Source organism: Enterobacter sp. Y17 (assembly GCF_019730495.1).
Classification (GTDB): domain Bacteria; phylum Pseudomonadota; class Gammaproteobacteria; order Enterobacterales; family Enterobacteriaceae; genus Enterobacter; species Enterobacter asburiae_B.
Genome location: NZ_JAASKP010000001.1, coordinates 856,169 through 912,855, shown reverse-complemented (window position 1 = coordinate 912,855; position 56,687 = coordinate 856,169). Strand labels below are relative to the sequence as shown.

Below are 56,687 nucleotides of genomic sequence, written 5' to 3'. Positions count from 1 at the left end.
GTACCATTCAGCCGTATGGGATTCCCCTTTGTAGATAAGTTCCTCCGCCAACTTCATGCCTGCACGGCGTGCAACCAGGGAATATCCTCCCATACCCGGAAACAGGTTGAAGGCTATCTCCGGGAAACCTAAACGGGCATCGCGCTGAGCCAGGACGAAATGGTGCGCCAGAGCGGCCTCAAACCCGCCCCCTAACGCACTGCCTTCTACCATTGCCAGAGTGATGGCTCCCGTATCAAACCCCCGTGAGGCCGCATGGACGCAATCAACGCAGGCGCGAGCGTACGCCCGTAACGCTTCCCGACGTCCGTTCTGAATGCACTCGACGAAGAACTGTAAATCACCGCCCGTATTGTACATCTCGGGAACCAGCGATCCGGTTACCCAAAAATCAACCGCAAACCCGGACTGGCGAACCAGCCATGAAAAGTTCATGATCTCCTCTATTAAAGCATGGTTAAAGCAAGGACGTGGCTGAGCCCGCAGCATCATCCAGACCGTGTGACGCTCCGCCTCGTAATACCCTGACAGCTGAGTGAACCGTTCAGTATCGGTAAACAGTGTGCAGGTAGGCTGATTGATAACTGTCATAGTCTAATTCCTCTTATAAAAAAGCGCCTTGCGCGCAGTTTTAGACTAATCCAGTCATTAAGCCTGCTGCATGAGGGGGAATAAATTTATCACTTATGTTTATGTAATTTAGTTATTGCATTTTTTCCCTTCTCTTTTGAACCTAATTTCTGCATCATTGAAAATATTAACTTTTCGCGCCTGGGGTGAGATTATGTCGACTATTGACGCACAAGCTGTAGCACAACGAATTGATAGCGTGCTGGATATCCTGGTGGCGGGCGATTATCACTCTGCTATCCGTAATCTCGAGATCCTGAAGTCTGAACTTCTTGCTCAGAATGGTGCTGACAATGCGCCAGAAAACAGACAGCCAAAAGCGCCGTGGGAAGTTTAATCCCACCGTCTCCGACCTCGTTTCGCTTTATTAAATGGATGCTATGAATTCCCGACAACAACTCATTTTGCAGATGGTCATCGATCAGGGACGCGTAAGCGTAGTCGATCTCGCTAAAACCACCGGCGTTTCTGAAGTCACCATCCGTCAGGATCTTAATCTGCTGGAAAAACAGAGCTACCTGCGTCGCGCTCACGGATATGCTGTCCCGCTGGACAGTGATGACGTCGAGACGCGCATGATGAATAACTACGCGCTCAAACGTGAACTGGCGGAATTTGCCGCGTCCCTGGTGAACAACGGCGAGACCGTCTTTATTGAAAACGGCAGCAGCAATGCCCTTCTGGCGCGCACGCTTGCCGATCAAAAAGACGTTACCATCATCACCGTCAGCAGCTATATCGCGCACTTGCTCAAAGAGACGCGCTGTGAGGTGATTCTGCTCGGCGGTATTTACCAGAAAAAAAGTGAAAGCATGGTAGGCCCGCTGACCCGTCAGTATGTTCAGCAGGTTCATTTCAGCAAGGCCTTTATCGGGATTGACGGCTGGCAACCGGAGACAGGTTTTACCGGCCGGGATATGATGCGCTCCGACGTGGTGAATGCCGTGCTTGAAAAAGAGTGTGAAGCCATTGTGCTGACCGACAGCTCTAAATTTGGCGCCGTTCACCCTTACACGATGGGCCCCGTGTCACGCTTTAGCCGCGTGATTACCGATGAACGGTTGAGCGATGCGCACCGTAATAAACTGGAAGATGACGGGCTGATCGTCAATATTATTAAAACGACCGCCTGAGTTTCCCTCCGCGCCCGAATTTCGGGCGCATACGCCCCTTCTTTCTCTGAGATGATTCCTGGTACTTCTTTAAGAGTTTTTACCTGTTTAACCTGCATTAAAGTCGTAAAATTAATGTTAGCGATATAACAGGAAGTGACTATCACCTGCGTGATTACGTAACGCCTGCGCGACCAGCTTTCACGGAGAACAGAATTAAGTATTCGATTCGTCTATACTTAACGTGTACATCTTTCCGTGAATCGATAATTCAGGAGAAAGTATTATGACCTTAACCAGCAAAAAATTAGCCGCCGCTGTTCTGGCAATCACTGTAGCAATGTCCCTGAGCGCGTGCTCTAACTGGTCTAAACGTGACCGTAACACCGCTATTGGTGCCGGTGCCGGTGCTCTCGGTGGTGCAGTATTAACGGATGGTAGTACGCTGGGTACATTAGGTGGCGCTGCTGTCGGTGGTATTATCGGTCACCAGGTTGGCAAATAATTATTATCTAAGCCTTCCCCGGTATTGCGATATTTGAACGCATTTCAGGTCTGACATACGCACATATATAACACGAGCCACGGCATTTGCCGTGGCTCATTTATTTTAACCGCCTGCCAGTTTGACTTTCATACCTTTGGCTTCCAGCAGAGATTTTATTAAATCGCGCTTATCTCCCTGGATTTCAATAATGCCGTCTTTCACGGCGCCGCCGCAGCCACATTTTTTTTTCAACTCGGCCGCCAGCTTTGCCAGTTCAGCATCATCCAGGTCAATGCCGGAGATAAGGCAAACCCCTTTCCCTTTTCGTCCACTGGTCTGGCGCTGGATCCGAACGATGCCGTCCCCCTTTGGACGTTCCACTTTCGCTTTCGGCTCGTCTATACGCCCGCTATCGGTTGAATAGACCAGACGGCTGTTGGAATCGGTCATTAGGCCCCCTTTTTCAGCGATGCGTTGATAGCCTTAAGCGTCTCAGCCGGGTTGGCAGACTGCGTTACCGGACGCCCGATGACCATGTAGTCAACGCCAGCAGCCAGAGCCTGCTCAGGCGTCATAATGCGGCGCTGATCGCCCACTTCGCTGCCTGCAGGACGAATACCCGGCGTTACCAGTTTAAAATCCTGGCCCAGCGCTGATTTGAAACGTACCGCTTCCTGCGCGGAACAAACAACGCCATCCAGGCCGCAATGCTGCGTCAGACGTGCGAGACGTTCGGCATGCTCGGCGGGTGACAACGTCACGCCCAGGTCGCGAAGATCGTTTTCGTCCATACTGGTCAGCACCGTGACCGCAATCAGCAACGGTGCATCTTTACCGAACGGCAGGAGCGCCTCACGGGCGGCCGTCATCATTCTTGCCCCACCCGATGCGTGGACGTTGACCATCCATACGCCCAGCTCTGCGGCTGCGGCAACCGCGTGCGCCGTGGTATTCGGGATATCATGGAATTTCAGGTCGAGGAAAACGTCAAAGCCGCGCTGCTGCAGATCGCGAACGATTTGCGGTCCAAACAGCGTGAACATCTCTTTGCCAACTTTCAGACGGCAGTCGCGAGGGTCGATGCCGTCGACAAACGCCAGTGCAGCGTCACGCTTATTGTAATCAAGCGCAACAACAACAGGAGAATCCGTAATTACGCGGGAAGTGGAGGATGTAACAGACGTCATGACCAGCCCTTTTCGTCTATGGGCGCGCAGCGGCGCGGAACAGATAAACGGCCAGCATTCTACCTGCCGACGCCGCAAATTGACAGGATCCATTTACGCGCCTGCCAGGCCGGCTAACCGCACGGAGCACAGGACAGTGGAAAAACCATCAGTATGTTGTAACTAAAATGCGGCGTTTTAAAAAATTACTGTCCGTCCAGGCCACGGATTGGCTTGATGGTGGACCAGGCGCGGCAGGAAGGACAGTGCCAGTAGAGCGTATACGCGGTAAAACCACACTTCTGGCAGCGATAGCGCGGCTTGCTGCGCACCTGTTCGCCAACCATGTCGCGAAGCACCATCAGGCTCTCTTTGGCGCGCCCTTCTTCAGCGTCGTTCAGATGGTAATCCATCAGCTTGTGGAACACCCGCATGGTCGGATGACGCTGCAGCTGACGCGTAATATAAACCTGCGCGGTGTCGCTCCCCTCATACTGCTCAACGACGTCTGAGAGCATCAGTTCAGCGGTGGCGCCAGTATTTTCTTCCACGCAGCGACGCAAGAATGCTACCCACTCTTCCTGCTTGTCGAGCTGTTGATAGCAGGTTTGCAGCATTTCCAGCGTTTCACTGACCAGCTCTTTGTCCTGGTCGATAACCCGCAGCAGGCTTTCAACGGCTTTGGCGTAGTCGCCATTCGCCATAAAGACGCGCCCCATCATGATGGAGATGCGCGCGCTGTTGCGGTCCGCCGCGGCGCCTTTCTTCAGCAGCGCCATGGCTTTATCCATGTCGTCGTTGCCCATCTGCTGAAGCGCAAGCTCACAGTAGAAATGGGCGATCTCAACGCGCTGCTTATCTTTACCCAGCTTCACCAGGCGTTCAGCGGTATCAATGGCTTTCTGCCAGTCGCTGGTGGCCTGATAAATCTGCAGGAGTTGCTGCAATGCCCCGATGCGAAAATCTGTTTCATCCACCAGCTGCGCGAACATATCTTCAGCGCGATCGTACAACCCCGCGGCCATGTAATCCCGCCCCAGTTGTTGCACCGCAAGGAGACGTTGATCGTAGGTCAGCGAGGCGCTTTCCATCAGGGTCTGGTGAATACGAATGGCGCGATCGACCTCGCCGCGCGAGCGGAACAGGTTGCCCAGGGTGAGATGCGCTTCAACCGTCCCCGTATCCTCTTTCAGCATATCGAGGAACAGGTCTACCGCTTTGTCCTGCTGATTGCTCAGGAGGAAGTTCACCCCCGCAACGTAGTCGCGGGAGAGCCGGTTGGCCTCATCCTGTTTTGTTTGCTGCGCACTTCTGCGGCCCATATACCAGCCATAGGCTGCGGCTACAGGCAAAAGCAGAAACAACAACTCCAGCATAGTCGATTATTCCTTCACGACCGGCACACCAGAGCTTTCCGGGATGTCAGACGCAGGGGCAATGTTATTTTCGAGTCGCTTAATTTTACGTTCAGCGCGCGCAAGAGAAACACGGACTTTCAGCCAGAACAGACCGCAAACCAGCCAGCCAATGGCAAAGCCGGCAGCAAATAAGACCGCCAGCAGGCTCGAGACGCGATACTCACCCTGAGCCAGCAGATAGTTAAACGTCACCTGCTGATCGTTTTGTGCACCCAACGTGACTGAAATGACAAAAATCGCCAATACCAGTAAGAAAATGAGTAAATATTTCACATTACTTCCCGTTATGTGGTTCAAGCGAATAAAGTGTGTTCAATTCACCGCAATCAGCCTTATAAACTACCATTTTAGCGACGAGCGCGAAACGGAAAAAGTGTCGCGCAGGTCATGGATCTATGGGCAAAATACGGAATATCAACCGTCAGGCGTCTGTCTGGTCCCTTTCGGCTATTTCTTCTTTCTCTTCTGGCGGTGGCGTTAGCGGGCCGCAGAATCGTTCAGTGAGCCAGGTCGCCATCATAATCAGCAGCCATGAGATGAGCGTGGCGACGACCAGGTCCCGCGGCCAGTGCATCCCCAGCAGCAGGCGGCTTCCCATAACCCCGGTCGCCCAGATCAGTAAAATCACGATAGTGATCGTTCGACGCCTTGGCCAAAGCAGCCCAACTCCCAGCAACGCCCAGCTGGCCGCAAACATGGTGTGACCGGAAGGAAACGCGAACCCGGTCTCTTTCTGCCAGTGTTTACGCAAGAATTTCGGGATATCCTGCTGTTCCGCAAGCTGTTCTTTCACCAGCGCGCCGCGATCTTTACGCTTTAAATTGTAGAACTCATCTACCGGAACATGATGCGTTTTTTCCAGCCAGACGACAAAAGGACGCGGCTCCTGAACGCGATCTTTAACCCAGGACTTCACGCCCTGACCGACAAGGATAGCGCCCCCGAGGATCGCAAAGAGCATCAGCGCCGCGCGCAGACGAAAGCGCAGGCACCACAGAAACCAGGCGCAGAGGAGTACGTGGGTAATAATCCCCCACGGCTGGGTGACCGTTTCCGTTATCCAGTATAACGTTTTCAGCCACGTGGCGTTCTGCCCGGGCTGCCACATCCAGCCTGAAAGCCATACGGCCAGAGGCATAATCAGTAAAATGGCCGCACCTGCTGCCGTACGTCTGGCGATTGAAAGCATGTCTTCTCCTTTTTCGCTAAGCGTCACAATCATAACTGAAATTAATCATCCTGGTGGATATGTCGGATCGTGCGTTTAACGTTCATATAGCATGGTGCCCATTAGGCGAACCTGCTGAGCTTGTGGCAAAATGAACTGATACAGAAAGCAAAACAGGGCAAAGGCACGAAACGTGTCAGCCTACTCTGGAGAATCACATGCAGCTTAAACGTGTGGCAGAAGCCAAACTGCCAACCCCATGGGGCGATTTCCTGATGGTGGGTTTTGAAGAACTGGCAACCGGACAGGATCATGTCGCGCTGGTTTATGGTGACATTTCAGGGCAGACGCCGGTTCTGTCCCGCGTCCATTCAGAGTGTCTTACCGGCGACGCGCTGTTCAGCCTGCGCTGTGATTGTGGTTTCCAGCTGGAAGCCGCCCTGTCTCATATTGCAGAAGAAGGTCGCGGTGTGCTGCTTTATCACCGTCAGGAAGGTCGTAATATTGGCCTGCTAAATAAAATTCGCGCCTACGCGCTTCAGGACCAGGGCTACGATACGGTTGAAGCAAACCATCAGCTCGGCTTTGCCGCTGACGAACGCGACTTCACCTTGTGCGCCGATATGTTCAAGCTGCTGGGCGTGGACGAAGTTCGCCTGCTGACCAATAACCCGAAAAAAGTGGAGATCCTGACCGAAGCGGGGATCAACATCGTCGAGCGTGTACCGCTGATTGTCGGCCGTAACCCGAAAAACGCCCACTACCTTGATACCAAAGCCGCCAAAATGGGCCATCTGCTGAAAGAGTGATGCTAAAAAGCCCGGCACGCGTGCCGGGCTCGTTTCATCAATCCAGCATCTTACGAATCACATAATGTAAAATGCCGTCGTTCTGGTAATAGGTCAGCTCGGTTGCCGTATCTATACGGCACCGGCAATCCAGCGCCTCGGTTTTCCCGTCTGCACGGGTTAACTTTACCGGCACCGTTTTACCTGGCTGCAGGCTTTGCAGACCGCTAATCTCAATCAGCTCTTCCCCGGTCAGGCCCAGCGTTTTACGCGTCACCCCCTGCGGGAACTCAAGCGGCAGGATCCCCATACCGATCAGATTCGAACGGTGAATACGTTCGAACGATTCGGCGATGACCACGCGAACGCCAAGCAGACGCGGACCTTTCGCCGCCCAGTCGCGGCTGGAGCCGGAACCGTACTCTTTCCCGGCGATCACCGCCAGCGGCGTACCTTCCTGCTGATATTTGACCGCCGCATCATAAATCGACACGACTTCCGTCCCCGGCAGATGACGGGTCATGCCCCCTTCCACGCCCGGTACCATTTCGTTACGAATGCGGATGTTGGCAAAGGTCCCGCGCATCATCACCTCATGGTTGCCGCGACGCGATCCGTAGGAGTTAAAATCGCGACGCTCGACGCCCCGGCTCTGCAGGTAACGGCCCGCCGGGCTATCGGCTTTGATACTCCCCGCCGGAGAGATATGGTCCGTCGTGACGGAATCTCCTAGCATCGCCAGGATGCGCGCGCCGTGGATATCCTTAAGCGGTGCCGGCTCGGCGAGCATCTCATCAAAGAACGGCGACAGACGAATATAGGTCGAGTCATCCTGCCAGCCATAGGTATCCGAACCTGCAACGTTGATGGCTTTCCATTCCGGCGTGCCTTCAAAGACTTCCGCGTATTCTTTACGGAACATCTCGGTAGAAACCTTCTCAACGGCCAGCGCGATTTCACGCGATGATGGCCAGATATCTTTCAGATAGACAGGGTCATTCTTGCGATCGTGACCAATTGGATCGGTCGCCAGGTTGATATTCATGTTCCCTGCCAGGGCATAAGCCACAACCAGCGGCGGCGAGGCGAGCCAGTTGGTTTTCACCAGCGGGTGAATGCGCCCTTCAAAGTTACGGTTACCGGATAGAACGGCGCCTACCGTCAGGTCACCCTGCTTGATCGCCGTTTCAATGGGTTCAGGCAGTGGACCAGAGTTACCAATACAGGTCGTACAGCCGTAGCCCACGAGGTTAAAGCCCAGTTCGTCAAGGTAAGGCGTCAGTTTGGCCTGCGCCAGGTAATCCGATACCACTTTGGAACCCGGTGCCAGCGAGGCCTTAACCCATGGCTGAGGTTTTAGCCCAAGCTCTACCGCCTTTTTAGCCAACAAACCAGCCGCCATTAACACGCTGGGGTTTGAAGTGTTGGTGCAGGAGGTAATGGCCGCAATAACTACCGCGCCATCCGGGAGCTGATACTGATGTCCATTCAGAACATAGTCGACGGGGCGATGGTCTTTCTGCGCCACATTCACCTCCAGCGCATTGCTGGCGGCAAAGGCTTTTGGCACGTCACTCAGCGCAACCCGATCCTGCGGACGTTTCGGCCCGGCGAGGCTCGCCTCGACGCTTCCCATATCAAGTTCTAGCGTACTGGTGAAGACCGGTTCATCGCCCGGGTTTCGCCACATGCCCTGCGCTTTGGTATAGGCCTCCACCAGCGCGACCTGCTCTTCGCTGCGCCCGCTAAGGCGCATGTATTCCAGCGTGACATCATCAATGGGGAAAAAGCCACAGGTTGCACCGTATTCCGGCGCCATATTGGCAATGGTGGCACGGTCGGCCAGCGGCAGCGAATCCAGACCATCCCCGTAGAATTCTACAAACTTGCCCACCACACCATGCTTACGCAGCATCTGGGTGACGGTGAGCACCAGATCGGTGGCGGTAATGCCTTCAGACAGCTTGCCGGTGAGCTTGAAGCCCACCACGTCAGGGATAAGCATGGACACCGGCTGGCCGAGCATGGCCGCTTCCGCTTCGATACCCCCGACGCCCCAGCCCAGCACGCCCAGACCGTTGATCATGGTGGTATGGGAGTCCGTGCCCACCAGCGTGTCCGGATAGGCGACCCACTCTTTATCCTGCAATTCACTCCAGACGGCTTTACCCAGATATTCAAGGTTAACCTGGTGACAAATACCGGTACCCGGCGGGACCACGCTAAACCGGCTGAACGCCTGCTGCCCCCACTTCAGGAATACGTAGCGCTCGTGGTTGCGCTCCATCTCCAGACGCACGTTCTCGCCAAAGGCGTCGTCATCACCAAAGCGGTCAACGGTTACGGAGTGGTCAATGACGAGGTCAACAGGGGAAAGCGGATTCACTTTTGCCGTATCTCCGCCGAGACGCTTAACGGCCTCGCGCATCGCGGCTAAATCAACGACGGCAGGAACACCGGTAAAGTCCTGCATCAGCACCCTGGCGGGGCGGTAGGCGATTTCTCTGTCGGCATGGGCATTTTCCAGCCACCCTGCCAGCGCCTGGATATCATCGAGGGTGACAGAGTCACCGTCCTGCCAGCGCAATAGATTTTCCAGTAAAACTTTCAATGACTTGGGTAAACGCGAAATGTCCCCAAGCGTTCTGGCAGCCAGCGGCAGGCTGTAGTAATGCCAGGTTTTATTTTCTGCCTGTAACGTATCCTTACTGGCTTCGCGTAGGGTTAACGACATAAGCTCCTCCTTAATCACAGAGATGCCCCGACAATCATCAGGGCCGTAATTAAAGATAACACAAAGATGTCGTAACGTTTTGATAACAACCCAAATTGATAAATTTAGGATTGGTCCAGAAAGGGAAAACAAAAAACCCCGCCGTAGCGAGGTTTTACAATTTAGTGGAGGGCCAACCAGATGAGCTGACTCCAGAACAGAATCGACACGGTAAAAACGCCGATCCATGACCAGTATTTGTGAGACGTCATGTTATTCATCATAGGGACACCAGGCATTATTTATTAAAAGTTCCGAGGTAAGTCCTCAGTGCTATATTGCTGATGTGTATTTATTAAAGAGTACGAAAGTGCAGAGTCGATATTCAGACTATTTGCATCATTACGCAATTAACTAAATTATTGTTTTTTGGGTTCGTCTTCTGCGAACACATCAATAAACGCTTGCTGCTGCGGCGTCAGTTTCCAGGACGCGGGTACAACAGTCGCAGGTGCTTTACGCCCTCTGTGGCCGTTGTCACGATGCTGACACATCTGTTTTACCGTTTCTGTACGTACCGTCACTGCCATATTTAACCCCAATATTTCCAGGCCAGGAGAGCAACCACCACCCAAAACAGGGTAGAGACGAGAAAGACCGCCAGCCAGGCTTTACGCTTGAGCGCAGGATCCCTTTGCGGTTCTTCACTTCCTGAAGGCATTGCTAACCTCATACAATCGACATCGCTTATCATTTAGGACCAAACAATTGGTACAATTAATCATCTGTTGAGATAAATCCTAAAGAAACTTTAGCCGAAAAGCCAGTGAATTTACGCACCGGAAGGTATGAAATATTCAATCTTTTGACCAGAAATAAATAATTGAAAAGAAAAATTTGCGAAGGCGTAAATTAGTTTCTACTTTTGTCGCCAATTCACGACATTATAACCATACGGATTAAATGGATAATGACATTATATGACAGGGGATACGCAGATGATGATAATTCTAATTTAGCTTTGAGGCGTTATTTCGGTATCTTTCCCTAAGGGAAAGATACCGGGTGTGATTATTTTTCGGGGAGTTTGATGTCTTTAAACATCTCTTCAATATCTTCATTTGAGCGTAATGCAACGGCGGTATCAACCACGTCACGCGTTAAATGAGGGGCAAAGCGCTGAATAAAATCATACATATAGCTGCGCAGGAAGGTGCTGCGACGGAAGCCAATCTTTGTGGTGCTATGACTGAAAACATCATGCGCATCAAGTCGCACCAGGTCAGGGTCTGATACCGGATCCACCGCCATGCTGGCAATAACGCCCACCCCCAGACCAAGCCGCACATAGGTTTTAATCACGTCGGCATCCGTCGCGGTAAAGACAATGCGCGGCGTTAACCCTGCCCGGTTAAAGGCCGTATCAAGCTCGGACCGTCCGGTAAAGCCAAACGTATACGTTACCAGCGGATATTGCGCCAGCTCTTCGATAGTCACCGACCCTTTGCCCGCCAGGGGGTGATCGGGGGTCACCACGATAGAACGGTTCCAGTGATAGCATGGAAGCATCACCAGATCGTCATACAGGTGAAGCGCTTCGGTGGCGATGGCAAAGTCTGCATTCCCCTTGGAAACGGCTTCAGCAATTTGCGTTGGCGAGCCCTGGTGCATATGCAAAGAGACGCGGGGATAACGCTCGATAAAGCCTTTGATAACGCCGGGAAGCGCATAGCGCGCCTGGGTATGCGTCGTGGCAATATACAGCGAACCTTTATCCGGCCAAGTGTGTTCCCCTGCCACCGACTTAATTGCGTCGACTTTAGAGAGGACTTCCCGCGCAATGCGGATGATTTCCTGCCCCGCAGGCGTCACCTGGGTGAGATGCTTACCGCTGCGGGCAAATATCTGGATACCTAACTCGTCCTCCAGCATACGAACTTGTTTGCTGATGCCCGGTTGCGAGGTATACAACCCCTCGGCGGTAGAAGAGACGTTAAGGTTATGATTCACCACCTCAACGATATAACGAAGCTGCTGTAATTTCATGCCAGACCATCCGATTTAGCGCATGCGGTCAATCGCTTAAGACGATTTAATAATAAGAAACAGGTTAACTATAACCACTATATCATTTATAGCCTGACTGTATAGTACGGAACAAAAAATAATAACAAGGCAATAAAAAAGGGCCGGAAATCCGGCCCTTTTACAGGTAAGTTACGGTAAGGGAAGATTATTTCTTGCCTTCAACCCATCTGCCATCGACAAAGAAGGCTGACCATCCGGTCGCTTTACCCTCTTTCTCGGCCGCAACATACTGCTGCTTAGTTTTACGGCTAAACCGTACCACGGTTTTGTTGCCTTCCGGATCCTGCTGTGGCGCATCGGCCAGATAACGCAGTTTCTCAGGCAGACGATCGCGGAAGCGATGCAACTCTTCCACCAGCGGCGCGCGCGTTTCACGCGATTTCGGGAAGGTGTTGGCGGCCAGGAAGACACCTGCGGCACCATCACGCAGCACGAAGTACGCGTCGGATTTCTCGCACGGCAGTTCTGGCAGCGGAACCGGATCTTCCTTCGGAGGAGCCACTTCGCCGTTACGCAGAATTTTGCGCGTGTTTTTACACTCGTCGTTGGTACAGGCCATGTACTTACCGAAACGCCCCATTTTCAGGTGCATTTCAGAGCCGCACTTCTCGCATTCCACAATCGGGCCGTCATAGCCTTTAATGCGGAACTCGCCCTCTTCGATCTCATACCCGTCACACGTTGGGTTATTACCGCAGACGTGCAGCTTACGTTTTGGATCGATCAGGTAGCTGTCCATTGCCGTGCCGCATTTCTTGCAGCGGCGTTTGGCACGCAGAGCGTTAGTTTCCGCATCGTCACCTTCCAGCACGTTGAGAACTTCGTTCTCGGGCACCAGGTTGATGGTGGTTTTGCAGCGCTCTTTTGGTGACAGCGCATAGCCGGAGCAGCCAAGAAACACGCCCGTGGTTGCGGTGCGGATCCCCATCTTGCGGCCGCAGGTTGGACAGTCGATGCTGGTCAGAACCATCTGGTTAGGCAGCATGCCGCCCTCTTCAGGGTCTTTCTCCGCTTTTTCAAGCTGGTCGGTAAAGTCGCTGAAGAAGCTGTCGAGTACCTTTTTCCATTCCGCCTGATGGCTGGCAACCTGGTCGAGGCTGTCTTCCATTTGCGCGGTGAAATCGTAGTTCATCAACTCACGGAAGTTTGCTTCCAGACGGTCAGTGACGATCTCACCCATTTTTTCCGCATAGAAACGGCGGTTTTCAACGCGTACGTAGCCACGGTCCTGGATCGTCGAGATGATGGACGCGTAGGTCGACGGACGACCAATACCGCGTTTTTCCAGCTCTTTCACCAGGGACGCTTCACTGAAGCGCGCAGGCGGCTTGGTGAAGTGCTGGGCTGGCACGAGGTCAACCAGCGAGAGCTCATCCCCTTTATTTACCGCCGGTAGCGTTCGGTCTTCATCACCTTTACGCAGCGCTGGCATCACCTTCGTCCAGCCGTCGAAACGCAGGATACGACCGCGCGCTTTGAGACGGAACTCACCCGCGCCAACGGTCAGCGTGGTGGAGTCGTACTGCGCTGGCGTCATCTGGCACGCCACGAACTGGCGCCAGATCAGCTGATACAGCTTCTGCGCGTCGGCTTCCATGTCTTTCAGCGATTCGGCTAACACCGAGACGTCAGAAGGACGAATCGCTTCGTGTGCTTCCTGAGAGTTCTCTTTGCTGGCGAACTGGTTAGCGCTTTCGGGCAGGTATTTCTTACCGAAATTGTCACTGATGTAGCCGCGCACCATGCTGACCGCGTCCTGGCTCAGGTTGGTTGAGTCGGTACGCATGTAGGTGATGTAGCCCGCTTCATACAGGCGCTGCGCCATCATCATGGTCTTCTTCACGCCATAACCCAGACGCGTGCTTGCAGCCTGTTGCAGCGTGGAGGTAATAAACGGTGCCCCTGGCTTGCTGCTGGTCGGTTTGTCTTCACGTTCCAGCACCTGATAGCGTGCTTTTTCCAGCAGCGCTACGGCGGCCATAGTCTGGTCGCGGTTTTCTGGACGGAAAGGCTTGTCGTTGTGATGGCTCACCTGCAGCGGCAGAGCGTCACCGCCCGGCGTGGTCACATTGGCATCGACTTCCCAGAACTCTTCCGGCACGAAGGCTTTAATTTCGCGCTCACGCTCAACGACCAGACGCACGGCGACGGATTGCACACGCCCTGCGGACAGGCCACGGGCAATCTTCTTCCACAGCAGTGGAGAGACCATGTAGCCCACAACGCGGTCCATAAAGCGACGAGCCTGCTGTGCGTTTACGCGGTCAATATTCAGTTCGCCCGGCTTCTCAAACGCCTGACGAATCGCATTCTTCGTAATTTCGTTAAACACTACACGGCTGTAGCGTTTGTCATCACCACCGATCACTTCCCGCAGGTGCCACGCAATGGCTTCCCCTTCGCGGTCAAGGTCGGTTGCGAGATAGATGTGGTCTGCTTTTTCAGCAAGCTGCTTCAGCTCGTTAACGACTTTTTCTTTCCCGGGCAGCACTTCATATTGTGCATCCCAGTTATGCCATGGGTTAACACCCATGCGGTTGACAAGCGCGCTACGTTCATCCTTTTTAGGCTTTTTAGCCCCTTTGGTGGAGGTAGAGTCTGCGCTCTTTTTGCTGGCTGAGCCACTGGTCGGCAAATCGCGGATATGACCGACGCTGGACTTAACCACGTAGTCATTACCCAGATACTTATTGATCGTTTTGGCTTTTGCCGGGGACTCAACGATGACGAGAGCTTTACCCATATTCACCTTTACCTAATTTAATTCTTCCAGGAATACGCCGCACGTTGATTTCCCTTCCGCTGACGACGAGCCAATGATATTGCGACTGCGTCAGGAGATATCAACCCCTTTGACTTACCGGACGTTAATGAGAAGACGCCCAGGTGATTGAGTTTTCGGGTATTTTTCTCACATCTCGTGTAATTCGTGACGAATTCCCGGTTGAATGTCAAGCAATTCTGTTGCCAGAATGACGAAAGCGCACACTCTACCTGATAAAATTCGTTACGCAACTTTATTAGCATGCAAAAGCAGATCCCGCCAGCCAGGACCCTGCACCTTATCCCCTCACATTACAGGGAAAATTTGCCCCCAAAGCGCCCTCGGCGTAGACTATTGTCACTGTTTAAGGAGTGGATTATGCAGAATACGACCCAACCTATTGACCGAGCCTCTCTGCTTATCGAAGCAAACAAGCTTATCCGTGACCATGAAGATACGCTGGCGGGCATTGAAGCCACCGGCGTAGAGCAGCGTAATGGCGTGCTGATTTTCAGCGGCGAATACTTCCTTGACGAACAGGGTTTACCGACCCCGAAAAGCACCGCCGTGTTTAACATGTTCAAATACCTGGCGCATACGCTTTCAGAGAAATATCACCTGGTCGATTAACGCAAAACGCGAGGCATATGCCTCGCGTTTTTGTTTACAGCAGCGGTTTTTGTCCGCGCTGTAGCCAGCGCAGCAGCAGACGGTCCGCGCTTTCTGCCGCACTGTTGGTAAAGCGGTCAAGGAGTCGCTTACGCTGGGTAAAGCGCACGCCCACCAGTTCCCGGCCTTCCATCAGATTGAGCAGCAGATCGTCGCTGGTTCCGACTTCATCCACCAGCCCTTTCTCCTGCGCCTGGACGCCGTACCAGTGCTCGCCCGTCGCGACCTGTTCAATATCGAGCGTTGGGCGCATACGGTGTACAAAATCTTTAAAGAGATGATGCGTTTCGTTGAGATCTTCGCGGAATTTTTGACGCCCTTCTTCCGTGTTTTCCCCCAGCAGCGTCAGGGTACGTTTGTACTGACCCGCCGTGTGAAGTTCGATATCAATCTCTTTATTTTTCAGGAAGCGGTTAAAGTTCGGAATTTGTGCGACCACGCCGATCGAGCCAATAATGGAGAACGGCGCGGCAACAATTTTGTCCGCCACGCAGGCCATCATGTAGCCACCGCTCGCGGCCACTTTATCCACGGCAACGGTCAGCGGGATCTGTTTTTCACGCAGGCGCTGCAGCTGTGAGGCGGCCAGTCCGTAACCGTGAACCACCCCGCCCGGGCTTTCAAGACGCACGACAACCTGATCCTGCGGTGTCGCCACGGCCAGAACGGCAGTCACTTCTTCCCGCAGAGAAGACACTTCATGCGCATCCATACTGCCTTTAAAATCGAGCACATAGACGCGCGGCGTGGCCTTATCCTGCGGCGCATTGAGCTTTGCTTTTGCCTTTGCCGCTTTGGCTTCCTGTTTATGCTTTTTCTTCTGCGCTTTCTGCCAGAGTTTCTGTTGATGACTATCAAGCAGCGCCAGAGACATCTCTTCCTGCATCTCTTTATACTGCTCGCTCAGGCGGGTGATGCGTAACTCCCCACGCTGACGCTTGCGCTGCGTCAGGTTGGCAATCAGAACGGCAACCACCGCAATGGCAACCACCACCGTCGCGATTTTGGCCAAAAACAACCCATATTGAGAAAGTAATTCCACGCGTTCCACCTTGATTTAACCACGAATCTTTCACGGCAGTGTACAACAGCCCTGCCCATGCGTCTCGCTCGTGACATTACCTCTGCGAGCCGCCTTCAGGAATCCCCGGACTGGAGTTTAAATATTTGCAAATTGTTAATTTTACAGTAATGCGTCCTGTAGACTGATTGAATTATTAGGCTAATTCGGGCATAAAGCCGAAAAGTCATCATAAAGGCGCCATTGCGTCACCGGTCGCCTGAGGAGTCACCGTGCATTATCAACCGCAAAAAAATCTGCTGCAAAACCGGATTATTCTTGTCACCGGTGCCAGCGACGGGATTGGCCGCGAGGCAGCCCTGACATACGCCGAATATGGCGCCAACGTCATTCTGATCGGGCGCAACGAAGAAAAACTGAAAAACGTCGCCCAGGAGATTGAGGCCGTATGCGGCACGCCGGCCCCGTGGTATACGCTCGATTTACTGACCTGCACGCCTGCGGTGTGCCAGGAATTAGCCCAGCGCATCAGCGCTCACTATCCGAGACTCGACGGCGTGCTGCATAACGCCGGTTTGCTAGGTGAAGTGCGTCCGATGGATGAACAGGATCCAGATATCTGGCAGCAGGTGATGCAGGTCAACGTCAACGGCACGTTTTTCCTCACACAGGCATTGCTTCCTTTATTACTCAAATCCGAGTCCGGGTCACTGGTCTTTACCTCGTCCAGCGTTGGCCGTGAAGGACGCGCAAACTGGGGAGCCTATGCCGTTTCAAAATTCGCGACCGAAGGCATGATGCAGGTGCTGGCGGAGGAGTACCAGAACCGCCATCTGCGCGTAAACTGCATTAACCCGGGCGGTACGCGCACCAAAATGCGCGCCAGCGCGTTCCCGAGCGAAGATCCGCAGAAGCTGAAAACCCCGGCAGACATTATGCCGCTCTATCTCTGGCTGATGGGCGACGACAGCCGCCGCAAAACCGGGATGACCTTTGACGCCCAGCCGGGACGTAAACCAGGAATTTCGCAATGAGTGAAGAACGCCATCAGCAGCGCCAGCAGCGTCTGAAAGAACAGGTCGATGCGCGCGTCGCGGCAGCCCAGGACGAACGTGGGATCGTCATCGTTTTTACCGGCAACGGAAAAGGGAAAACCACCGCCGCATTCGGCACGGCGACACGCGCCGTTGGACACGGTCAAAAAGTGGGCGTGATCCAGTTTATCAAAGGCGAATGGCCCAACGGTGAGCGGAATTTGCTTGAGCCTCACGGCGTTGAGTTTCAGGTGATGGCGACCGGGTTTACGTGGGATACTCAGAACCGGGAAACCGACACCGCCGCCTGTCTCGCCGTCTGGGAGCATGCAAAGAGAATGCTGGCCGATCCCTCGCTGAATATGGTTCTGCTGGATGAGATCACCTACATGGTCGCCTACGACTACCTGCCGCTGGAAGCCGTGCTGGATGCTCTGAAGAATCGTCCTGTACACCAGACGGTTATCGTCACGGGGCGCGGATGTCATCGGGATATTCTGGAGATGGCCGATACCGTCAGCGAGCTGCGTCCGGTCAAACATGCGTTTGATGCAGGCATCAAAGCGCAAATTGGAATTGATTACTAAAGAAAAAAGCCCGGTTCGTTGACCGGGCTTTTATATTAACCGTTGTTGTTACGGCTGCCGGAGCGGCGACTGCTGCTCACCTGGCTGTGTCGCTTCACTGCGCGACGGATCTGATTCGCCTTCATGCGACGACGATCTTTTTCCACCGCCACTTTTGAGGTGGTTTCCGGCGTCAGGCCGACCAGCTCGCGCAGGTAGTTGGTTTGGGTCAGATCCAGTTCGGTATACCCACCGCGCGGCAGACCTTTCGGCAGCAGAATGTCGCCGTAACGGACGCGGATCAGGCGGCTAACCTGCACGCCTACCGCTTCCCAGAGACGACGAACTTCGCGGTTACGGCCTTCGGTCAGGGTCACGTTGTACCACTGGTTAATGCCTTCCCCACCGGTAAACTTGATGGTTTTGAACGCCGCAGGACCGTCTTCCAGCTGAACGCCACGCGACAGATCGCGCAGTTTATTTTCGTCAACCTGGCCAAATACGCGCACCGCGTATTCACGTTCCACTTCACGGCTTGGGTGCATCAGACGGTTTGCCAGTTCACCATCGGTGGTGAACAGCAGCAGACCGCAGGTGTTCACGTCCAGACGGCCGACGGCAATCCAGCGAGCGCCACGCAGTTTAGGCAGACGGTCAAACACCGTCGGACGACCTTCCGGGTCGTTGCGGGTGCACAGCTCGCCTTCCGGCTTGTAGTAAGCCAGCACGCGGCAGATCTGTTCAGCGGACTCTTTCACGGAGATAAGATGACCGTCGATGCGGATCTTCAGCCCCGGTACGATTTCTACGCGGTCACCCAGCGTGGCGATTTTACCGTCCACACTCACGCGGCCCGCTTCAATAATGGCTTCGATTTCACGGCGTGAACCGTGGCCGGCACGCGCCAGCACTTTCTGTAACTTCTCGCTCATTGAGCTTCCTCAGGTGTCGCCTTCACAGGCGTCGAATCAGGTCAAAAGAGGGCTGAGCCCTGCTTTGATGGCCGCGTAGTATATCTGCTTATACCTTTACAAGAAAGGCTTTACGTCACCCACGCCTTCACGAATCACTTCCGGTGCATCTTCGGTTAAGTCGACCACGGTGGTCGGCTGCTGGCCGAGATAGCCGCCGTGAATAATCAGCTCGACCACCTTCTCCAGGCGATCTTTGATCTCTTCCGGATCGGACTCGGTAAACTCGCTTCCGGGCAGCATCAGCGAGGTGGAGAGCATCGGTTCACCGAGGGTTTCCAGCAGCGCCTGCGCAATCGGGTTCGACGGCACGCGCATGCCGATGGTTTTGCGTTTCTCCTGCAGCAGACGACGCGGTACTTCCTTCGTGCCCTTCAGGATGAAGGTGTAGTTGCCCGGCGTGTTGTTCTTAATCAGGCGAAACGCCACGTTATCAACATACGCATAGGTCGACAGCTCAGAGAGATCGCGGCACATCAGGGTAAAGTTATGGCCGTCCGGCAGCTGGCGAATACGGCAAATGCGCTCCATTGCCCCTTTATCTTCGATTTTGCAGCCCAGCGCGTAGCCTGAATCGGTCGGGTAGACAATCACGCCGCCTTTGCGGACGATCTCCACGGCCTGGTTGATCAGACGTGGCTGCGGGTTATCCGGATGGATATAGAAAAACTGACTCATACTTCCCTCTCTTCAATTTGCTGCGGCTGTTCCCAGAGCTGCCAGACCGGCTCAACGCCAGCAGGCAACCAGAGCTTGCGCCCCAGTTCGATCCACGCGCAGGGCTGATGGAAATCAGAGCCCTGTGACCCAAGCAGGCCGAACTGGCGGGCATAGGTCGCGAGCTGCGCGCGCTCGTTGGGCGCCTGCTGACACTGGGCGACTTCCATCGCCTCGCCGCCGCATTCGGCAAAGTGTGCCAGCAGCCTTTTCAGCCATTTAGCAGAAAGATTATACCGCCCAGGATGGGCCAGCACGGCCTTACCGCCAGAATGATGAATCACATCAATAGCTTGTTTTATTGTACACCACTGTGGCGGAACGTATCCGGTTTTACCGCGCGCCAGATACTTTTTAAAGACGTCTGCCATAGTCGTCGCTTTGCCCGCGTCGACCAGAAAACGGGCGAAATGACCACGGGTGACCGCCCCGCCGTTCGCCATCTTTTGCGCGCCTTCCAGCGCGCCCGGAATATGCGCCTTTTCCAGACGCTCGCCGATCATCTCTGCGCGCTGATTGCGGCGCGTTTTTTGTTCTTGCAAAAATGCCGTAAGTGCCGGATGGTCTATATCGATATTCAGGCCAACAATATGAATCTCATGGTTTTCCCAGACGGTCGAGATCTCGACGCCGGACACCAGATTCAGCGCCAGCCCGCTGCGGGCGATCTCGGCGCGCGCCGCCGGAATGGCATCTGTCGTATCGTGATCGGTTATCGCCAGCGTGCCGACGCGCATTTCAACGGCGCGATGAACCAGGGCTTCGGGTGTCAGCAGGCCGTCAGAGGCCTGAGTATGGCTGTGTAAATCATAAATAATGGCGTAGGTGGTATCGCTCAAAGCACTTCCCATAACAGGTTGGAGACATCCGAAAACACCATGATACCGACTTAACGCGAAATTCTGAAATCAAGGGTTGACAACTTGCCATCGAACTAGTTAACTAGTACGAAAGTTCACACGAGAAAGGTATCTGAAAATGACCGCACATTTCACTCTGCACGGCTGGTGGCGCACTTCCTGATCTTCGGGCAGTGTCACGCGTCTGCGAAATGCAAACAGATATCCGCCCGCTACCCAGCGGGCTTTTTTTTGAACAAAATATGAGAACAACAACATGCAAACAGCCAAACCTCATCTCGAACTGCTGACCTGCGAGGCGGCCTATCGCCACAACCCGACCGCGCTGTTTCATCAGGTGTGCGGGGCACGTCCGGCAACGCTGCTGCTGGAATCGGCGGATATCGACAGCAAGGACGATCTCAAAAGCCTGCTGCTGGTCGATAGCGCGCTGCGCATTACCGCTTTAGGTGACACTGTCACCATCAAGGCATTATCAGACAATGGCGCATCGCTGCTGCCGCTGCTGGATGCCGCCCTGCCTTCAGGCATTGAAAACGAACATCATCCAGAAATGCGCATTCTGCATTTCCCGCCGGTGAGCCAGCTGCTGGACGAAGACGCGCGCCTCTGCTCCCTGTCCGTTTTCGATGCCTTCCGCCTGCTGCAGAATCTGGTCACCGTGCCGCAAGACGAGCGTGAAGCGATGTTCTTCGGCGGGCTGTTTGCTTACGACCTGGTTGCCGGTTTTGAAGATTTGCCGGAAACCGAGCAGGGTAATCGCTGCCCGGATTATTGCTTCTATCTGGCTGAAACGCTGCTGGTGATCGACCACCAGAAGCAATACACCCGCATCCAGGCAAGCCTGTTCACGCCGTCTGCCGCTGAGAAAAACCGTCTTGAGCACCGCATCGCTCAGCTGCAGCAGCAGATGACGGAAGCACCACCCGCGCTGCCGGTGCAGCGCGTGGAGAAAATGACCTGCGACGTTAACCAGACTGACGATCAGTACGGCGCCGTGGTTCGCCAGATGCAAAAAGCGATTCGCGCCGGGGAAATTTTCCAGGTCGTGCCGTCCCGTCGCTTCTCGCTGCCCTGCCCGTCGCCGCTCGCAGCCTACGACGTGCTGAAAAAGAGTAACCCAAGCCCGTACATGTTCTTCATGCAGGACAACGAATTCACGCTGTTCGGCGCCTCGCCGGAAAGCTCGCTGAAGTACGATGCCACCAGCCGTCAGATTGAGATCTACCCGATTGCCGGAACCCGTCCGCGCGGGCGTCGCGCCGATGGCTCGCTGGACCGCGATCTGGACAGCCGCATCGAACTTGAAATGCGTACCGACCACAAAGAACTCTCCGAGCACCTGATGCTGGTTGACCTGGCGCGTAACGATCTGGCACGTATTTGTACTCCCGGCAGCCGCTACGTGGCGGACCTGACCAAAGTTGACCGCTATTCGTTCGTGATGCACCTGGTCTCCCGCGTGGTCGGCGAGCTGCGCCACGATCTCGACGTGCTGCACGCCTACCGCGCCTGCATGAACATGGGCACCCTGAGCGGCGCGCCGAAAGTGCGCGCCATGCAGCTGATTGCCGCCGCCGAAGGACGCCGTCGCGGCAGCTACGGCGGCGCGGTGGGTTACTTCACCGCCCACGGCGATCTCGACACCTGCATCGTAATCCGCTCCGCCTATGTTGAAGACGGTATTGCCACCGTTCAGGCGGGTGCCGGGATTGTCCTTGATTCTGTTCCGCAGTCTGAAGCTGACGAAACGCGCAGTAAAGCCCGTGCGGTCCTTCGCGCCATTGCTACCGCACACCATGCACAGGAGATTTTCTGATGGCTGACATTCTGCTGCTCGATAATATCGACTCCTTTACCTATAACCTGGCAGATCAGCTGCGTGCGAATGGCCACAACGTCGTTATCTACCGCAACCACGTTCCTGCGCAGACCCTGATTGACCGTCTGGCCACCATGCAAAACCCGGTGCTGATGCTCTCCCCGGGGCCAGGCGCACCGAGCGAAGCCGGCTGTATGCCGGAGCTGCTGACCCGCATGCGCGGCAAACTGCCAATCGTCGGCATCTGCCTCGGCCATCAGGCGATTGTTGAAGCCTATGGCGGCTACGTCGGCCAGGCGGGTGAGATCCTGCACGGTAAAGCGTCCAGCATTGAACATGACGGCCAGGCGATGTTTGCCGGGCTGCCGAACCCGCTCCCGGTCGCGCGCTATCACTCGCTGGTTGGCAGCAATATTCCCGCCGGGCTGACGATTAACGCCTCGTTTGAAGGCATGGTGATGGCGGTGCGCCACGATGCGGACCGCGTCTGCGGCCTGCAGTTCCACCCGGAATCAATCCTGACCTCCCACGGCGCCCGCCTGCTGGAGCAGACGCTGGACTGGGCGTTACAGAAACTGGAGCAGACCAATACCCTGCAGCCGATTCTGGAAAAACTGTATCAGGCGCAGACCCTGAGCCAGCAGGAGAGCCATCAGCTCTTCTCCGCCGTGGTTCGCGGCGAGCTGAAGCCTGAACAGCTGGCAGCCGCGCTGGTGAGCATGAAGGTGCGCGGCGAAAGCCCGCAGGAGATCGCCGGTGCCGCTACGGCCCTGCTGGAAAATGCCGCCCCGTTCCCGCGCCCGGACTATCAGTTTGCGGATATCGTCGGTACCGGCGGTGACGGCAGTAACAGCATCAATATCTCCACCGCCAGCGCCTTCGTGGCGGCGGCGTGCGGTTTGAAGGTCGCGAAGCACGGTAACCGCAGCGTTTCCAGCCGGTCAGGTTCTTCCGATCTGCTCGCCGCATTCGGTATTAACCTCGATATGAACGCCGAGCGTTCCCGCGAAGCGCTGGATGACCTGGGCGTCTGCTTCCTGTTTGCGCCGAAGTACCACACCGGTTTCCGCCACGCGATGCCGGTTCGTCAGCAGCTCAAAACCCGCACGCTGTTTAACGTGCTCGGCCCGCTGATCAACCCGGCCCACCCGCCGCTGGCGCTGATTGGCGTTTACAGCCCTGAGCTGGTTCTGCCGATTGCCGAGACGCTGCGCGTGCTGGGCTATCAGCGTGCCGCCGTGGTGCACAGCGGCGGTATGGATGAGGTTTCTCTTCATGCGCCAACGCTGGTGGCCGAACTGCGCGACGGCGAAATCCTGAGCTATCAGCTGGAGGCTGCCGACTTCGGCCTTGCGCCATACCATCAGGAAGCGCTGGCAGGCGGTACGCCGGAAGAAAACCGTGACATTCTGACTCGCTTATTACAAGGTAAAGGAGAGGTCGCCCATGAGGCCGCCGTTGCTGCCAACGTCGCCATGCTGATGCGTTTGCACGGTGAGGAAGACCTGAAGGCCAACGTTCAAAAAGTTCTGGATGTACTGCGCTCCGGTGCAGCTTACGATCGCGTTACCGCACTTGCGGCAAGAGGGTAAAGAATGCAGACCGTTTTAGCGAAAATCGTTGCCGATAAGGCCATCTGGGTGGAAGCCCGCAAGCAACAGCAGCCGCTTGCGAGTTTCCAGAATGACGTCGTCCCGAGCAGCCGTCGTTTCTATGACGCCCTGCGGGGTACGCGCACCGCGTTTATTCTTGAGTGCAAAAAAGCGTCCCCGTCCAAAGGCGTTATTCGTGACGATTTCGACCCGGCGCGTATTGCCGGCATTTATAAGCATCATGCTTCAGCCATCTCCGTGCTGACGGATGAGAAATATTTTCAGGGCAGCTTCGACTTTCTGCCGATCGTCAGCGGCATCGCGCCGCAGCCGATCCTGTGCAAAGACTTTATTATCGACCCGTATCAGATCTGGCTGGCGCGCTTTTACCAGGCCGACGCCTGCCTGCTGATGCTCTCTGTGCTCGACGACGAGCAGTATCGCCAGCTTTCCGCCGTGGCGCACAGCCTGAACATGGGCGTGCTGACCGAAGTGAGCAACGAAGAGGAGCTGGAGCGCGCGATTGCGCTGGAAGCCAAAGTGGTCGGGATCAACAACCGCGATCTGCGCGACCTGTCCATTGACCTGAACCGTACCCGCCAGCTGGCGCCGCGTCTGGGTTCTGGCGTGACGGTGATCAGCGAATCCGGCATTAACAGCTATGCCCAGGTGCGCGAGCTAAGCCACTTCGCCAACGGTTTCCTGATTGGCTCCGCCATGATGGAGCATGACGATCTCAATGCGGCCGTGCGTCGCGTGCTGCTGGGTGAAAACAAAGTCTGCGGCTTAACCCGCGAACAGGATGCCCAGGCCGCGTATGAAGCCGGGGCGATTTATGGCGGGCTGATCTTTGTGGACTCCTCTCCACGTGCGGTCAGTGAAGAGCAGGCGCGTAAGGTCATCGCAGCGGCTCCGCTCGGCTACGTGGGCGTTTTCCGCAACGCAGATATTGCAGACGTTGCGGCAAAAGCCGACGCGTTATCCCTCAGCGCGGTGCAGCTCCACGGCGATGAAGACCAGAGCTACATCGATGCCCTGCGCGCCGCGCTGGCACCACAGGTGCAAATCTGGAAAGCGCAAAGCGTTGGCGATACCTTGCCCTCGCGTAACCTGAACCATGTGGATAAATACGTCCTCGATAACGGCCAGGGCGGCACCGGCCAGCGTTTTGACTGGTCGCTGCTGAACGGCGAGAAGCTGGACAACGTCCTGCTGGCGGGCGGATTAAGCCCGGATAACTGCGTAGAAGCCGCTAAAACCGGCTGCGCAGGCCTCGATTTCAATTCAGGCGTAGAGTCCCAACCGGGTATCAAAGATGCCAGCAAGCTGGCCTCGGTTTTTAAAACTCTGCGTGCATATTAAGGAAGAGAAGATGACGACATTACTTAACCCGTATTTTGGTGAGTTCGGCGGGATGTACGTCCCGCAAATCCTGATGCCCGCGCTGCGCCAGCTGGAAGAAGCGTTTGTCAGCGCGCAGAAAGATCCGGCGTTTCAGGCTGAATTTACCGACCTGCTGAAAAATTACGCCGGTCGTCCGACCGCGCTGACCAAATGCCGCAACCTGACGGAAGGCACCAAAACCACGCTGTATCTGAAGCGTGAAGACCTGCTGCACGGCGGCGCGCATAAAACTAACCAGGTGCTGGGCCAGGCGCTGCTCGCGAAGCGTATGGGCAAAACCGAAATCATCGCCGAAACCGGTGCAGGTCAGCACGGCGTGGCCTCTGCGCTTGCCAGCGCCCTGCTCGGCCTGAAATGCCGCATCTATATGGGAGCGAAAGACGTTGAGCGTCAGTCTCCGAACGTCTTCCGTATGCGTCTGATGGGAGCGGAAGTGATCCCGGTGCACAGCGGCTCCGCGACGCTGAAGGATGCCTGTAACGAAGCGCTTCGCGACTGGTCTGGCAGCTATGAAACCGCGCACTATATGCTCGGTACCGCGGCGGGCCCGCACCCGTTCCCGACTATCGTGCGCGAATTCCAGCGCATGATCGGTGAAGAGACCAAAGCGCAGATCCTCGAAAAAGAGGGGCGTCTGCCGGATGCGGTGATCGCCTGCGTTGGCGGCGGATCTAACGCCATCGGCATGTTCGCAGACTTTATCGACGACACCAGCGTGGGTCTGATTGGCGTAGAGCCTGCCGGGCACGGCATTGAATCGGGTGAACACGGCGCGCCGCTGAAGCATGGCCGTGTGGGGATCTACTTCGGGATGAAATCCCCGATGATGCAAACCGATGAGGGCCAGATTGAAGAGTCTTACTCTATTTCTGCCGGCCTCGACTTCCCGTCCGTCGGGCCGCAGCATGCGTTCCTGAACAGTACCGGCCGCGCGGACTATGTCTCCATTACCGATGACGAAGCGCTGGAAGCCTTTAAAACGCTGTGCCGCAGCGAAGGGATCATCCCGGCGCTGGAGTCTTCACACGCCCTGGCGCACGCGCTGAAAATGATGAAAGAAAACCCGGAAAAAGAACAGCTGCTGGTGGTAAACCTTTCCGGCCGCGGTGACAAAGATATCTTCACCGTTCACGATATTCTGAAAGCACGAGGGGAAATCTGATGGAACGCTACGATAACGTATTTGCAGAGCTGAAATCCCGCCAGGAAGGCGCTTTCGTTCCCTTCGTCACCCTGGGCGATCCGGGCCCGGAACAGTCGCTGAAGATCATCGACACCCTGATTGAGGCCGGTGCCGACGCGCTGGAGCTGGGTATTCCGTTCTCCGATCCGCTGGCGGATGGCCCGACCATCCAGAATGCGACGCTGCGCGCATTCGCCTCCGGGGTGACGCCGACCCAGTGCTTCGAGATGCTGGCGGCGATTCGCCAGAAGCACCCGACCATTCCGATCGGCCTGCTGATGTACGCCAACCTGGTGTTCAACCGCGGTATCGATGAGTTTTACGCCGAGTGCGCACGCGTGGGCGTCGACTCCGTTCTGGTGGCAGACGTGCCGGTCGAGGAATCTGCGCCATTCCGTCAGGCGGCCATGCGCCATAACGTCGCCCCGATTTTCATCTGCCCGCCGAACGCCGATGACGCCCTGCTGCGCCAGATTGCCTCTTACGGACGCGGCTATACCTACCTGCTCTCCCGCGCGGGCGTGACCGGTGCCGAGAATAAAGCCGCACTGCCGCTGCATCATCTGGTGGAGAAGCTGGCCGAGTACCATGCCGCGCCTCCGCTGCAGGGGTTCGGGATTTCCTCCCCGGATCAGGTCAGCGCAGCGATTGACGCGAAGGCGGCAGGTGCCATCTCCGGCTCCGCAATTGTGAAGATCATCGAGAAGAACGTGGACAAGCCAGAGCAGATGCTGGCCGAGCTGAAAGCGTTTGTGACCGCAATGAAAGCGGCGACGCGTAAAGCATAACCCTTCCACCGTCTGGCTTCCTGCCAGACGGTTACCCTTCCTTCCCCACCTTCTACAACGGATTACCTCAAAATTGATCCCGTCGATATTTTCGGCGTGAATGGCTTTCCATTCTGGCTTGCAAGCGTATGATCTGGACTCTTTTTTTATCTTTAATCCTTCTGAGTTCAGAGGCTTATTCATGTCATGGCAATCCTTTAAACAGGCTTACCTGGTTAAGTTCTGGTCACCTGTTCCGGCCGTTATCGCGGCAGGCATTCTCTCTACCTACTATTTCGGTATTACCGGCACCTTCTGGGCCGTGACCGGCGAGTTCACCCGCTGGGGTGGTCAATTGCTACAGCTCGCTGGCGTGCATACCGAAGAGTGGGGTTACTTTAAACTCATCCATCTGGACGGCACGCCACTTACCCGCATCGACGGGATGATGATCGTCGGCATGTTCGGTGGCTGTTTCGCGGCGGCGCTGTGGGCAAACAACGTTAAGTTGCGGATGCCCAAAAGCCGTATTCGCATAATGCAGGCGGTAGTCGGCGGTATCATTGCCGGGTTTGGCGCCCGTCTGGCGATGGGCTGTAACCTGGCCGCTTTCTTTACGGGTATTCCTCAGTTTTCGCTTCACGCCTGGTTCTTTGCAGTCGCCACGGCCATCGGCTCTTACTTCGGTGCCAAATTTACCCTGCTGCCGCTGTTCCGCATTCCGGTGAAAATGACAAAAGTCAGCGCAGCGTCTCCGTTAACCCAGAAGCCGGACCAGGCGCGTCGCCGTTTCCGCCTCGGTATGCTGGTCTTTTTGGCTATGGTCGCCTGGGCGCTTTGCACTGCGATGAATCAGCCCAAACTCGGCCTGGCGATGCTGTTCGGCGTGGGTTTTGGTCTGCTCATTGAACGCGCGCAGATCTGCTTTACCTCCGCGTTTCGCGATATGTGGATCACCGGCCGCACGATGATGGCAAAGGCGATTATCGCCGGGATGGCGGTCAGCGCCATCGGTATCTTCAGCTATGTTCAGCTGGGCGTTGAACCGAAAATCATGTGGGCTGGCCCTAACGCGGTGATTGGCGGCCTGCTGTTTGGCTTCGGGATTGTGCTGGCTGGCGGGTGTGAAACCGGCTGGATGTACCGCGCCGTTGAAGGTCAGGTGCATTACTGGTGGGTGGGCCTGGGAAATGTTATCGGCTCGACGATCCTGGCGTACTTCTGGGACGATCTGTCCCCGGCGCTTGCCACGAACTGGGACAAGGTCAACCTGCTGAGCACCTTCGGCCCTCTCGGCGGCCTGCTGGTCACCTATGCCCTGCTGCTGGTCGCTTTTTTACTGGTTGTCGCGCAGGAGAAACGCTTCTTCCGTCGCGCGAGTGTTAAAACAGAAACCCAGGAGAATGCTGCATGAAAGAGATCGTGCCCGATTACCGTCTGGATATGGTTGGTGAACCCTGCCCTTATCCGGCTGTTGCCACGCTTGAAGCCCTACCGCAGCTCAAAAAAGGGGAAATTCTGGAAGTGGTCAGCGACTGTCCGCAGTCCATCAACAACATTCCGCTGGATGCGAAAAACCACGGCTACACGGTGCTGGATATCCAGCAGGATGGCCCGACCATTCGGTATTTGATTCAGAAGTGATCGCTAAGGGCCTCGTAAGGGGCCTTTATCCTATTGAATTATAGGACATCTTGATCCACGGCAAAAACGCAATTTTTGACTTAAGTAAAATCTCATTTCCCTTTTGAAGGAGGTTTTCGCGGTTTGATGTATTTACGAGCTTTACTGGTTTTCGCCTTATTGATTCCCTTCCATGCGCTGTCCCTGAATTTCTCTTCAACCTTCCTGCGCCTTAATTGTCCGCAAAGAGGACTTGTCGAGATCATTCTGCACGTTTATGACCATACCCAGGAACGATGGCAAGGTCATTTTGAAACCGGTGCGGGACATAAACGTGCGGGAGATACCGAAATTATCCCGTTTGCCAACGGCGATATTCTTTTCCATTCCCTGTCCAGCGACGCTTTCAGCTATTTATACGATGGGGAAAAGATCCTGAGGCACTGCGTAAAGCTTGATGAGCGGCCGGTTTATCCGTCGTTTTGAAGTGAGCAAAGCAAACTGGCCACCCTGTGGCCAGTTTGACGGGGGATCAGAAACGATAACCCGCAGAGAACATAAACACCCACGGATCCAGGCGAGTATTGATACTTTGCTGCTGACCGCCCGCCTTGAAGCGTACGTCCGTATCAATATCCATGTACCAGACCGAGGCGTTAATCAGCCAGTCGCGGTTAATCAGATAGTCCAGACCGACCTGCCCCGCCATACCCCATGAATCTTTCAGGCTAAGGTCAGTCAGACCGGCCTCTTTACCGGTATCGTTAAACTTCTCGTCAAAGAAGGTGGTGTAGTTCACACCGGCGCCAATATAAGGACGCACCTTGCTGCTGGCATCGCCAAAGTACCATTGCGCCATCAGCGTTGGCGGTAAATGGTGAACCGTAGCGATATCACCGGTTGCGCCCAGGCCCACGCGATGACGGAACGGCGTTGCAGCCAGAAGCTCAACACCAACGTTTTCCGTCGCCATATAGGTGAACGTTAACCCTAACTGGGTGTTATTACTGACGTTAAAACCGCCCATACCCAGCACGTTATCCGATCCTTCAGTCGGGCGAACCGTAGCCGAACCGGCACGAATAAAGAATTCGCCTGCTTCATGCGCATACGCGCCGCCAGAGAGACTGCTTAATACAAGGGCTGCCACCGCTAATTTTTTCATATCCGCTCCATCGTTGTGGTTTTAATCGCGGATGAGAATATACTCACAAATGAGTAATAAGTGATCTGCTACAGATCACATTAAAACCAGTAACTTAACATTCATTGATCTGGATTAATTTTTTGTTACGCGTCCAAAAGCGATAAGTTGTTTCCATGTCAATTTTTTGGCATTTCACGGTTACAAAATTTTCCTTTTTTCCCCTCTTGCTCTTCCTCTGACGGCTGGATAATTTATCGCTCTCACAAGTTGATTTGATGCGTTCTTCTTTTGCAGGTGTGCCATGAGTGACATTAACCCGTGCATGACGTGCGGAGCCTGTTGTGCGTATTTTCGAGTCTCTTTCTACTGGGCCGAAGCCAGCGATGGCGGCGGTACCGTTCCGGTTCATCTTACTGAGCCGTTAACGCCCTTTCTGCGCTGCATGAGCGGCACAAACCAAAAGCAGGCCCGCTGCGTAGCGCTACAGGGTGAGCCAGGGGTCTCTACCCGATGTTCCATTTATGAGGATCGGCCCAGCCCGTGCCGGGAATTTGCCATGTCGAGGGAAGATGGGCAGGTTAACGAAGCCTGCAATCGCGCCCGGGCGCGCGTTGGATTACCGCCGCTTTACAAAGATATGCTTTTCCATACAAGCCTTGATGCTGCCACAGCAGGTGCATCCGGTGTACAATTGCCGGCTAATTAACACCTGCAATACTCAAGGAGAGTGCATGTCTATCACGGCGAAGTCTGTCTACCGTGACACGGGAAACTTTTTCCGCAATCAGTTCATAACCTTTTTACTGATCGCGTTGCTATGTGCCTTTATCACGGTGGTGCTGGGCCATGCCTTCTCACCGAGTGAAGAACAGATTGCCAGCCTGAGCCAGGGCGACCATCTTGCCGGAAGCGTGGGGCTGTTTGAACTGGTGCAAAACATGACGCCGGAGCAGCAGCAAATTCTGCTGCGGGCGTCTGCCGCGTCCACGTTCTCGGGCCTGATCGGTAATGCGGTTCTGGCGGGCGGCGTTTTGCTGATGATTCAGCTGGTCTCGGCGGGTCACCGGGTCAGCGCCTTACGGGCGATTGGTGCGAGTGCGCCAGTCTTACCTAAGCTGTTTATTCTGATCTTTTTAACCACCATGCTGGTGCAAATGGGGATTATGCTAGTCGTGGTGCCGGGCGTATTACTGGCTATCGTGCTCTCATTTGCGCCTGTGATGGTGGTGCAGGATAAAATGGGGATTTTTACCGCGATGCGCAGCAGCATCAGACTGGCATGGGCTAATATGCGTCTGGTGGCTCCCGCCGTGATCGGCTGGCTGCTCGCCAAAACGCTCCTGCTGTTGTTTGCACCGAATTTTGCGGTATTAACGCCGAACGTTGGCGCGGTAGTGGCGAATACGCTGAGCAATCTGATTTCAGCGGTACTGCTGGTCTATCTGTTCCGCCTGTATATGTTAATTCGTCAGTAATCCTGAGGCGGGTGGCATCGCTGCCTCCCGCCCCGCTCAGAAGATGGAATCACAGAATGAAGCAGTTTCTTGATTTTTTACCGCTCGTGGTCTTTTTTGCTTTTTATAAGCTGTACGATATTTATGCCGCGACCACTGCGCTGATCGTTGCGACCGCTGTTGTACTCATCTACAGCTGGGTGCGCTATCGCAAAGTCGAAAAGATGGCGCTGATAACGTTCGTCCTGGTCGCCGTATTCGGCGGGCTTACGCTGTTCTTCCACAATGATGAATTTATTAAGTGGAAAGTGACCGTTATTTACTCGCTGTTTGCGGGCGCATTGTTAATTAGCCAGTGGGTCATGAAAAAGCCGCTGATCCAGCGCATGCTGGGCAAAGAGCTGACGCTGCCTCAGGAAGTCTGGTCCCGTCTGAATATCGCCTGGGCGGTCTTCTTTATTCTCTGTGGTCTTGCCAATATCTATATTGCCTTCTGGCTGCCGCAGAATATCTGGGTCAACTTTAAGGTCTTCGGCCTGACCGGGCTGACGCTTATCTTCACGCTGTTAAGCGGCGTATACATCTATCGCCACATGCCGCAGGACGACAAGCACTGATTAATGACTGACCAGAACGTCTATGACAGGCGTTCTGGTCTATTCTCTCCGCTGTGAAATCATAGTAGCATCCCGCCTGAAGTCTTCCGTTACGAGTTAAAACAATGACAACAACTAACGCCCCGCAGGGCGAACTGGTTTTACGCACACTGGCAATGCCCGCTGACACCAATGCCAATGGCGATATTTTTGGCGGCTGGCTGATGTCGCAGATGGATATGGGCGGCGCAATTCTGGCAAAAGAGATTGCCCACGGGCGCGTGGTGACTGTGCGAGTGGACGGCATGACCTTCCTGCGCCCGGTTGCGGTGGGAGATGTGGTTTGCTGCTACGCGCGCTGCGTCAAACGCGGCAACACCTCTATTTCAATCAACATCGAAGTATGGGTTAAGAAAGTCTCTTCTGAACCCATTGGACAGCGTTATAAGGCCACTGAAGCGCTGTTTATTTATGTTGCAGTGGATAGCGAGGGAAAACCTCGTCAACTTCCGCAGGCCTGATTGACAGGCAAAAAAAAGCCTCCATCAGGAGGCTTTTTTTATTCCATCTGCGCCCCGCCGTTCAGGCGGAAAACAATATTCACAATCAGTCCGCTGCCCGGTTTTCCGGCTTCATAGCGCCATCTGCGCATCGCCGATTTCACTTCGCGCTCAAACATATTGGAAGGCTGAGCGGACAAGATTTCCACGTTATCCACGCGGCCATCGGCAGTGACGTCAAATTTAACCCGTACGCGGCCTTCAATACGTAAGGCCTGCGCTCGCGCCGGATACTGAGGCTGGTTGCGACTCAGCGCGCGCGGGCCCGCAGGGGCACTGACTGTCGGCTTAGGCGCGGTTGCGGTGTTATTCATCACCGGACGCGAAGGCGCCGCATTCTCGACCGTCTGGGTCGCACGTGGTTCAACCGGACGTTCCTCGCGTTTCGGACGCTCCTCGACCTTCTTCACCGGTTTTGGCTTCGGCTTAGGTTTTGGCTTCGGTTCAGGCTTGTGGATCACCACCGGCGCTTCCTTCGGTGGCGGCGGAACAGGCTCGGGCTCTGGCTCAGGTTCAGCCACCGGCTGCGGTGGCGGAGGTGCAGCCTGCGGCGGTTCGAGATCCGCTGGCGATACCATCGTCACCGAAATCGGCTGCGCGGGCGCGGGCATTTCAATAACCTGATGAACCGAGGTATACAGCAAACCCGCCACAACAGCACCGTGAATCACGACAGAAAGCAGCGTCGGCCAGGGGAAGCGGCGAGGTAAATCAAGGGTCATCGAAGTCATAATCATCAACGTTAAAAAACCGAACACTGATTTTAAATGCAAATAGCAATCATATTCAATAAGACACTTTGTTCTGGCGCAACTTTAGCGCATGAGAGGCCAAAAAAGGCGCATTCAGATCAGGGTATTAACATTGTTTTTATTTTACATTGCAGTCGTTTGCCCTTTCACATAACGTAACTGACACTTTTACCGGTTAAGGAGCTTCGCCGTGTTTTACGTGATTTACTCTGAAGATGTTGCTGATTCGCTCGAAAAACGCCAGTCTGTGCGCCCTGCGCATCTGGCACGTTTGCAGCTGCTCCAGGATGAAGGCCGTTTACTGACCGCTGGCCCAATGCCCGCAGTAGACAGCAACGATCCGGGCGCCGCCGGTTTTGCCGGTTCCACCGTGATTGCTGAGTTTGAATCTCAGGAAAGCGCTCAGGCATGGGCTGACGCAGATCCGTATGTTGCCGCAGGTGTGTATGCGAAAGTAACGGTCAGACCGTATAAGAAAGTGTTTTAAATCAATCAACTAAATGTAGGGCAGCAAACTAACGTTTTATTGCCCTATTACCATTTTGAATGAAAAAAGATATAATCCATCCATCTCTTTTACTTAGAAAGATTTGTTATGGATTATATTTTATTAGTATTATTACTGGCCGTTTGTTTTTCCAATTCTGTACTTGTCAGAATTAAATCAATTATTATGGTTATTGCATTGCTTACATTTGCATTTTGGTTTATATCAGATATGTTTACCGGAAATGGTGTAAATGATGCAGTTTATTATCATCTAAAAAGCAATGTTCACGGAACGTCCATTGATGATATATTACCTAAGATATTTGCTGCAAGCATATTTATTTTGCTATCAATTGCGATACTGTTTATTTCATTCAAATATGGAAATAAATTACCACATAGCAAAACCCCATTATTTATATCATTATACATACTTCTCCTTTCGATTTTTATTTTTAAGTCTAACGCAACTCAAAATATTTTTAACTCGCTTCAAAACTTATCCTATGGAAACGGGATAAAAGTGGCTAAACAATATAACGGCATTGATTACGACATAAAAAATAAATATAACTATGTCTTTATTTATGCTGAGAGTCTTGAGCGTTCATTGAGAAATATAAATGGTATTAATTACATCCCAAATATAAGTAAACTCGCAGATCAATACCTTGAATTTACTGACATACAGCAAATTCCTGGTATGGGATGGACAATGGCAGGAATGGTTAATACGCAATGTGCTATCCCATTAGTTCTCCCCCAGGGGAATTCAGCGAGTAATATGTCTCATTTCCTGGCTGGGGCCGATTGCATTGCAACGCATTTGAAAAATAGTGGATACACTACTGAATTTATACGCGGGAGTGATAAAGAGTTTGCTGGTGGTGATAAGTTCTTTTCTCAGCATGGCTGGCTAAATCAACATGATAAACAATATTTACTTAATCATCGCGTAGTAGATGAAAATAATATTAGTGGATGGGGAGTTCATGATGATTCGCTCATAGAACATGTATATAGTGAATTTGAGAAATTATCGGCCTCAAAAAGCAATTTCCTTCTCTCGTTCTTAACCGTCAACACTCATCCGCCAGCAGGCACTTATTTATCTGCCTGTGATGGACATATTAATGCCCCCATTAGTAATCCGATGCTTAAATCAGCGAGTTGCTCTGATTATCTTGTTGGTAACTTTATAAAAAAAATCATCAATTCAGACCATTTTGACAATACAATCATTGTTCTTGTGTCAGACCATTTGATGATGGCTAACGCAGCCAGTAAAGAACTTGACAGCATTCAGGACAAGCGTAGAAACAACTTTATTGTTATTAAAAAAGGTATTAAACCCGCTAAAATCGCCAAACCAGGAACATTACTGGATGTCTGGCCGACTATACTTGATATCTCTTCGGCTGATAAACCTGATTTTGGATTTGGTCATAGTTTACTTCGCAATGAGAAAAGCCAGATATTACAATCATGGGAAAATTCTAAAAATATTAGCGATTATCTAGGTTTTTCGTCTTCACTATGGAACTACCCTTCCCTGAATGACAAATTCTCATTTAAGGATGGCATATTGACAATTGGTCAACAAGAATATAAATGGCCTCTCTTCGGATCCGCTGACAAGAATAAAAACATCAAGAGCATTTATTTTGAAGCCTTTGCCTTAAACGCACAAAAATTAACCACCGAAGATAATATTCTTTTTTATATAAATGATTGCTCTATAACATCTCATAGTAAAAAAGGCTTATGTGGCTATGAGTTAACACATAATGGTACAGTACAGTATCAAATAAATGAAAAAGGTCTTTTCAATCGCAGAGAACTCAATGTTGCCTCTCCTTTGTTTACTGAGAAACTTATCGGTATTTCGTCTGGGCCACTTAATGTTCAGACAGGAATTTATGATAATATTCAGGAGCAAACCATGCCATATGGAGTTAATTTTTATAAGCTGGAAGGAGAAAATAGAAAACTAAAACTTATGGCCAACGTTGACACATGCAACAATGTTCCTGTTGATACTAACGCAGTAAAAAAATTAATTGATAAAGACAACTCGCCCCTCATCATTGCTTCAAATGAGTCTGTTTTTTGTATCCCTTATGAAACCAGACCATCAATTAACGAATTATTGCGCTCTAGTGTTGCTACTCAACTTGCCCCCAGACAGCAAATAATAGGTACTTATACTAAAAATGATACGAAATTCATTTTAGGAAAGCCTGAAATTCCATTAGATGTGTTTATAGACAAAACAAATTTTAATCTGGAAGAATTATGTACAATTTTAAACGACTGTAGGTGATTTATTCTAATCTTTGAAAGGCTCCCTCAGGAGCCTTTCAAACCATCAATGCAGCGACGCTAGCCTCGCCGCAAACCCGACAAACAGCAGCCCTATCAGCCCGTTCCCCAGCTTTGCCAGTTTCTTTTTCGTTTTCAGATAACGCGTGACAAACGCGCCGGAGAAGATCAGGAAGCTCATGTACATAAAGCTTATCAACTCCAGCGTCGTCGCGAGGATCAGGAAAGAAGTTCCGGTACTCTGTGCATTCACGTCAATGAACTGAACGAAGAACGATACGTAGAACAGAATCGCTTTGGGATTGGTCAGGCTTAATACCAGCGAACGTTTCATGATCATACTTGCCGGTTCGGGGCCGCTCTCATGCGCATTTTTCTGGCGGTTCACCACTGACCAGAGCATTTTGCCGCCCAGCCAGAGCAGATAGAAAGCCCCAAGATAGCGCACGATATTAAACAGTACCGGCGTGGTCTGGATTAATGCCGCGACGCCCGCCCAGGCCAGAAACATCAGCACCGCATCGCCGATAAATACGCCCGTGGCGGCAAGATACCCTTTTTTAACGCCGTGACCGATCCCGGTTTTTAGCACAAACAGGGTATTCGGCCCTGGCACCAGCACGATAAAAAACGCGCCGACAACATACGTCCAGAAATTCAGTACGCCAAACTCCGCAAACACTTCTCCCTCCTTTTGCTAAATACAACAGGAATATCGCTGCAAATACGCTATTCCCCAAGAAAATCAGACGCTATAAAATCAGCGGGCACCGGTTACGGTGCCCTCATGGTTTCAGATATCCTGGACTGCGAACAGCAACGCATTGCGGTACCTGGTCAATCCACATTTTCTGATGGCGTGAATACGCATATTGCGGCGGGATTGTGCTTCCAGCCAACGAGCCTTGCGACGACTCACCTGTCGCAACATGCGCCAGCGCCCTACTTCTGTTCTACTGCGCTTCATGTCTACAACTCTTTCTCTAACACTTTTTCTCTAAAAGAAAGGCCATTATAAACCCAACCCGGCAGCAAACCAGCGCTTTTACCTGGCGTTTTTATTTGCCAGATGAATCCTGATGCGTACACTCATAACAATACGCTTTCAAAAGGATTTTTTTACCTATGACAACCTTCTACACCGTGGTGAGTTGGCTGGTCATTTTGGGATACTGGCTGTTAATCGCGGGTGTGACATTACGCATCCTGATGAAGCGCAGAGCCGTACCCTCTGCCATGGCCTGGCTTCTGATCATTTATATCCTCCCGCTGGTGGGAATTATTGCCTATCTCTCTTTCGGCGAGCTTCATCTGGGTAAACGCCGCGCCGAGCGCGCCCGTGCTATGTGGCCCTCCACCGCGAAGTGGCTGAACGATCTTAAGGCCTGCAAACATATTTTTGCCGAGGAGAACAGCAGCGTCGCCTCCTCACTTTTTAAGCTTTGCGAGCGCCGCCAGGGGATTGGCGGCGTTAAGGGCAATCAACTGCAGCTACTGACCTCGTCCGACGACGTCATGCAGGCGTTAATCCGCGATATTCAGCTGGCTCGTCATAATATCGAGATGGTTTTTTATATCTGGCAGCCCGGCGGGATGGCTGACCAGGTCGCTGAATCGCTGATGGCCGCCGCGCGGCGCGGCATTCATTGCCGCCTGATGCTTGACTCCGCGGGTAGCGTGGCATTTTTCCGTAGCCCCTGGGCGGGCATGATGCGTAATGCCGGGATCGAAGTGGTTGAAGCGCTGAAGGTGAATCTCCTGCGCGTGTTTCTGCGCAGGATGGATCTCCGTCAGCATCGCAAAATGATCATGATCGATAACTATATTGCCTATACCGGCAGTATGAATATGGTTGACCCGCGCTTCTTCAAACAGGACTCGGGCGTAGGTCAATGGGTTGATTTGATGGCGCGAATGGAGGGTCCGATTGCCACCTCGATGGGCATCGTTTATTCCTGCGACTGGGAAATAGAGACCGGCAAGCGTATCCTGCCGCCACCGCCGGACGGCAATATCATGCCGTTTGAAGAGGCGAGCGGTCACACCATTCATACTATTGCTTCCGGGCCGGGCTTCCCGGAGGACTTAATCCATCAGGCGCTGCTGACGGCAACCTACTCGGCGCGTGAATATCTGATCATGACGACGCCCTACTTTGTCCCCAGCGACGACCTCCTGCACGCGATCTGTACCGCCGCGCAGCGCGGTGTCGATGTGAGCATCATTTTGCCACGCAAAAATGACTCCCTACTGGTGGGCTGGGCCAGCCGGGCATTCTTTAGCGAACTGCTGGCCGCAGGGGTAAAAATTTATCAGTTTGAAGGCGGATTGCTCCACACCAAGAGCGTTCTCGTCGACGGTGAGCTGAGCCTGGTGGGCACGGTCAACCTGGATATGCGCAGCCTGTGGCTAAACTTTGAAATCACGCTGGTTATTGATGATGCCGGCTTTGGCGGCGACCTTGCGGCGGTGCAGGATGATTATATCTCCCGCTCGCGGCTGCTGGATGCCAGACTGTGGGTAAAACGTCCGATGTGGCAGAGAATTGCCGAACGACTGTTTTACTTCTTTAGTCCGTTGCTGTAAAACGTGCCCAACGATGTTAAACAGGTAGTCATCATGGAAATGGATCTGAACAATCGCCTGACCGAAGACGAAACGCTCGAGCAGGCCTATGACATTTTTCTCGAACTGGCGGTTGATAATCTCGATCCCGCAGACGTGATCCTCTTTAATCTGCAGTTCGAAGAGCGCGGCGGCGCCGAATTGTTCGACCCTTCAGAAGACTGGGCTGAGCATGTTGATTTCGACCTGAATCCTGACTTCTTTGCCGAAGTGGTGATTGGGCTGGCCGATGAAGACGGCGGCGAAATTAACGATATTTTCGCGCGCGTTCTGCTCTGTCGCGAGAAAGACCACAAGCTGTGCCATATTCTCTGGCGCGAATAATAAAAAAGGCTGCGATTGCAGCCTTTTTTATTTACTCCGGCAATTCACTGCCGCAGCGGTAACAAAACCGCGCGCTGTGTTCATGTTCGCCCTGCTGGCAATGAGGACACTTACGCTGCTGCTTGCGGCTCTGAAACGCGCTGCTCATGTGTGTGGTAATAAGTCCCGTCGGGATCGCAATCACCGAATAGCCAATCAAAATCAGCACGGACGCCACGATGCGCCCCAGTGGCGTATGGGGCGTAATATCACCGTAACCCACGGTGGTGACGGTCACAATGGCCCAGTAGACGGACGCATTGAGCGTCGTAAAGCCATATTTGGGCCCTTCTATTAAATACATCAGCGCGCCAAAAACAATCATGACGATGGCAATAAACGAGTAGAACAAAATAAGCTGATGGCGGGCGCTGACGATCGCACTCCAGAACACGCGTAATGACGGCATAAAACGCAGCAATTTCAGAATACGTAATACCCGAATCACGCGCATCGCGCGCCAGGCAAAGACATAGCTCAGGCTAATCTCCGGCCAAAGCCACATGACATAGAGCGGCAGGATGGTGGCTAAATCGATAAATCCCCAGAAGCTGAAAACATATCTGGCCGGGTTGGGCCAGGCTATTACCCGGAGGAGATATTCAGCGGTAAAAACCAGGGTAATCGCCAGCTCAAGCCAGACAAAGATATGCCATTCGTCAAACGTCAGGTGGTATTGCGTCCCGGCACCCGATTCAATAAAGATGACTACCACGCTGAGGAGCGCAAATAAACCGCACAGACCTTCAAAGCGTCGCCCTGAAACCGTTTCAGGGTCGAATAAAAAATGATATAGCCGCCGACGGGCTGACGTGAATATACGCGACACAGTTACCTCGCAAAAAATAAGGGCTGACATCATGTCAGCCCTTGCGATTATAACGGGTCTACTTTCAGGCAGGAAACCGCATGTCGGAAACTGCCTTCCAGAACCGGTCGCGTTTTAGCACATTCCGGCCCGGCCATCGGGCAGCGCGTGCGGAAGACGCAGCCTGACGGTGGGTTAATCGGTGAGGGTAATTCCCCTTCCAGAAGCTGGATCGTTTTATTCTTTTCCAGATCCGGATCGGGGATCGGCACCGCGGACATCAGCGCTCTGGTGTATGGATGCAATGGATTATGGTACACCTCGTCATAGGTGCCCAGCTCCACGGCATGCCCCAGATACATTACCAGCACGCGGTCAGAGATGTGTTTCACCACGGCCAGGTCATGCGCGATGAAGATCAGCGACAGCCCCATTTCGCGCTGCAGCTTCTGCAGCAGGTTAACCACCTGCGCCTGAATGGATACGTCCAGCGCGGAAACCGGCTCATCGCAGATAATCAGCTTCGGTTCGAGGATCAGCGCACGGGCAATACCAATACGCTGGCACTGACCGCCGGAGAACTCATGCGGATAGCGGTTGATGAGGTTTGGCAACAGGCCGACTTTCATCATCATCGCCTTCACGCGGTCGCGCACTTCCTGACGAGACATCTTCGGATGATAGGTCCGCAGCGGCTCGGCAATAATCTCACCGATGGTCATGCGCGGGTTTAATGATGCCAGCGGATCCTGGAAAATCATCTGGATATCGCTGCGCACCTCGCGCCACTCATCGGGCTTCATGCCCAGCAGATCTTTACCCAGCCAGGCCACTTTACCGTCGGTGGCTTTGACCAGACCGATAATGGCTCGCGCAAAGGTCGATTTACCGCAGCCGGACTCTCCCACCACGCCCAGGGTTTCCCCTTCGTACAGGCGCAGCGTGACGCCGTCCACCGCTTTCAGGGTCTTCGGCGGCTGCCAGAACCACTGTTTGCCGTCTTTGATGTCGAAATGCACTTTAAGATCGGCGATTTCGAGCAGCACGTTGCGTTTTTCATCTAATGCGTTCATACCAGCTCCTCCTGCGGCTTAAAGCAGGCGCGCAGACGGCCTGGTGCAAACTCTTCCAGCGGCGGAGCGCTGTTGCAGATTTCCATCGCGTGCGGGCAGCGCGGCTGGAACGGACAGCCTTTCGGCAGACGCAGCAGGTTTGGCGGGTTGCCCGGAATGGTGAGCAGAGATTCCCCTTCTGCATCAAGACGCGGCACCGCGTTCAGCAGACCAATTGAGTACGGATGGGCTGGCTGATAGAAGACATCGCGCGCTTTGCCGTATTCCATGGTACGACCGGCGTACATCACCAGCACTTTGTCACAGATGCCCGCCACTACGCCCAGGTCGTGGGTGATCATGATAATCGCCGTGTTGAACTCGCGCTTCAGCTCGTTCAACAGGGTCATGATCTGCGCCTGAACGGTAACGTCCAGCGCGGTGGTAGGTTCATCGGCAATCAGCAGCTTTGGCCGGCACAGCAGCGCCATCGCAATCATCACGCGCTGACGCATACCGCCAGAAAACTCGTGCGGGAACATGCGCATACGCTTGCGCGCTTCCGGCATTTTCACCGCATCCAGCATTTTGACCGACTCTTCAAAGGCCTCCGCTTTGCCCAGGCCTTTGTGCAGCATCAGGACTTCCATCAGCTGCTCGCCTACGCGCATATACGGGTTCAGCGAGGTCATGGGATCCTGGAAAATCATCGAGATCTGCTCAGCGCGCAGCTTGTTCAGCTCGTGTTCCGGCAGGTTGAGGATTTCGCGACCGTTGAATTTAGCGGAGCCCCCAATCACGCCGTTAGCAGCCAGCAGGCCCATCAGCGCAAAGGCAGTCTGGGATTTTCCGGAACCGGATTCCCCTACGATCCCCAGCGTTTCACCCGCGCGCAGGTTGAAGTTGAGATCGTTGACGGCGGTAACATCCCCGTCCGGCGTTTTAAAGGTCACGCGGAGATCTTTCACATCCAGCAGAAGGTTATTCTGCTGTTGCGCCTGTGGCGCAGTGGCCGTTTCAATAATTGTCATGACGGCGCTCCTTAACGGTCTTTCGGGTCGAGGGCATCACGCAGGCCATCGCCGATAAAGTTAAAACAGAACAGGGTAACGACCAGGAAACCCGCCGGATAAAGCAGTAGCCACGGTGAAACTTCCATCGAGTTTGCGCCATCGCTCAGCAGCGCGCCCCAGCTGCTCAGTGGCTCTTGTGTACCCAGACCCAGGAAGCTCAGGAAAGATTCAAACAGGATCATGCTTGGTACCAGCAGTGAGGCATAAACCACCACCACGCCCAACACGTTAGGAACGATATGGCGAACCACGATATTCCCGGTGGACACACCGCCTACCTGCGCGGCTTCGATAAATTCTTTGCGTTTGAGGCTCAGCGTCTGGCCGCGAACAATACGCGCCATATCCAGCCAGGAAACCATCCCGATAGCCACGAAGATCAGCAGGATATTTTGACCGAAGAAGGTCACCAGCAGGATGACGAAGAACATGAACGGGAAGGAGTTCAGGATTTCCAGCAGACGCATCATTACCGAGTCTATTTTGCCGCCGAGGTAGCCGGAAAGTGAACCGTAGAGCGTACCCACGATCACCGCCACCAGTGCGGCAGCAATACCTACCATCAGCGAGATACGGCCACCGATAGCGACACGCACCAGCAGATCGCGTCCGGAGGAGTCCGTGCCAAAATAATGGCCTGATTCCATATCCGGTGCGCTGGACATCATGCCCCAGTCGGTGTCGAAATAGGTAAATTGCGACAGCATCGGCGCCAGGGTCACAAACAGCGCGATGATCACCAGAACAACCAGACTGGCAACCGCTGCACGGTTGTGCATAAAGCGACGGCGCGCGTCCTGCCAGAGGCTACGACCTTCTACTTCCAGTTTTTCACTGAAGTTTTCCAGCGCCTCGCTGTTTTTCTTACTCAACATCATGGCGTGCTCCAGCGTTAGTAACGAATTTTCGGGTCGATGACGGCATACAGCACATCGACGATAGCGTTAAAGAGAATGGTCAGCGCACCGACGAGAATGGTCAGGCTCAGCACCAGCGAATAGTCGCGGTTGAGCGCGCCGTTAACGAACAGCTGACCAATGCCAGGCAGACCGTAGATTGTTTCGATAACCATAGAGCCAGTGATGATCCCGACGAATGCCGGTCCCATGTAGGAGAGCACGGGCAACAGCGCCGGTTTGAGCGCGTGGCGGAAGATAATCCGACGCATCGGCAGCCCTTTAGCGCGCGCGGTACGAATGAAGTTCGAGTGCAGCACTTCGATCATTGAACCACGGGTGATACGCGCGATGCTGGCGATGTACGCCAGCGATAATGCCACCATCGGCAAAATCATGAACTTCAATGCCCCGCCGTTCCAGCCGCCGCCAGGCAGCCACTTCAGCGTGATGGCAAATATCATCACCAGTAATGGCGCGACAACGAAGCTGGGTATCACTACCCCGGTCATTGCCACCCCCATTACGGCATAATCCCATTTGGTATTTTGTCTGAGCGCAGCGATAACGCCCGCGGTGACCCCGAAAACGATGGCCAGAATGAATGCCGCAGCACCCAACTTAGCCGATACCGGGAAGCTGGACGCGACCAGGTCGTTAACGGAATAGTCTTTATATTTAAATGACGGTCCAAAATCGCCGTGGGCCAGCTGCTTCAGGTAATTGAAGTACTGGGTGGAGATAGGATCGTTCAAGTGGTATTTCGCTTCGATATTCGCCATGACTTCAGGCGGCAGCGTACGCTCACCGGTAAATGGACTGCCCGGCGCAAGACGCATCATGAAGAAGGAAATCGTGATGAGAATAAATAGCGTTGGAATCGCTTCAAGACAGCGACGTAGGATAAATTTCAACATTGCCCGTACCTTCTGGCGTGTGCCTATATTATGTGACGTTGGTTAGACACCGTGGGGCGAGCATGCCCGCCCCACTCATTGCCATTAATGCTTGATAATATACAAGTTTTTAACGTAGATATTATCCATCGGGTCTTTACCGGTATATCCACCTACCCACGGTTTCACCAGACGGGCGTTAACGTAGTAGTAAACCGGAACGATCGCGGAATCTTTATCCAGCTGCTGCTCGGCTTTAGAGTACAATTCTGTACGCTGCGCTTCGTCAGTGGTTTTCAGCGTGTCGCCAATCAGCTTGTCGAACGCCGGGCTCTTATAGTGAGCGGTGTTGTTCGAGCTGTCGCTCAGCATGGTGTTCAGGAAGGAGGTCGGTTCGTTATAGTCCGCACACCAGCCAGCACGAGCCACATCAAAGGTGCCCTGATGACGGCTGTCGAGGAAGGTTTTCCACTCCTGGTTCTCCAGCTTCACGTTCGCGCCCAGGTTCTTTTTCCAGATTGAGGCAACGGCGATAGCCAGTTTTTTGTGCAGATCGGAAGTGTTGTAGAGCAGGCTGAAGGTCAGCGGCTTATCTGCGGTGTAGCCCGCTTCGGCCAGCAGTTTCTTCGCTTCTGCGTTACGCTGTTCCTGAGTCTGTTTGAACCACTCTGGCTCGGTCAGTTTTGCGCCATCGGTGTATGGAGGGGTATAGCTGTACGCCGGCAGATCGCCCTGGTTTTTCACTTTGTTCACGATGATATCGCGATCCAGTGCCAGCTTCAGCGCAGTACGTACACGTACGTCGGTAAACGGTGCTTTCTGGTTGTTGATTTCATAGTAATAGGTGCACAGGTACGGATCGACGTGAACTTCTTTAGGGATCTCTTTTTTTAGTTTCTGGAACAGTTCAATCGGCATGTTGTTATAGGTCATGTCGATTTCACCGCTGCGATAGCGGTTAACGTCAGTCACTTCGGACGAAATTGGCAGGTAGGTCACCTGGTCAATAACGGTTTTCGCGTTATCCCAATACTGCGGGTTACGGTCAAGCACCATACGTTCGTTGACCACCCAGTCTTTCAGCTTATAGGCACCGTTGGTCACGATATTGGCAGGCTGCGTCCATTTCTCACCAAATTTTTCCACGGCGGATTTTGGTACCGGGGAGACGGACGGGTGAACCAGCAGCTTATAGAAGTACGGAACAGGTTCGCTCAACGTCACTTCAAAGGTATTGGCATCGATCGCTTTTACGCCCAGGTCGGTAACAGGTTTTTTGCCCGCGATGATGTCATCAATATTGGCAATGTGGCCATATTGCAGGTAGCTCGCATACGGAGAGGCGGTGGTTGGATTCGCCAGACGCTGCCAGCTATAAACGAAATCTTCGGCCGTAACCGGTGTACCGTCGGACCATTTCGCATCTTTACGCAGATGGAATGTCCAGACTTTGAAATCTTTGTTTTCCCATTTTTCTGCTACACCCGGTGCCGGATGGCCGTCTACGTCTGTCACCAGCAGGCCTTCGAACAGGTCGCGGTTAACGTTAGACTCAGGAACACCTTCAATTTTGTGCGGGTCAAGAGACTGAACTTCCGCACCGTTGTTACGCACCAGCGTCTGTTTCTCCGCCAGTTGAACACCTGCAGGAACGTCCGCAGCCATTGCAGCGTTGCCCGCGATTAGCGCAGTTAAAATCCCCGCTGCTACCAGATTTTTTTTTGTGATGATGGACATTGTGTTGGTACTCCACTCATTATAATGACTGGCCTTCGCCAGCTGTGTAATCCCCTTTTGGGGCCTGTACAGCGCAGGAGTTTTTTTTGCTGCTGTCAGGTTCTTCTTTTACTGCTTGCTATCACCGACTTTTTTATTACTGACCGCTCGTATGGCCGTCTTGCGTCGATTCTTTACAGGCCTCCCCTGTTTGAGACCTGCACTGGATATCTGAGAAGAGAACCATATGAAAATAATTCTCATCTGCTTGTTTTATGCTGCAAAATATTAGGCCGGAAAGTATCAAATGGCGTAAACGCGCGCCAATACATTTTGCAAATTTGTTAAGCAATTCTCTTTTACGGTGAGTACCGCATCGTTGAGGGCAGCCCTGCCGGACATCGAATACCACTTAAAAATTATGATATTCAATAAGATAGAGAAAATTTTCTCTACACGCGCGTCGCTGCGCTATCATCGAGTGATTTTGTACAAAAATTTAACAACTGGTTATTATTTAGCACATTCATCTAGGGGAATGTTGAATTTACTAATATCATTTCGGTTATCTCTCAGCAAGCCCCAGAGTATCATGTGAGTAAAATAACAGATCGATCGAAGGTTTTCTGCGCAGGCGGGTTTGGCGGGAATTAATAACTCATTGAAATACAAGCAATGAACATTATTAGTAGAATTTATTATGATATGTGAGCATTTCAACTTTAGTTATAGGATTTACTGATAATGACGTAAAAAAACGGAGCCGTGGCTCCGTTCTTTCATACGAAATATCAGTGCAGCAAACCGGGGAAAATGCTTTTAATTCCTGTAACGATGAATTCTATCCCTAACGCCATCAACAGCAGCCCCATAATACGCGTTATGACGTTAATGCCCGTCTGCCCCAGCAGGCGCACCAGCCAGGGCGCCATGCGGAATACTCCCCAACAGCAGAGTGCGAAAAGCGCAATGGCAACGGAAAAGCCAATCAGGTGCATCAGGCTATGGTAACGCGTGCCCCAGACAATGGTTGAACTGATGGCGCCAGGGCCAGCCATGAGCGGTAAGGCCAGCGGCACCACGCCAATACTTTCGCGGATAGCTGTTTCTGACTTCTCCTGCTTGTTCTGTTTATCCTCGCCCAGCTTACCGCTGATCATGGACATCGCGATGGTCACGACCAGGATCCCACCCGCTATGCGGAAAGAGTCAATCGAAATGCCGAAGAGCTGGAGAATGGCGTCCCCAAGAAAAAGGGAGGTGAGCAATATGATAGCCACTGACAGGTTAGCGGTGAGGTTGGTCTTATTCCTGGCCGCCGCCGTCTGATAACTCGTCATACTAATAAAGACAGGAATGATCCCCACCGGGTTGACCAGGGCAAACAAACCAATAAAAAATTTAAAATACGTTGGAAAATCAAAGAGCGTTTGGATCACGTTTTGCTCCGCTTATACACATGCCCGGGACTGACACTTTGTCATGAGAAATCGCGCTGAAGATACCCTTTTTATTAGCATACTTCACTCGAAATCTGTGGCAAAACGTTATCATTTCAGGATGTTAAACATATGTATAATCAATGATAGCGTCACTTCCATTACTTACGTAATTATTTAACACTTGAAAAATCTCAACGAAATAACCCTGCTGAAAGGTATCAGCTTGGGGGAAAATTGACGCAGATCATGATTTCCGTACTCAGAAGTGAGTAATCTTGTTTACGCCCCCAGGGAGATCACCTGACAAAAAGGGATGATGCTAAGGTAAGGCTCTTTTAGTAAATTAGTGTGCTGACGCAGAAAGTAACTCTTTGTTTTACTTTGTGTTACGCAAGTCGTATCGGCTCTGTCTATACTGTGTGACGTATCGAGCGCTGGTTTACTAAAAGAGTTTAAACATTATCAGGAGAGCATTATGGCTGTTACTAATATCGCTGAACTGAACGCCCTCGTCGAGCGCGTTAAAAAAGCCCAGCGTGAATATGCCAATTTCACCCAAGAACAGGTTGATAAAATCTTCCGCGCGGCCGCACTGGCTGCTGCAGATGCTCGAATCCCTCTCGCTAAAATGGCCGTTGCCGAATCCGGCATGGGTATCGTGGAAGATAAAGTGATCAAAAACCACTTTGCTTCCGAGTATATCTACAACGCCTATAAAGATGAGAAAACCTGTGGCGTGCTGTCCGAAGACGACACCTTCGGTACCATCACCATCGCTGAACCTATCGGCATCATCTGCGGTATTGTTCCGACAACTAACCCAACGTCTACGGCTATCTTCAAATCACTGATTAGCCTGAAGACCCGTAACGCAATCATCTTCTCTCCACACCCACGTGCGAAAGACGCGACCAACAAAGCTGCGGATATCGTCCTGCAGGCGGCGATCGCTGCTGGCGCACCAAAAGATCTGATCGGCTGGATCGACCAACCTTCCGTTGAGCTCTCCAATGCGCTGATGCATCACCCGGACATTAACCTGATCCTGGCGACCGGTGGTCCTGGCATGGTTAAAGCCGCATACAGCTCCGGTAAACCAGCGATCGGTGTGGGCGCCGGTAACACTCCTGTTGTTATCGACGAAACTGCTGACATCAAACGTGCCGTTGCGTCTGTACTGATGTCTAAAACCTTCGATAACGGCGTGATCTGTGCATCTGAACAGTCTGTTGTTGTTGTTGATTCCGTGTACGACGCAGTTCGTGAACGTTTCGCCAGCCACGGCGGCTACCTGCTGCAGGGCAAAGAGCTGAAAGCAGTTCAGGACATCATCCTGAAAAATGGCGCACTGAACGCTGCTATCGTGGGTCAGCCGGCTTACAAAATTGCTGAACTCGCAGGCTTTACCGTTCCGGCAACAACCAAAATCCTGATCGGTGAAGTGAAAGTTGTTGACGAAAGCGAGCCGTTTGCACATGAAAAACTGTCTCCAACGCTTGCCATGTACCGTGCGAAAGATTTCGAAGACGCGGTAGAGAAAGCCGAGAAACTGGTTGCCATGGGCGGTATCGGTCACACGTCTTGTCTGTACACCGACCAGGACAACCAGCCAGAACGCGTTGCCCACTTCGGTCAGATGATGAAAACTGCACGTATCCTGATTAACACCCCTGCTTCTCAGGGTGGTATCGGTGACCTGTACAACTTTAAACTCGCACCTTCCCTGACTCTGGGTTGTGGTTCCTGGGGTGGTAACTCCATCTCTGAAAACGTTGGTCCAAAACACCTGATCAACAAGAAAACCGTTGCTAAGCGAGCTGAAAACATGTTGTGGCACAAACTTCCGAAATCTATCTACTTCCGCCGTGGCTCTCTGCCAATCGCGCTGGATGAAGTGATTACTGATGGCCACAAACGTGCGCTCATCGTGACTGACCGTTTCCTGTTCAATAACGGCTACGCTGACCAGATCACCTCTGTACTGAAAGCGGCTGGCGTTGAAACTGAAGTGTTCTTTGAAGTTGAAGCTGACCCTACCCTGAGCGTGGTGCGTAAAGGTGCTGAGCTGGCTAACTCCTTCAAACCAGATGTGATTATCGCTCTGGGCGGCGGTTCCCCAATGGACGCCGCGAAAATCATGTGGGTCATGTATGAGCATCCTGAAACCCACTTCGAAGAACTGGCGTTGCGCTTTATGGACATCCGTAAACGTATCTACAAGTTCCCGAAAATGGGCGTAAAAGCGAAAATGATCGCGGTAACCACCACTTCCGGTACCGGTTCAGAAGTTACGCCATTCGCAGTAGTAACGGACGATGCAACAGGTCAGAAATACCCACTGGCTGACTATGCACTGACCCCAGACATGGCTATCGTTGATGCGAACCTGGTCATGGAGATGCCGAAATCACTATGTGCGTTCGGTGGTCTGGATGCGGTAACTCACGCCCTGGAAGCTTACGTTTCTGTGCTGGCATCTGAGTTCTCTGACGGTCAGGCTCTGCAGGCGCTGAAACTGCTGAAGGAAAACCTGCCAGCGTCCTACAACGAAGGGTCTAAAAACCCGGTAGCACGTGAACGCGTTCACAGTGCAGCTACCATCGCCGGTATCGCGTTTGCGAACGCCTTCCTGGGTGTTTGCCACTCTATGGCGCACAAGCTGGGTTCTCAGTTCCACATTCCTCACGGTCTGGCGAACGCCCTGTTGATCAGCAACGTTATCCGTTATAACGCTAACGACAACCCAACCAAGCAGACTGCTTTCAGCCAGTACGACCGTCCGCAAGCGCGCCGTCGTTACGCTGAAATCGCAGACCACCTTGGTCTGAGCGCACCGGGTGACCGCACTGCTGCGAAGATTGAGAAGCTGCTGGCATGGCTGGAAAGCCTGAAAGCTGAGCTGGGTATTCCAAAATCTATCCGTGAAGCAGGCGTTCAGGAAGCTGACTTCCTCGCTCACGTAGATAAGCTGTCTGAAGATGCATTCGATGACCAGTGTACTGGTGCCAACCCGCGCTACCCACTGATCTCCGAGCTGAAACAGATTCTGCTGGATACCTTCTACGGTCGTGAGTTCAAAGAAGGTGACGTTGCCGCTGTGAAAACAGAAGTTCCTGTCATCAAAGCTGACAAGAAAGCGAAGAAAAGCGCTTAATTGAAAGCAGAAGAAAAAACCCGCCTTTATGGCGGGTTTTTTTATGTCTGTATAACAAGGCTGGCGTTATTGCCTGTTGTCGTGTTGAATCGCCGTCAGCGAGCCTACAGACAACGCTTCTTTATAATGCTTACGACAGACTGAAACATAGCGTTCATTACCGCCTATAACCACCTGCTCGCCATCTGCATAAGGTTTCCCGGCCTGGTCAAGACGAAGCACCATGCTGGCTTTTCGACCGCAGAAGCAGATTGTTTTCAATTCGACAAGCTTATCCGACCAGGCAAGCAAATACTGGCTACCGGCAAATAGCTCACCGCGGAAATCCGTACGCAGGCCGTAACACAGCACGGGAATATCGAGCTCATCGACCACCTCTGAAAGGGCATGAACCTGTTCACGCGTCAGAAACTGGCTCTCATCTACCAGAACACAGTGAATGGGCTGCAAAGCATGTTCTGTACGAATGTCCTCAAAGAGATCGGTTTTCGGGTTAAACAGTCTGGCAGGCGACGAGAGCCCTATTCTGGAGCTCACCTTCCCTGCGCCAAAGCGATCGTCGATTTCAGCCGTATAAACAACGGTACGCATCCCGCGCTCCTGGTAATTGTACGAGGATTGCAGCAACGCGGTGGATTTCCCGGCATTCATTGCCGAATAGTAGAAATAAAGTTGTGCCATTGGCCGTAAAACCCCAATCAATGTGTAATATTCCCGATGATTCATTGTACCATAATTTGTCTGGTCATCAGCGATGTAGCATACAGAGGAAGCGTTTCAGCGCGGAGTTCACAACCTTCTTTTCATGAAAATAACCCGCTAAAACATGAAGTAAACTCCTTCAGCCTGGCCAATATGTTATATGTTTAGCCAAACATAACACTGCATTTTATAGTGGAATCGCCGTTCATTAAAATTCACTATTTATTAACTATTTCAGTCTTAACATCACGGAGGGGAACTAATACAAAAGGCTGATATTTCTCCGCCGCAACTATAATTCCTGCGGTAAATGTCACAAAAAAAAGAGGCAATCGACCGGGTCCAGCCGGGTTAGCTGATAACAAACGAGACTGTTGGGTGATGAAATTTAAGTTAGCGTAATTAATAATAGCGGCATTATTTAGTATTTTTTGAATTCCTTACATTCCTGGCTATTGCACAACTGAATTTATGGCTCTATTATTAGGTCAACAAACCACCCCCCATTATAAGTTTGAGATTACTACAATGAGCGAAGCACTTAAAATTCTGAACAACATCCGTACTCTTCGTGCGCAGGCAAGAGAATGCACCCTCGAAACCCTTGAAGAAATGCTGGAAAAATTAGAAGTTGTAGTTAATGAACGTCGTGAAGAAGAAAGCGCAGCTGCCGCTGAAATCGAAGAACGTACTCGTAAACTGCAGCAATATCGTGAAATGCTGATTGCTGATGGTATCGATCCAAATGAATTGCTGAACAGCATGGCTGCAGCTAAAACCGGTACTAAAGCCAAGCGTGCTGCTCGTCCTGCTAAATATAGCTACGTTGACGAGAACGGCGAAACTAAAACCTGGACTGGCCAGGGCCGCACTCCTGCTGTTATCAAGAAAGCCATGGACGAACAAGGTAAACAGCTGGACGACTTCCTGATCAAGGATTAATCCAGCCGTATTCAGAAAAATCCCGCGTAATGCGGGATTTTTTTTAACCTAAATTTGTCGCAAACATCCCCTTACACTCTGTCATAAAGCATTATTTGGCAATTTTAATAACTGTACTTAGAGACAGGTTTCAGAAGTGTTTAGGGCATAAAAAAACCGGTGGGCAGCGCCTCACCGGTTTCGGACATATGTACCCGTGGCTTATTTCTTAATACCTACGCTCTCTTTGAGCCAGGTTTTAAATTCTTCACCAAGAGTATTGTGGCGAATACCATATTCAACAAACGCCTGCATATAACCAAGCTTATTACCGCAGTCATGGCTCTTACCTTTCATATGGTAAGCCTCAACGGTCTCTTTCTCGATCAGCATATCAATGGCATCCGTCAGCTGAATCTCATCACCCGCTCCTGGAGGCGTTTTCGCCAGCAGAGGCCAGATTTCAGCGCTCAGAACATAGCGACCTACAACAGCCAGGTTTGAAGGCGCTACGTCGGCTTTAGGCTTCTCTACCACGCCAACCATTGGCACGCTTTCGCCCGGCTCAAGGTTAACGCCTTTGCAGTCAACCACACCGTATGCCGTCACGTCTTCAACAGGCTCAACCATAATCTGGCTGCTACCGGTTTCGTCGAAACGTTTGATCATCTCTGCCAGGTTATCCTGAGAAAGATCGGATTCGTATTCGTCCAGAATTACGTCAGGCAGAATTACCGCTACAGGCTCATCACCTACAACAGGATGTGCACACATCACAGCGTGGCCCAGACCTTTAGCCAGACCCTGACGAACCTGCATAATGGTAACGTGTGGCGGGCAAATAGACTGAACTTCTTCTAACAGCTGACGCTTAACACGTTTTTCCAGCATGGCTTCAAGTTCAAAGCTTGTATCGAAATGGTTTTCGATAGAGTTTTTTGATGAATGCGTAACCAGCACAATTTCAGTGATGCCGGCTGCGATACATTCATTAACGACATACTGGATTAATGGCTTATCAACCAGAGGCAGCATCTCTTTAGGAATTGCCTTAGTTGCTGGTAACATCCTGGTCCCCAATCCCGCTACCGGGATGACGGCCTTTCTGACTTTCGAATTTAGGGCAGCCATTCAAATTCTCCTGAGCTGTTCAAGTTTTGAACTTTTATGCAATAAATAACGCGTTGAGTATATCAGCCTCGCCCCGCAGTCCGGGTCTGAAAAGAACGCGTTGCCGATCAATTAGGACAAATACGCATGAATCTGGGCAGCGATAGTAGCACTCCCCGTAAAACACAGGTAAAGCAATCTTAAAATTAAGATCCAATTGCTTATTCCGTGGACAACATTAAGCGTAGCCGTCCCCCGGCGCCCCAAATTTGGCACTGCCAGGAGGAACAGCGGTGGCTAATTTGATTAAGATACGCCGTACCCAATGTCCCAAGCGGAACACCGTTACTCACCTGAATATGATGTTCACCGGTATTCAGTGAAGCGTTGAGACCTGCTGAAACGAGGATCAGATTCTTTAAACCGCTGTGGTAATAGCCGACCAGCAGCGGGAACTGTCCAGGCAAATTAGCCTGGCGAAAAAGCTGGTTTACCTGTTTGAGCAAACTACCTAACTCCGGCAGCCGTTGTCCCTGATGGGATAACTGTTCCTGCAGCAAACCATTAAAAAGCGCGCGAAGAAGTAACGCGGCTAATACACCATTATCCCCTGCCCGGGTGACATCCAGAGAATAAAACGCAAGGTCGGAATCAGATAAAGGTGCGATATCCAGTACCAGTCCCGGCTGATCAGCCGCCACCAGCTGACGATAATTTACGCGGCAGTGTGAAATAGTTTGCTGTACGGGTGGCTGAAGTTCTTGCAACAGTTTCGCCGCAGCAGGAGGGTCACTCACCAGGGCATCCCAGTCCTGGAAAAGACGCTCCTCTTCCTCTACCCGGGAATTAAACATATTCGGATAAAGGCACGCTAAGACCGTTTCTCGCAGCCGGTTCAGATCCTTGACCGGTTTAAGCAGAATATCCTGGACACCGAGTCGCAATGCTTTGGCGATATCCGCCATATTCTCTGTGGCAGAGATCACCAGAATCGGCGTCTGGTTGCCTTCGTTACGCAGATGTTCAACCAGCTTCAGCCCGTTCATGCGCGGCATCTCAATGTCGCAAATCATTAAATCGGGCGTAATGCTGATCATTTTTTCCAGGGCGTCGATACCATCTTCAGCCAGTGAAGTGATTGCTCCCAGCGAGGATAACCACGAATCCAGTAGCGATCGGAAAACGGGCTCGTCTTCAACAATCAAAATGTGTTTTCCGGCCAATGGCTGCGTCATGGTTCCTCCCCTGGCTGACAGTAACTAAATAGTGGCATGCGATCGGCACTATCGCCTGTCAGATTTTGCTGAAGTAGTCAAAAAAAGGTGCTTAACGTGCTGTTTGCACAAAAGGCAACAATTCGTCCATTTTCTTTTCGACGGCTAACGAGCCCGCTGCGATGGCGGCCTCAGCCCGATGGAAATCAAGAGTAGAGATTTGCGGACAGTAAGGCTGAATAAGAATATCTGGCGGGTCGCCTGCCATACGATTGCGCTTAAGGCGATTCTCCAGTACCTGGATTGACGTGGTCATGATTTCTATCGCCGTCGGCGCGGTAACCGAGCGTCGCGCGGCCATACGCCCGATTCTACCGCGCAGGCGCTCATGCCAGGCCAGCTTCTCGCCCTCGGCATCTTCGCTCTGGAGATTGACCGGCATGAGGTCCTGTTGCATCAGGTGGGCGTCGTGCTGCAGGTCGACGGCAATCACGATATCCGCCCCCATTGCACGGGTCAGAGAGATGGGAACCGGGTTTACAACGCCACCGTCGACAAGCCAGTAACCGTTGTGTGGGACAGGCGCCATAAGCCCCGGCATGCTGCAGGAGGCGCGCACGGCAAGATGGATATCCCCTTCGGTTAGCCAGAGTTCGCGTCCCGTGCTGAGGTTCGTCGCGACGGCGCCAAAGGGCATCTGACAATCAGTGAAGTCTTCGAGAGGCATAACCTGGCGGAACTGGTTAAAGACGCGTTCGCCGCGCAACAGCCCACCACGCTGCCACGAGAGGTCCATCAGACGCAGGACGTCCCAGTAACTGAAGGAACGCACCCAGGTCTCGAGTTCCGGAAGCTTCCCGCACGCGTAGGCGGAGCCGACAAGCGATCCTATTGAACAACCTGCGACAATATCTACGTTAATGCCCATCTTGTTTAAGGCATTAATCACGCCGATGTGTGACCATCCCCGGGCTGCACCTGAGCCCAGCGCCAGTCCAATTTTAACCTTTCTCATTAGCCCTGTTTTACTTCCCCTGGATTCCTGACATAGCGTCAACGCAACAGCTCAGTTAACATAGTGCTACCCGAAGCGTTTTACGCCTTTATTATTTGTTCCAGGAAGAGAATCGTGTCTCAACTCTGCCCTTGTGGTAGCGCTCTGGAGTATAGCCTATGTTGCCAGCGATATCTGTCTGGCGATCAGGTTGCACCAGACCCGTCACACCTCATGCGTTCACGTTACACCGCTTTTGTGATCAAAGACGCAGACTACCTGATTAATACCTGGCATCCCTCCTGCCATGCTGCCGAATTCAGACAGGACATCGAAGCCGGCTTCGCGAACACGCAGTGGCTCGGCCTCAACGTCTATGAATCCTCAACGGGCAGTCATGTGGATGAAGGTTACGTCAGCTTTGTTGCTCGTTTTACCGAGAATAATAAACCAGGTGCCATTATCGAGCGTTCCCGGTTCTTAAAGGAAAGCGGGCAGTGGTATTATATTGACGGAACGCGCCCACAGTTTGGTCGTAACGATCCCTGCCCGTGTGGTTCAGGTAAAAAATTTAAAAAGTGTTGCGGGCAGTAATGCCTGACAACCCAGACTTCGCAAATACAAACAGGATTTCCCGGCGATGCAATCATTACAACGAAAAGTTCTGCGCACCATCTGTCCCGATCAAAAAGGACTGATCGCACGAATTACCAACATTTGCTACAAACATGAACTGAATATCGTGCAGAACAACGAGTTCGTTGACCACCGTACCGGCCGCTTCTTTATGCGTACCGAACTCGAAGGTATTTTCAACGACACCACCCTGCTTGCCGATCTCGACAGCGCGCTTCCGGAAGGTTCCGTGCGCGAACTAACCCCAGCCGGTCGACGCCGCATCGTGATCCTGGTGACCAAAGAAGCACACTGTCTGGGCGACCTGCTGATGAAAGCAAACTACGGCGGTCTGGACGTGGAAATAGCTGCCGTTATTGGCAACCATGAGACGCTGCGCACGCTGGTCGAGCGTTTTGATATTCCGTTCGAGCTGGTGAGCCACGAAGGCCATACCCGTGAAGAACACGACGATCTGATGGCGCAGGCCATTGAAGCGCATAACCCGGACTACGTGGTGCTGGCGAAATACATGCGCGTGTTAACGCCATCCTTCGTGGCGCGTTTCCCGAACAAGATCATCAACATTCACCACTCGTTCCTGCCGGCCTTTATTGGTGCGCGTCCCTACCACCAGGCCTACGAGCGCGGCGTGAAGATCATCGGTGCGACCGCGCACTATGTGAATGACAACCTGGACGAAGGTCCAATCATCATGCAGGACGTGATTCACGTGGACCACACCTACACGGCCGAGGACATGATGCGTGCAGGGCGTGACGTTGAGAAGAACGTGCTCAGTCGTGCGCTGTATCAGGTGCTGGCGCAGCGTGTCTTTGTCTACGGCAACAGAACCATCATTCTTTAATCTTTCGGAAAATGAATTGATTAGCTTTGCGCCTTTACGGATAAAAAGCAGGCAAACAGCTTCATTTACCTAAAGGAATGCTTTACAGGGGCGCCTCATTTGATATGATGCGCCCCGCTTCCAGCAGGAAGCAGGCCAGTAAAAAGCATTACCCCGTGGTGGGGTTCCCGAGCGGCCAAAGGGAGCAGACTGTAAATCTGCCGTCATCGACTTCGAAGGTTCGAATCCTTCCCCCACCACCATCTCTCAGCACGACATCAAAATTTGAATTACCCCTGGTGGGGTTCCCGAGCGGCCAAAGGGAGCAGACTGTAAATCTGCCGTCATCGACTTCGAAGGTTCGAATCCTTCCCCC

Annotated in this window: 60 protein-coding genes, 1 tRNA gene and 1 other annotated feature (1 of these 62 cut by a window edge); of the genes, 29 read left to right on the top strand and 32 right to left on the bottom strand. The window is 52.8% G+C overall.

The window, feature by feature from the left end; genetic code table 11:
* Window positions 1-591 carry the 5' portion of a crotonase/enoyl-CoA hydratase family protein gene (locus tag HCH49_RS04175; RefSeq protein WP_039263551.1) on the bottom strand. The gene continues 279 nt to the left of window position 1, outside the view, so the window shows 591 of its 870 coding nt (coding positions 1-591); the start codon lies at window positions 589-591; the stop codon falls past the left edge of the window.
* 193 nt (window positions 592-784) lie between these two features.
* On the opposite strand from HCH49_RS04175, the gene HCH49_RS04170 reads away from it, so the two are divergent.
* From HCH49_RS04170 to osmB, 3 genes are all read left to right on the top strand, one after another.
* Window positions 785-967 carry a hypothetical protein gene (locus HCH49_RS04170; RefSeq protein WP_221702230.1) on the top strand — a complete coding sequence of 61 codons (183 nt, stop codon included), beginning with the start codon at window positions 785-787 and terminating at the stop codon, window positions 965-967.
* A 43-nt stretch (window positions 968-1,010) separates the two neighbouring features.
* Window positions 1,011-1,763, top strand: coding sequence for a DNA-binding transcriptional regulator YciT (locus tag HCH49_RS04165; RefSeq protein WP_023312063.1), 753 nt, complete (start codon window positions 1,011-1,013; stop codon window positions 1,761-1,763).
* 265 nt (window positions 1,764-2,028) lie between these two features.
* A complete protein-coding gene (gene osmB / locus HCH49_RS04160) occupies window positions 2,029-2,247 on the top strand; it encodes an osmotically-inducible lipoprotein OsmB (RefSeq protein WP_008501216.1) in 219 nt (72 codons plus the stop codon).
* A 105-nt stretch (window positions 2,248-2,352) separates the two neighbouring features.
* Here the strand turns inward: osmB and yciH are convergent, their stop codons facing one another.
* The 5 genes from yciH to pgpB form a co-directional block, all read right to left on the bottom strand.
* The gene (yciH, locus tag HCH49_RS04155) at window positions 2,353-2,679 is read right to left on the bottom strand and encodes a stress response translation initiation inhibitor YciH (protein ID WP_023312064.1); all 327 of its coding nucleotides are present in this window, start codon (window positions 2,677-2,679) and stop codon (window positions 2,353-2,355) included.
* A complete protein-coding gene (gene pyrF, locus HCH49_RS04150; protein ID WP_045355906.1) occupies window positions 2,679-3,416 on the bottom strand; it encodes an orotidine-5'-phosphate decarboxylase in 738 nt (245 codons plus the stop codon). Before pyrF ends, yciH begins: the two co-directional genes overlap by 1 nt.
* 185 nt (window positions 3,417-3,601) lie before the next feature.
* Window positions 3,602-4,771: a lipopolysaccharide assembly protein LapB gene (gene lapB / locus HCH49_RS04145; RefSeq protein ID WP_023335944.1), complete on the bottom strand. Its 1,170-nt coding sequence runs from the start codon at window positions 4,769-4,771 to the stop codon at window positions 3,602-3,604.
* 6 nt (window positions 4,772-4,777) lie between these two features.
* Window positions 4,778-5,086, bottom strand: coding sequence for a LapA family protein (locus HCH49_RS04140; protein WP_023312067.1), 309 nt, complete (start codon window positions 5,084-5,086; stop codon window positions 4,778-4,780).
* 148 nt (window positions 5,087-5,234) lie between these two features.
* Window positions 5,235-6,002, bottom strand: coding sequence for a phosphatidylglycerophosphatase B (gene pgpB, locus HCH49_RS04135; protein WP_047061013.1), 768 nt, complete (start codon window positions 6,000-6,002; stop codon window positions 5,235-5,237).
* Between the two features lie 197 nt (window positions 6,003-6,199).
* Here pgpB and ribA point away from each other — a divergent pair, with 197 nt between their 5' ends.
* Entirely contained in the window at window positions 6,200-6,790 is a 591-nt protein-coding gene (gene ribA / locus HCH49_RS04130) for a GTP cyclohydrolase II (RefSeq protein ID WP_008501210.1), read from the top strand.
* Window positions 6,791-6,827: 37 nt separating this feature from the next.
* Here the strand turns inward: ribA and acnA are convergent, their stop codons facing one another.
* The 6 genes from acnA to topA form a co-directional block, all read right to left on the bottom strand.
* The gene (gene acnA, locus HCH49_RS04125) at window positions 6,828-9,503 is read right to left on the bottom strand and encodes an aconitate hydratase AcnA (protein ID WP_221702229.1); all 2,676 of its coding nucleotides are present in this window, start codon (window positions 9,501-9,503) and stop codon (window positions 6,828-6,830) included.
* Window positions 9,504-9,664: 161 nt separating this feature from the next.
* Window positions 9,665-9,763: a small membrane protein YmiC gene (gene ymiC, locus HCH49_RS22160; RefSeq protein WP_032623144.1), complete on the bottom strand. Its 99-nt coding sequence runs from the start codon at window positions 9,761-9,763 to the stop codon at window positions 9,665-9,667.
* A gap of 138 nt (window positions 9,764-9,901) precedes the next feature.
* Entirely contained in the window at window positions 9,902-10,072 is a 171-nt protein-coding gene (locus tag HCH49_RS04120; protein ID WP_032656727.1) for a hypothetical protein, read from the bottom strand.
* Between the two features lie 2 nt (window positions 10,073-10,074).
* Window positions 10,075-10,215 carry a YmiA family putative membrane protein gene (locus HCH49_RS04115; RefSeq protein ID WP_213327741.1) on the bottom strand — a complete coding sequence of 47 codons (141 nt, stop codon included), beginning with the start codon at window positions 10,213-10,215 and terminating at the stop codon, window positions 10,075-10,077.
* A 338-nt stretch (window positions 10,216-10,553) separates the two neighbouring features.
* Window positions 10,554-11,528, bottom strand: a complete 975-nt coding sequence (gene cysB, locus HCH49_RS04110) for an HTH-type transcriptional regulator CysB (RefSeq protein ID WP_008502814.1) — start codon at window positions 11,526-11,528, stop codon at window positions 10,554-10,556.
* Between the two features lie 187 nt (window positions 11,529-11,715).
* Complete coding sequence (gene topA / locus HCH49_RS04105) at window positions 11,716-14,313, bottom strand: type I DNA topoisomerase (protein WP_221702228.1); 2,598 nt, start codon at window positions 14,311-14,313, stop codon at window positions 11,716-11,718.
* Window positions 14,314-14,712: 399 nt separating this feature from the next.
* Here topA and HCH49_RS04100 point away from each other — a divergent pair, with 399 nt between their 5' ends.
* Window positions 14,713-14,964, top strand: coding sequence for a YciN family protein (locus HCH49_RS04100; RefSeq protein WP_023312072.1), 252 nt, complete (start codon window positions 14,713-14,715; stop codon window positions 14,962-14,964).
* A gap of 34 nt (window positions 14,965-14,998) precedes the next feature.
* On the opposite strand, the gene sohB is transcribed toward HCH49_RS04100, so the two are convergent.
* Window positions 14,999-16,045: a protease SohB gene (gene sohB, locus HCH49_RS04095; protein ID WP_048975113.1), complete on the bottom strand. Its 1,047-nt coding sequence runs from the start codon at window positions 16,043-16,045 to the stop codon at window positions 14,999-15,001.
* A gap of 251 nt (window positions 16,046-16,296) precedes the next feature.
* On the opposite strand from sohB, the gene HCH49_RS04090 reads away from it, so the two are divergent.
* Both HCH49_RS04090 and cobO read left to right on the top strand, forming a co-directional pair.
* Window positions 16,297-17,058 carry a YciK family oxidoreductase gene (locus HCH49_RS04090; RefSeq protein WP_023335951.1) on the top strand — a complete coding sequence of 254 codons (762 nt, stop codon included), beginning with the start codon at window positions 16,297-16,299 and terminating at the stop codon, window positions 17,056-17,058.
* The gene (gene cobO, locus HCH49_RS04085; RefSeq protein ID WP_023312075.1) at window positions 17,055-17,645 is read left to right on the top strand and encodes a cob(I)yrinic acid a,c-diamide adenosyltransferase; all 591 of its coding nucleotides are present in this window, start codon (window positions 17,055-17,057) and stop codon (window positions 17,643-17,645) included. Before HCH49_RS04090 ends, cobO begins: the two co-directional genes overlap by 4 nt.
* Before the next feature lie 35 nt (window positions 17,646-17,680).
* On the opposite strand, the gene rluB is transcribed toward cobO, so the two are convergent.
* The 3 genes from rluB to rnm form a co-directional block, all read right to left on the bottom strand.
* Complete coding sequence (rluB, locus tag HCH49_RS04080; protein WP_023312076.1) at window positions 17,681-18,556, bottom strand: 23S rRNA pseudouridine(2605) synthase RluB; 876 nt, start codon at window positions 18,554-18,556, stop codon at window positions 17,681-17,683.
* Between the two features lie 96 nt (window positions 18,557-18,652).
* Window positions 18,653-19,273: an L-threonylcarbamoyladenylate synthase gene (locus HCH49_RS04075; protein WP_003856793.1), complete on the bottom strand. Its 621-nt coding sequence runs from the start codon at window positions 19,271-19,273 to the stop codon at window positions 18,653-18,655.
* Window positions 19,270-20,151 carry an RNase RNM gene (rnm, locus tag HCH49_RS04070; protein WP_032656720.1) on the bottom strand — a complete coding sequence of 294 codons (882 nt, stop codon included), beginning with the start codon at window positions 20,149-20,151 and terminating at the stop codon, window positions 19,270-19,272. The genes HCH49_RS04075 and rnm overlap by 4 nt, the downstream gene beginning before the upstream one ends.
* A 139-nt stretch (window positions 20,152-20,290) precedes the next feature.
* On the opposite strand from rnm, the gene trpL reads away from it, so the two are divergent.
* From trpL to HCH49_RS04025, 9 genes are all read left to right on the top strand, one after another.
* Window positions 20,291-20,335 carry a trp operon leader peptide gene (gene trpL / locus HCH49_RS22345; RefSeq protein ID WP_106993556.1) on the top strand — a complete coding sequence of 15 codons (45 nt, stop codon included), beginning with the start codon at window positions 20,291-20,293 and terminating at the stop codon, window positions 20,333-20,335.
* Window positions 20,312-20,405, top strand: a sequence feature (Trp leader region). (Overlaps the previous gene by 24 nt.)
* 23 nt (window positions 20,406-20,428) lie before the next feature.
* Window positions 20,429-21,991 carry an anthranilate synthase component 1 gene (locus HCH49_RS04060; RefSeq protein WP_087822730.1) on the top strand — a complete coding sequence of 521 codons (1,563 nt, stop codon included), beginning with the start codon at window positions 20,429-20,431 and terminating at the stop codon, window positions 21,989-21,991.
* Window positions 21,991-23,586, top strand: coding sequence for a bifunctional anthranilate synthase glutamate amidotransferase component TrpG/anthranilate phosphoribosyltransferase TrpD (gene trpD / locus HCH49_RS04055; protein ID WP_023312079.1), 1,596 nt, complete (start codon window positions 21,991-21,993; stop codon window positions 23,584-23,586). Before HCH49_RS04060 ends, trpD begins: the two co-directional genes overlap by 1 nt.
* Window positions 23,587-23,589: 3 nt before the next feature.
* Window positions 23,590-24,948: a bifunctional indole-3-glycerol-phosphate synthase TrpC/phosphoribosylanthranilate isomerase TrpF gene (trpCF, locus tag HCH49_RS04050; RefSeq protein ID WP_221702227.1), complete on the top strand. Its 1,359-nt coding sequence runs from the start codon at window positions 23,590-23,592 to the stop codon at window positions 24,946-24,948.
* 10 nt (window positions 24,949-24,958) lie between these two features.
* A complete protein-coding gene (gene trpB / locus HCH49_RS04045; RefSeq protein ID WP_094934668.1) occupies window positions 24,959-26,152 on the top strand; it encodes a tryptophan synthase subunit beta in 1,194 nt (397 codons plus the stop codon).
* Complete coding sequence (trpA, locus tag HCH49_RS04040) at window positions 26,152-26,961, top strand: tryptophan synthase subunit alpha (RefSeq protein WP_033145748.1); 810 nt, start codon at window positions 26,152-26,154, stop codon at window positions 26,959-26,961. Before trpB ends, trpA begins: the two co-directional genes overlap by 1 nt.
* Before the next feature lie 181 nt (window positions 26,962-27,142).
* On the top strand, window positions 27,143-28,354 hold the full coding sequence (yedE, locus tag HCH49_RS04035; protein WP_196354277.1) for a selenium metabolism membrane protein YedE/FdhT: 1,212 nt from the start codon (window positions 27,143-27,145) through the stop codon (window positions 28,352-28,354).
* Window positions 28,351-28,584, top strand: coding sequence for a sulfurtransferase-like selenium metabolism protein YedF (gene yedF / locus HCH49_RS04030; RefSeq protein ID WP_003856774.1), 234 nt, complete (start codon window positions 28,351-28,353; stop codon window positions 28,582-28,584). Before yedE ends, yedF begins: the two co-directional genes overlap by 4 nt.
* 126 nt (window positions 28,585-28,710) lie before the next feature.
* Window positions 28,711-29,049 carry a hypothetical protein gene (locus HCH49_RS04025; protein WP_033145750.1) on the top strand — a complete coding sequence of 113 codons (339 nt, stop codon included), beginning with the start codon at window positions 28,711-28,713 and terminating at the stop codon, window positions 29,047-29,049.
* Window positions 29,050-29,095: 46 nt separating this feature from the next.
* On the opposite strand, the gene ompW is transcribed toward HCH49_RS04025, so the two are convergent.
* Window positions 29,096-29,728 carry an outer membrane protein OmpW gene (ompW, locus tag HCH49_RS04020; protein ID WP_023312086.1) on the bottom strand — a complete coding sequence of 211 codons (633 nt, stop codon included), beginning with the start codon at window positions 29,726-29,728 and terminating at the stop codon, window positions 29,096-29,098.
* A 94-nt stretch (window positions 29,729-29,822) separates the two neighbouring features.
* Complete coding sequence (locus HCH49_RS04015) at window positions 29,823-30,119, bottom strand: hypothetical protein (RefSeq protein ID WP_221702906.1); 297 nt, start codon at window positions 30,117-30,119, stop codon at window positions 29,823-29,825.
* Between HCH49_RS04015 and HCH49_RS04010 the strand changes: the two genes are divergently transcribed.
* The 4 genes from HCH49_RS04010 to yciA all read left to right on the top strand — a co-directional run bounded on the left by HCH49_RS04010 (window position 30,012) and on the right by yciA (window position 32,281).
* Window positions 30,012-30,416, top strand: coding sequence for a YkgJ family cysteine cluster protein (locus HCH49_RS04010; RefSeq protein WP_033145751.1), 405 nt, complete (start codon window positions 30,012-30,014; stop codon window positions 30,414-30,416). The genes HCH49_RS04015 and HCH49_RS04010 overlap by 108 nt on opposite strands.
* A gap of 25 nt (window positions 30,417-30,441) precedes the next feature.
* Entirely contained in the window at window positions 30,442-31,185 is a 744-nt protein-coding gene (locus tag HCH49_RS04005; protein WP_032656704.1) for a YciC family protein, read from the top strand.
* A gap of 56 nt (window positions 31,186-31,241) precedes the next feature.
* Complete coding sequence (locus tag HCH49_RS04000) at window positions 31,242-31,781, top strand: septation protein A (RefSeq protein ID WP_221702226.1); 540 nt, start codon at window positions 31,242-31,244, stop codon at window positions 31,779-31,781.
* Between the two features lie 104 nt (window positions 31,782-31,885).
* Window positions 31,886-32,281: an acyl-CoA thioester hydrolase YciA gene (yciA, locus tag HCH49_RS03995; RefSeq protein ID WP_008502796.1), complete on the top strand. Its 396-nt coding sequence runs from the start codon at window positions 31,886-31,888 to the stop codon at window positions 32,279-32,281.
* A 38-nt stretch (window positions 32,282-32,319) separates the two neighbouring features.
* Here yciA and tonB read toward each other — a convergent pair whose 3' ends face one another.
* Window positions 32,320-33,042, bottom strand: a complete 723-nt coding sequence (tonB, locus tag HCH49_RS03990) for a TonB system transport protein TonB (protein WP_058841307.1) — start codon at window positions 33,040-33,042, stop codon at window positions 32,320-32,322.
* 220 nt (window positions 33,043-33,262) lie between these two features.
* On the opposite strand from tonB, the gene HCH49_RS03985 reads away from it, so the two are divergent.
* Both HCH49_RS03985 and HCH49_RS03980 read left to right on the top strand, forming a co-directional pair.
* Complete coding sequence (locus HCH49_RS03985; protein ID WP_023312090.1) at window positions 33,263-33,559, top strand: YciI family protein; 297 nt, start codon at window positions 33,263-33,265, stop codon at window positions 33,557-33,559.
* 108 nt (window positions 33,560-33,667) lie between these two features.
* A complete protein-coding gene (locus HCH49_RS03980; RefSeq protein ID WP_221702225.1) occupies window positions 33,668-35,884 on the top strand; it encodes a phosphoglycerol transferase I in 2,217 nt (738 codons plus the stop codon).
* 45 nt (window positions 35,885-35,929) lie between these two features.
* On the opposite strand, the gene leuE is transcribed toward HCH49_RS03980, so the two are convergent.
* Window positions 35,930-36,565, bottom strand: coding sequence for a leucine efflux protein LeuE (gene leuE / locus HCH49_RS03975; protein ID WP_023312092.1), 636 nt, complete (start codon window positions 36,563-36,565; stop codon window positions 35,930-35,932).
* Between the two features lie 111 nt (window positions 36,566-36,676).
* Complete coding sequence (locus HCH49_RS03970; protein ID WP_221702224.1) at window positions 36,677-36,850, bottom strand: YciY family protein; 174 nt, start codon at window positions 36,848-36,850, stop codon at window positions 36,677-36,679.
* Window positions 36,851-37,008: 158 nt separating this feature from the next.
* Here HCH49_RS03970 and cls point away from each other — a divergent pair, with 158 nt between their 5' ends.
* Together cls and HCH49_RS03960 are read left to right on the top strand one after the other, a co-directional pair.
* Window positions 37,009-38,469: a cardiolipin synthase gene (gene cls, locus HCH49_RS03965; protein ID WP_029741729.1), complete on the top strand. Its 1,461-nt coding sequence runs from the start codon at window positions 37,009-37,011 to the stop codon at window positions 38,467-38,469.
* A 33-nt stretch (window positions 38,470-38,502) separates the two neighbouring features.
* Window positions 38,503-38,832: an HI1450 family dsDNA-mimic protein gene (locus HCH49_RS03960; protein WP_006810881.1), complete on the top strand. Its 330-nt coding sequence runs from the start codon at window positions 38,503-38,505 to the stop codon at window positions 38,830-38,832.
* Between the two features lie 31 nt (window positions 38,833-38,863).
* On the opposite strand, the gene HCH49_RS03955 is transcribed toward HCH49_RS03960, so the two are convergent.
* From HCH49_RS03955 to HCH49_RS03925, 7 genes are all read right to left on the bottom strand, one after another.
* Window positions 38,864-39,733, bottom strand: coding sequence for an ion transporter (locus tag HCH49_RS03955; protein ID WP_219939755.1), 870 nt, complete (start codon window positions 39,731-39,733; stop codon window positions 38,864-38,866).
* A gap of 14 nt (window positions 39,734-39,747) precedes the next feature.
* Window positions 39,748-40,752: a murein tripeptide/oligopeptide ABC transporter ATP-binding protein OppF gene (gene oppF, locus HCH49_RS03950; protein WP_023312094.1), complete on the bottom strand. Its 1,005-nt coding sequence runs from the start codon at window positions 40,750-40,752 to the stop codon at window positions 39,748-39,750.
* Window positions 40,749-41,762 (bottom strand): ABC transporter ATP-binding protein, encoded by a 1,014-nt coding sequence (locus HCH49_RS03945; protein WP_023312095.1) that lies wholly within the window; start codon window positions 41,760-41,762, stop codon window positions 40,749-40,751. The genes oppF and HCH49_RS03945 overlap by 4 nt, the downstream gene beginning before the upstream one ends.
* Window positions 41,763-41,773: 11 nt before the next feature.
* The gene (gene oppC / locus HCH49_RS03940) at window positions 41,774-42,682 is read right to left on the bottom strand and encodes an oligopeptide ABC transporter permease OppC (protein ID WP_023312096.1); all 909 of its coding nucleotides are present in this window, start codon (window positions 42,680-42,682) and stop codon (window positions 41,774-41,776) included.
* 14 nt (window positions 42,683-42,696) lie between these two features.
* A complete protein-coding gene (gene oppB, locus HCH49_RS03935; RefSeq protein ID WP_008502786.1) occupies window positions 42,697-43,617 on the bottom strand; it encodes an oligopeptide ABC transporter permease OppB in 921 nt (306 codons plus the stop codon).
* An 84-nt stretch (window positions 43,618-43,701) separates the two neighbouring features.
* A complete protein-coding gene (gene oppA / locus HCH49_RS03930; RefSeq protein ID WP_033145757.1) occupies window positions 43,702-45,333 on the bottom strand; it encodes an oligopeptide ABC transporter substrate-binding protein OppA in 1,632 nt (543 codons plus the stop codon).
* Between the two features lie 770 nt (window positions 45,334-46,103).
* Entirely contained in the window at window positions 46,104-46,751 is a 648-nt protein-coding gene (locus HCH49_RS03925; protein WP_023312098.1) for a YchE family NAAT transporter, read from the bottom strand.
* Window positions 46,752-47,229: 478 nt separating this feature from the next.
* Between HCH49_RS03925 and adhE the strand changes: the two genes are divergently transcribed.
* Window positions 47,230-49,908, top strand: a complete 2,679-nt coding sequence (gene adhE, locus HCH49_RS03920) for a bifunctional acetaldehyde-CoA/alcohol dehydrogenase (protein WP_023312099.1) — start codon at window positions 47,230-47,232, stop codon at window positions 49,906-49,908.
* Between the two features lie 66 nt (window positions 49,909-49,974).
* Here the strand turns inward: adhE and tdk are convergent, their stop codons facing one another.
* Complete coding sequence (gene tdk, locus HCH49_RS03915) at window positions 49,975-50,589, bottom strand: thymidine kinase (RefSeq protein WP_087822737.1); 615 nt, start codon at window positions 50,587-50,589, stop codon at window positions 49,975-49,977.
* Window positions 50,590-51,138: 549 nt separating this feature from the next.
* On the opposite strand from tdk, the gene hns reads away from it, so the two are divergent.
* Entirely contained in the window at window positions 51,139-51,552 is a 414-nt protein-coding gene (gene hns, locus HCH49_RS03910; RefSeq protein WP_008502781.1) for a histone-like nucleoid-structuring protein H-NS, read from the top strand.
* Between the two features lie 201 nt (window positions 51,553-51,753).
* Here the strand turns inward: hns and galU are convergent, their stop codons facing one another.
* The 3 genes from galU to rssA form a co-directional block, all read right to left on the bottom strand.
* Window positions 51,754-52,662: a UTP--glucose-1-phosphate uridylyltransferase GalU gene (gene galU / locus HCH49_RS03905; RefSeq protein ID WP_008502780.1), complete on the bottom strand. Its 909-nt coding sequence runs from the start codon at window positions 52,660-52,662 to the stop codon at window positions 51,754-51,756.
* Between the two features lie 200 nt (window positions 52,663-52,862).
* Window positions 52,863-53,876 (bottom strand): two-component system response regulator RssB, encoded by a 1,014-nt coding sequence (gene rssB, locus HCH49_RS03900; RefSeq protein WP_033145760.1) that lies wholly within the window; start codon window positions 53,874-53,876, stop codon window positions 52,863-52,865.
* A 91-nt stretch (window positions 53,877-53,967) separates the two neighbouring features.
* Entirely contained in the window at window positions 53,968-54,870 is a 903-nt protein-coding gene (rssA, locus tag HCH49_RS03895) for a patatin-like phospholipase RssA (RefSeq protein WP_143346876.1), read from the bottom strand.
* 114 nt (window positions 54,871-54,984) lie between these two features.
* On the opposite strand from rssA, the gene HCH49_RS03890 reads away from it, so the two are divergent.
* From HCH49_RS03890 to HCH49_RS03880, 3 genes are all read left to right on the top strand, one after another.
* Complete coding sequence (locus HCH49_RS03890; protein WP_221702223.1) at window positions 54,985-55,443, top strand: YchJ family protein; 459 nt, start codon at window positions 54,985-54,987, stop codon at window positions 55,441-55,443.
* Window positions 55,444-55,489: 46 nt separating this feature from the next.
* On the top strand, window positions 55,490-56,332 hold the full coding sequence (gene purU, locus HCH49_RS03885; protein ID WP_023312104.1) for a formyltetrahydrofolate deformylase: 843 nt from the start codon (window positions 55,490-55,492) through the stop codon (window positions 56,330-56,332).
* A gap of 157 nt (window positions 56,333-56,489) precedes the next feature.
* Window positions 56,490-56,574: transfer RNA gene (locus HCH49_RS03880), tRNA-Tyr, on the top strand.
* Window positions 56,575-56,687 lie beyond the last annotated feature (113 nt).

Bases quoted from the DNA above. Each gene is read 5' to 3' on its own strand.
- rluB (WP_023312076.1), bottom strand. From the start codon at position 18,556: ATGAGCGAGAAGTTACAGAAAGTGCTGGCGCGTGCCGGCCACGGTTCA.
- ymiC (WP_032623144.1), bottom strand. From the start codon at position 9,763: ATGAATAACATGACGTCTCACAAATACTGGTCATGGATCGGCGTTTTT.
- trpD (WP_023312079.1), top strand. From the start codon at position 21,991: ATGGCTGACATTCTGCTGCTCGATAATATCGACTCCTTTACCTATAAC.
- osmB (WP_008501216.1), top strand. From the start codon at position 2,029: ATGACCTTAACCAGCAAAAAATTAGCCGCCGCTGTTCTGGCAATCACT.
- adhE (WP_023312099.1), top strand. From the start codon at position 47,230: ATGGCTGTTACTAATATCGCTGAACTGAACGCCCTCGTCGAGCGCGTT.
- HCH49_RS04170 (WP_221702230.1), top strand. From the start codon at position 785: ATGTCGACTATTGACGCACAAGCTGTAGCACAACGAATTGATAGCGTG.
- galU (WP_008502780.1), bottom strand. From the start codon at position 52,662: ATGGCTGCCCTAAATTCGAAAGTCAGAAAGGCCGTCATCCCGGTAGCG.
- HCH49_RS03970 (WP_221702224.1), bottom strand. From the start codon at position 36,850: ATGAAGCGCAGTAGAACAGAAGTAGGGCGCTGGCGCATGTTGCGACAG.
- trpA (WP_033145748.1), top strand. From the start codon at position 26,152: ATGGAACGCTACGATAACGTATTTGCAGAGCTGAAATCCCGCCAGGAA.
- HCH49_RS04000 (WP_221702226.1), top strand. From the start codon at position 31,242: ATGAAGCAGTTTCTTGATTTTTTACCGCTCGTGGTCTTTTTTGCTTTT.
- yedF (WP_003856774.1), top strand. From the start codon at position 28,351: ATGAAAGAGATCGTGCCCGATTACCGTCTGGATATGGTTGGTGAACCC.
- lapB (WP_023335944.1), bottom strand. From the start codon at position 4,771: ATGCTGGAGTTGTTGTTTCTGCTTTTGCCTGTAGCCGCAGCCTATGGC.
- HCH49_RS04100 (WP_023312072.1), top strand. From the start codon at position 14,713: ATGCAGAATACGACCCAACCTATTGACCGAGCCTCTCTGCTTATCGAA.
- HCH49_RS04015 (WP_221702906.1), bottom strand. From the start codon at position 30,119: ATGAACCGGAACGGTACCGCCGCCATCGCTGGCTTCGGCCCAGTAGAA.
- HCH49_RS04025 (WP_033145750.1), top strand. From the start codon at position 28,711: ATGTATTTACGAGCTTTACTGGTTTTCGCCTTATTGATTCCCTTCCAT.
- rssA (WP_143346876.1), bottom strand. From the start codon at position 54,870: ATGAGAAAGGTTAAAATTGGACTGGCGCTGGGCTCAGGTGCAGCCCGG.
- HCH49_RS04010 (WP_033145751.1), top strand. From the start codon at position 30,012: ATGAGTGACATTAACCCGTGCATGACGTGCGGAGCCTGTTGTGCGTAT.
- yedE (WP_196354277.1), top strand. From the start codon at position 27,143: ATGTCATGGCAATCCTTTAAACAGGCTTACCTGGTTAAGTTCTGGTCA.
- HCH49_RS03960 (WP_006810881.1), top strand. From the start codon at position 38,503: ATGGAAATGGATCTGAACAATCGCCTGACCGAAGACGAAACGCTCGAG.
- HCH49_RS04115 (WP_213327741.1), bottom strand. From the start codon at position 10,215: ATGAGGTTAGCAATGCCTTCAGGAAGTGAAGAACCGCAAAGGGATCCT.
- tonB (WP_058841307.1), bottom strand. From the start codon at position 33,042: ATGACCCTTGATTTACCTCGCCGCTTCCCCTGGCCGACGCTGCTTTCT.
- oppF (WP_023312094.1), bottom strand. From the start codon at position 40,752: ATGAACGCATTAGATGAAAAACGCAACGTGCTGCTCGAAATCGCCGAT.
- purU (WP_023312104.1), top strand. From the start codon at position 55,490: ATGCAATCATTACAACGAAAAGTTCTGCGCACCATCTGTCCCGATCAA.
- HCH49_RS04165 (WP_023312063.1), top strand. From the start codon at position 1,011: ATGAATTCCCGACAACAACTCATTTTGCAGATGGTCATCGATCAGGGA.
- pyrF (WP_045355906.1), bottom strand. From the start codon at position 3,416: ATGACGTCTGTTACATCCTCCACTTCCCGCGTAATTACGGATTCTCCT.
- oppC (WP_023312096.1), bottom strand. From the start codon at position 42,682: ATGATGTTGAGTAAGAAAAACAGCGAGGCGCTGGAAAACTTCAGTGAA.
- hns (WP_008502781.1), top strand. From the start codon at position 51,139: ATGAGCGAAGCACTTAAAATTCTGAACAACATCCGTACTCTTCGTGCG.
- cls (WP_029741729.1), top strand. From the start codon at position 37,009: ATGACAACCTTCTACACCGTGGTGAGTTGGCTGGTCATTTTGGGATAC.
- cobO (WP_023312075.1), top strand. From the start codon at position 17,055: ATGAGTGAAGAACGCCATCAGCAGCGCCAGCAGCGTCTGAAAGAACAG.
- tdk (WP_087822737.1), bottom strand. From the start codon at position 50,589: ATGGCACAACTTTATTTCTACTATTCGGCAATGAATGCCGGGAAATCC.
- HCH49_RS04075 (WP_003856793.1), bottom strand. From the start codon at position 19,273: ATGAGTCAGTTTTTCTATATCCATCCGGATAACCCGCAGCCACGTCTG.
- HCH49_RS04060 (WP_087822730.1), top strand. From the start codon at position 20,429: ATGCAAACAGCCAAACCTCATCTCGAACTGCTGACCTGCGAGGCGGCC.
- topA (WP_221702228.1), bottom strand. From the start codon at position 14,313: ATGGGTAAAGCTCTCGTCATCGTTGAGTCCCCGGCAAAAGCCAAAACG.
- oppB (WP_008502786.1), bottom strand. From the start codon at position 43,617: ATGTTGAAATTTATCCTACGTCGCTGTCTTGAAGCGATTCCAACGCTA.
- HCH49_RS03945 (WP_023312095.1), bottom strand. From the start codon at position 41,762: ATGACAATTATTGAAACGGCCACTGCGCCACAGGCGCAACAGCAGAAT.
- oppA (WP_033145757.1), bottom strand. From the start codon at position 45,333: ATGTCCATCATCACAAAAAAAAATCTGGTAGCAGCGGGGATTTTAACT.
- yciH (WP_023312064.1), bottom strand. From the start codon at position 2,679: ATGACCGATTCCAACAGCCGTCTGGTCTATTCAACCGATAGCGGGCGT.
- HCH49_RS03955 (WP_219939755.1), bottom strand. From the start codon at position 39,733: ATGATGTCAGCCCTTATTTTTTGCGAGGTAACTGTGTCGCGTATATTC.
- trpB (WP_094934668.1), top strand. From the start codon at position 24,959: ATGACGACATTACTTAACCCGTATTTTGGTGAGTTCGGCGGGATGTAC.
- cysB (WP_008502814.1), bottom strand. From the start codon at position 11,528: ATGAAATTACAGCAGCTTCGTTATATCGTTGAGGTGGTGAATCATAAC.
- HCH49_RS03980 (WP_221702225.1), top strand. From the start codon at position 33,668: ATGGATTATATTTTATTAGTATTATTACTGGCCGTTTGTTTTTCCAAT.
- ompW (WP_023312086.1), bottom strand. From the start codon at position 29,728: ATGAAAAAATTAGCGGTGGCAGCCCTTGTATTAAGCAGTCTCTCTGGC.
- HCH49_RS04005 (WP_032656704.1), top strand. From the start codon at position 30,442: ATGTCTATCACGGCGAAGTCTGTCTACCGTGACACGGGAAACTTTTTC.
- rssB (WP_033145760.1), bottom strand. From the start codon at position 53,876: ATGACGCAGCCATTGGCCGGAAAACACATTTTGATTGTTGAAGACGAG.
- ribA (WP_008501210.1), top strand. From the start codon at position 6,200: ATGCAGCTTAAACGTGTGGCAGAAGCCAAACTGCCAACCCCATGGGGC.
- acnA (WP_221702229.1), bottom strand. From the start codon at position 9,503: ATGTCGTTAACCCTACGCGAAGCCAGTAAGGATACGTTACAGGCAGAA.
- HCH49_RS04120 (WP_032656727.1), bottom strand. From the start codon at position 10,072: ATGGCAGTGACGGTACGTACAGAAACGGTAAAACAGATGTGTCAGCAT.
- pgpB (WP_047061013.1), bottom strand. From the start codon at position 6,002: ATGCTTTCAATCGCCAGACGTACGGCAGCAGGTGCGGCCATTTTACTG.
- yciA (WP_008502796.1), top strand. From the start codon at position 31,886: ATGACAACAACTAACGCCCCGCAGGGCGAACTGGTTTTACGCACACTG.
- trpCF (WP_221702227.1), top strand. From the start codon at position 23,590: ATGCAGACCGTTTTAGCGAAAATCGTTGCCGATAAGGCCATCTGGGTG.